Origin of the sequence: Immundisolibacter sp. (assembly GCF_050250495.1) — a bacterium.
Lineage (GTDB): Bacteria > Pseudomonadota > Gammaproteobacteria > Immundisolibacterales > Immundisolibacteraceae > Immundisolibacter.
In genome coordinates, this window is record NZ_JBFWOM010000005.1 from 109,724 (window position 1) to 163,441 (window position 53,718).

Here is a 53,718-nt window from a genome sequence, read left to right on the forward strand (position 1 = left end):
CGCCTGTACCCGCTGGCGGGCCAGGGCGGCGCGCGCCTCATCGACGACAGCTACAACGCCAACCCGCTGTCGGTGCGCGCCGCCATCGACGTGCTGGCCGGCCTGCCCGGCGAGCGCCTGCTGGTGCTGGGCGACATGGGCGAGCTTGGCGCGGAGGCCGCACGCCTGCACGCCGAGTGCGGCGCCGCGGCGCGCGCGGCCGGCATCGAGCATCTCGTGACGCTCGGGCCGCTCGCGGCCCACGCCGCGGCGGCCTTCGGCGCCGGTGCCGTTGCCTGCACGGAGCTTGCGCAGGCCATCGACGCCGCCGGCGCGCGGCTGCATCCGGACCTCACCGTGCTGGTGAAGGCCTCGCGCAGCGCCGGCATGGAGCGCGTGGTGCAGGCGCTCGCCAGCGGCGCCACACCGGGCGGGGGGCACTGATGCTGTACCACCTGTTCGATCTGCTCGCGGCCGACATCAGCGGCTTCAACGCGTTTCGCTACATCACGCTGCGGGCGATTCTGGCGGCGCTGACGGCGCTGGTGATCTCGCTCGCCGCCGGTGGGCCGGTGATCCGCTACCTCACGGCGCTGCGCCTGGGTCAGCAGGTGCGCACGGACGGCCCGCAAACACACCTTGGCAAGGCCGGCACGCCCACCATGGGCGGCGCGCTGATCCTGCTCGCCATCGCCGCCACCACGCTGCTGTGGGCGGACCTGCGCAGCGCCAAGGTGTGGATCGTGTTCGCGGTGATGCTCGCCACCGGCCTCATCGGCTGGTGGGACGACTACCTCAAGGTCACGCGCCGCAACTCGAAGGGCCTGAAGTCCCGCCACAAGTTCGCGGGCCAGCTGGTGGTGGGGCTGCTGGCGGCGCTCGCCATCTACACGCTCACCCGCCTGCCGACCGAGACGCTCTACATCGTGCCGTTCCTCAAGGACGCGAGCTTTCACCTGGGCTGGCTGTTCGTGCCGGCGAGCCTGCTGGTGATCGTCGGTTCGAGCAACGCGGTGAACCTCACGGACGGCCTCGACGGGCTCGCCATCCTGCCGACGGTGATGGTGGCGGGCGCGCTCGGCATCTTTGCCTACGTCGCGGGGCACCAGGTGTTCGCGCGGTATCTGGGCCTGCCGCACGTGCCGGGCGCGGGCGAGCTCGCCATCGTGTGCGGGGCGATGGCCGGCGCGGGGCTCGGCTTTCTGTGGTTCAACGCCTACCCGGCGCAGGTGTTCATGGGCGATGTCGGCGCGCTCGCGCTCGGCGCCACGCTCGGCACCGTGGCGGTGCTGATCCGCCAGGAGCTGGTGCTGTTCATCATGGGCGGTGTGTTCGTTATGGAGACGGTCTCGGTGATGCTGCAGGTGGCGTCGTTCAAGCTCACCGGCAAGCGCATCTTCGCCATGGCGCCGCTGCACCACCACTTCGAGCTCAAGGGCTGGCCGGAGCCGCGCGTGATCGTGCGGTTCTGGATCATCACGTTCATCCTGGTGCTGGTCGGTCTCGCCAGCCTCAAGATCCGCTGACGGCATGCACGCGGTGGCCAACAAGCTGCAAAAACAGGTGCTCGTGGTCGGGGCCGGCGTGAGCGGGCTGTCCTGCGTGCGCCATCTGCTGGCCGCGGGCGCCGCCGTGCGCGTGCTCGACACGCGGCAGATTCCGCCGGGTCTCGCCGAGCTGCGCGCGCTGCTGCCGGCCGGCGCGATTCACCTTGGCGATTGGCCCGCGGGGGCCTTTGCCGGCGTGGACGAAATCGTCGTCAGCCCCGGCGTCGGGCTCGATGAGCCGGCGCTCAGGGCCGCCGCCGCGCGCGGCGTACCGCTAGTGGGCGACATCGAGCTGTTCGCCCGCGCCGTAACGCGGCCGGTGCTGGCGATTACCGGCTCGAACGGCAAGTCCACCGTCACCACGCTGGTCGGCGAGCTGCTGCGCGGTGCGGGGCTCCAGCCCGCCGTAGGCGGCAATCTCGGCACGCCGGCGCTCGATCTTCTGGCCGACGCGCAGGCCGACGCCTGCGTGCTGGAGCTGTCCTCGTTCCAGCTCGAACGCACGGCGAGCCTCGCCCCGGCCGCCGCCTGCGTGCTGAACCTGTCGCCGGACCACATCGACCGCCACGGCAACTTCGCCGCCTACGCCGCCGCCAAGGCGCGCGTGCTGCGTCACGCGGCGGTGGCGGTGCTGAACCGGGACGATGCCGCGGTCGCCCTGATGGCGGGCGGCCTCGCCGCCACGCAGCGCGTGGTGTGGTTTGGCCTTGGCGCGCCCAGCGGCCCGGACGATTTCGGCCTGCTGGAACGCGACGGCGCGCCGTGGCTCGCGCGTGGCGATCGGGCGCTGTTGCCAGCGTCGGCGCTGCGCCTGCCGGGCCGGCACAACCTCGCGAATGCACTGGCCGCGCTGGCGCTGGTCGATGCCCTTGGCGTGCCGCTCGAAGCCACCCTGCCGGCGCTGGCCGCCTTCACGGGCCTGCCGCACCGCACGCAGTTCGTGGCCGAGCACGCTGCGGTCGCCTGGTATGACGACTCGAAGGGTACCAACGTCGGCGCCACGCTGGCCGCCATCGAGGGCCTCGCCCCGACGCGCCCGACCGGCCGGCTGGTGCTGATCCTGGGCGGCCAGGGCAAGGGCCAGGACTTCGCGCCGCTGCGCGCCGCGCTCGCCGCGCACGGCCGCGGCGCGGTGCTGATCGGCGAGGACGCCGCCGCCATCGAGACAGCCATCGGCGACGCCGTGCCGTGCGTGCGCGCCACCGACATGCCGGGCGCCGTCGCGGCCGCCGCGGCCATTGCGCAGGCGGGTGACGGCGTGTTGCTGTCGCCGGCCTGCGCGAGCTTCGACCTGTTCAGCGGCTATGCGGCGCGCGGCGACGCATTCGCTGCCGCCGTGCGCGCGCGCCTGGAGACGGCGCATGACTAGCGCCAACCCCAGCCTGCGCGCGCCCGCCGCCGGCCTGCGCGGCCCGGCCGAGTGGGATTTCACGCTGCTTGGCGTGGCGGCGCTGCTGGCGGCGCTCGGCCTTATCGGGGTGTATTCGGCGTCGATCACCGTGGCCGCGCGCAACCTCGGCAACAGCGAGTACTACCTGCAGCGGCAGGCCATGTATCTCGCGCTCGGCGTGTTCAGCGGGTACCTGGTGATGCAGACCCGCCTGAAGTTCTGGCACCACATCGCCGGCTTCGCGGTGATCGGCGCGGCCGTCCTGCTGGGGCTGGTGCTGGTCCCGGGCCTCGGCATCGAAGTGAACGGCGCCTCGCGCTGGCTCGGCGCGGGTGGCCTGCGCATCCAGCCGTCCGAGTTCGCCAAGCTCGCCTTCCTGATGTTCGCCGCGGCGCGCCTGTCGGAGGCCGACACGCCGGAACTGCTGCACGAACGCATGCTGGTGATTCTCGCCAGTCTGGGTATCACCGGTGCCCTGTTGCTGGCAGAGCCGGACTTCGGCAGCTTCGTGGTACTGGCAGCGGCGACCGCCGGGTTGCTGTTCCTGTACGGCGTGCGCTGGCTGTACTTCCTGGGGCTGGGCGCTACGGGCTTGCTGGCGCTGGCCGCGCTGGCCGTGACGTCGCCGTATCGCATGGAGCGGCTGACCAACTTCCTTCGCCCGTTCGACGACCCGTTCGGCGCCGGCTTTCAGCTCACCCAGTCGCTGATCGCGTTCGGCCGCGGCAGCTGGTTCGGCGTGGGTCTTGGCAACAGCGTGCAGAAGCTGTTCTACCTCCCGGAGGCGCACACCGACTTCCTGCTCGCCGTGATCGCCGAGGAACTCGGCCTGTTCGCGGTGCTGGCGGTGATCGGCCTGTTCGGCTTTCTGGTGGTGCGGGCGTTCGGCATCGCCCGCCGCGCGGCGCTGAACGGCGACGGCTTCGCCGCGCTGCTCGCCTACGGCATCGCCCTCACGATCGGTTTCCAGGCCTTCGTGAACCTCGGCGTGAACATGGGCGTGTTGCCGACCAAGGGTCTGACGTTGCCGCTGATGAGCTACGGCGGCACGAGTCTGGTCGTGAGTTGCCTGCAGATCGCGCTGCTGGCGCGCGTCGATCACGAGCAGCGCGCGCGCCGCGGCGCAGCGCCGCTGGGTGCGCCGGCCGCCGCCGCCCGGGGGCGGCCATGAACGTGCTGATCATGGCCGGTGGCACCGGCGGGCACGTGATGCCGGCGCTCGCCGTGGCGCAGGAACTGCGCAGCCTGGGCCACGCCGTGCGCTGGCTTGGGACCGACAAGGGGCTCGAAGCGCGCGCCGTGCCGGCGGCCGGCATCGAGCTGTTCACGCTGCCGGTGGCTGGCCTGCGCGGCAAGGGCGTGCTGCGGTATCTGTCGGCGCCGGTCGGGCTGCTGCGCGCGCTCGGGCAGGCGATCGCGCTCCTGCGTCGGCTGCGCCCGGACGTGGTGCTGGGTCTGGGTGGCTACGCGGCGGGACCAGGTGGACTGGCGGCGGTTGCGCTGCGCCGGCCGCTGGTCATCCACGAGCAGAACGCCCGTCCGGGCCTCACCAACCGCCTGCTGGCGCGCCTCGCCCGGCGCGTACTGTGCGGCTTTGCCGGCACGCGGCTGGCGGGTCGCGCCGCCGAGTTCACCGGCAATCCGGTGCGCGCCGAATTGCTGAATCTCGCACCGCCGCGCGAGCGCCTGGCCGCCGCCCCGCGCCTGCTGGTGCTGGGCGGCAGCCAGGGCGCGCAGGCCATCAACAGCGCCGTGCCGGCGGCCCTCGACCGGCTGCGGCAGGACGGCGCCGCGCTGCCCACGGTGCGCCACCAGGCCGGCCGCGCGCACGCGGACGCCGTCGCCGCCGACTACCGCGCGCGCGGCATCGAGGCCACCGTGGACGGTTTCATCGACGACATGGCGGCGGCGTATCGGGACGCGGATCTGGCCATCTGCCGCGCCGGCGCGCTCACCGTAGCGGAACTGTGCGCGGTGGGTCTCGGCGCCGTCCTGGTGCCCTACCCGCACGCGGCGGACGATCATCAAACAGCCAATGCGCAGTACATGGCCAGCGCCAGTGCGGCCATCCTGCTGCCGCAATCCGACCTCACGCCGCAGCGCCTCGCCGACGCGCTGCGCCCGCTGCTGGCCGACGCCGACCGGCGTCTGACGATGGCCGAGGCGGCGCGCGGGCTCGCCCGGCCGGACGCCGCCGCGCGCGTGGCCGCCGCGTGCCTGGAGGCCGCCCATGCGTGATCGCGTGCGGCACATTCATCTCATCGGCATCGGCGGCGCCGGCATGAGCGGCATCGCCGAGGTGCTGCTGAACCAGGGCTACCGCGTGTCGGGCTCGGATTTGGGCACAAGCGCCGCGGCGCTGCGCCTCAAATCACTCGGCGCGCAGGTGCAGCAGGGCCACGAAGCCGCGCACATCGATGGCGCGAACGTGGTGGTGGTGTCGACCGCCGTGCCGCCGGACAACGTGGAGGTCGCCGCCGCCCGCGCGCGCGGCGTGCCGGTGGTGCCGCGGGCGACCATGCTGGCCGAGCTGATGCGCCTGAAGGACGGCATCGCGATCGCCGGCACGCATGGCAAGACCACCACCACCAGCCTCGTCGCGCACGTGCTGGGGCAGGGCGGGCTCGATCCGACCTTCATCATCGGCGGGCGGGTCAACGCGCTCGGTTCGGGCGCGCGTCTGGGCGCCGGGCAGTACCTGGTGGTGGAGGCCGACGAGTCGGACGCGTCATTCCTGCACCTCAATCCCATCCTGGCGGTGGTCACCAACGTCGACCTCGACCACATGGACACCTACGGCGGCGATCCGCAGCGTCTGTACGGCGCCTTCGTCGAGTTCCTGCAGCGCCTGCCGTTCTACGGCTTGGCCGTGCTGTGTCACGACGACGCGGATCTCATGGCGCTGCGCGAGCGCATCGGCCGCCCGGTGCTGACGTATGGCCTCACGCCGGGCGCCGACCTGCATGCGACGGACCTGCGCCAGGACGGCCTTCGCATGCACTTCACCGCCTGCGCGGCGGGCCGCGCGCCGCTGGCGGTGACGCTGAACCTGCCCGGCCGGCACAACGTGCAGAACGCGCTGGCGGCGATCGCCATCGCGCGCGAGGTGGGCGTGGACGATGCCGCCATCGCGGCGGCTCTGGCGAGCTTCGACGGCATCGGCCGTCGCCAGCAGCGCCTGGCGGACGGCCATTTCGCCGACAAGGCGGTGACGCTGATCGACGACTACGGCCACCACCCGCGGGAGCTGAAAGTCACGCTGGAGGCCGTGCGCGGCGCCTTCCCCGGCCGGCGCCTGCTGACCGTGTTTCAGCCGCACCGCTACACGCGCACGCGCGACCTGCTGGACGACTTCGCGACCGTGCTGTCGGCCGGCACCGACGCGCTGCTGCTGTGCGAGGTGTACGCCGCCGGCGAGGCGCCGATCGCCGGTGCCGACGGCCGGGCGCTGGCGCGCGCCATCCGCAGCCGCGGGCGCGTCGAGCCGGTGTTCGTGGAGCACCTCGCCGAGCTGCCGGCGAGCCTCGCGGCGCTGGTGCAGGACGGCGACGTCATCGTCACGCTCGGCGCCGGCAGCATCGGCCAGGCGGCGACGCAGCTTGCCGCGCAGATCCGGGAGGCGGCATGAACGCCGCGGCGGAAATCGCGCGCCCGCACCTGCGCCAGCACGAGCCGATGGCGCGGCACACGAGTTGGCGCGTCGGTGGTCCGGCGGATGTCTACGTCGAGCCGCACGATCTGCCGGAATTGCAAGCGTTCCTGGCCGGGCTGCCCGCGGGCACGCCGCTGCTGTGGGTGGGGCTCGGCAGCAATCTGCTGGTGCGCGACGGCGGCTTTCGCGGTGCCGTGGTGTGCCTCGGCAAGGGCTTTGCCGGCATCGAGCCGATCGACGAGCGCACGCTCACGGTCGGTGCCGCCGTGCCCTGCGCCAAGCTCGCACAGCAGCTCGGGCGCGCGGGCCTCGCCGGTGGGGAGTTTCTGGCCGGCATTCCCGGCACCGTCGGCGGGGCACTGGCCATGAACGCGGGCGCCCACGGCGGCGAGACCTGGCAGCGCGTGCGGACCGTGCAGACCATCGACCGCGCCGGCAACGTGCACCGGCGCACGCCGGCCGACTACCGCATCGCCTACCGCAGCGTGGCAGGCCCACCAGACGAGTGGTTCATCGGCGCCGAGTTCAGCTTCGAGCCGGCCGACGCCGAGTCGGTGCAGGCCGCCATCCACGCGCTGCTGCGCCGGCGCGCGGCCACGCAGCCGCTGCGCCAGGCGAATGCCGGCTCCGTGTTCCGCAATCCGCCGGGCGACCACGCGGCGCGGCTGATCGAGGCCGCCGGCCTGAAGGGCCTGACCGTCGGCAAGGCGCAGGTGTCGACCGTGCACGCCAACTTCATCGTGAACCTCGGCGGCGCGCGCGCGGCCGACATCGAGACGCTGATCGACACGCTGCAACAGCGCGTCGCGGCGGCGTTCGGGGTGCGGCTCGAACCCGAAGTGCGCCGCGTCGGGGAGGCCGGCTGATGCGCCGCGCACAGGACTACGGGCGCGTGGCGGTGCTGTACGGCGGCCGCTCGGCCGAGCGCGAGGTGTCGCTCAAGAGCGGCGCGGCGGCGCTGGCGGCGCTCACGGCCGCGGGCGTGGATGCGGTCGGCATCGACGCGGCGGCGCCCGATCTGCTTGCCCAGCTCGCAGGCGGCGCCTTCGACCGCGCCTTCATCGCGCTGCACGGCCGCGGCGGCGAGGATGGCACGCTGCAGGGCGCGCTCGACTGGCTCGGCCTGCCGTACACCGGCAGCGGCGTACTGGGTTCGGCGCTCGCCATGGACAAGCTGCGCGCCAAGCAGGTGTGGCAGGCGCGCGGCCTGCCGACCGCGCCCTACGCGCTGGCCGCGCCCGACAGTGACTGGAACGCGATCGTCGCCGCGCTGGGTCTGCCGCTGATGGTGAAACCGGCGCGCGAGGGCTCCAGCATCGGCATGAGCAAGGTGGAGCGCGCGGCGGACCTGCCGGCGGCGGTCGCCACCGCCGCGGCGCACGACCCGCAGGTGCTGATCGAGCGCTACATCGGCGGCGGGGAGTACACGGTCGGCATCGTCGGCGGGCGCGTGCTGCCGGCCATCAAGCTCGAAACGCCGAACGCCTTCTACGACTACGAGGCGAAGTACCTGCGCGACGACACGCGCTACCTGTGCCCCTGCGGCCTGTCGACGGCAGCCGAGCGGGCCCTGCAGCAACTGGCGCTCGACGCCTTCGAGGCGCTCGACTGCGCCGGCTGGGGGCGCGTCGACCTGCTGCTGGATGCGAGCGGCGCGCCGTACCTGATGGAGGCCAACACCGTGCCCGGCCTCACGGACCACTCGCTGGTGCCGATGGCGGCGCGTGCGGTGGGTCTCAGCTTCGAGCATCTGATGCTGGCGATTCTCGACACCAGCCTGCATCAGCCGCAGGGCGCGCCGCGGCTGTTCGGGGCCGGGGAGCAGGCGGATGTTTAGGGCGCCGGCACAGCCAAGGCCGCTGTACCAGACCATCGGTGCGGCGTCGCTGCCGCGCCACGGTGCGCGGCCCGTACGGCGCGGCGCGCGCCTGCGGCCGCCGACGCTGCGCGAGCGCGCAGCGCAGTGGGTGGCCATCGCCCGGCGGATCGGCCGCTGGCTGCTGTGGGGCACGCTCGCGGCGCTGCTGCTCGCGGCCGTGCTCGGCGGCGCGCGCGCCGTGGCCTGGCTCAGCGACCCCGCGCGGTTTCCGCTCAACACGGTGGAGATCACGGGCGATCTCGACCACGTCGACCGCACGGCGCTCGAACGACGCTTGCTGCCGGCGGCGGTCGGCGGCTTCTTCAGCGTGGACGTGGCCGCCGTGGCGGGCGCCGCGCGCGACGAGCCGTGGGTCAAGCGCGCCCTCGTGCGGCGCGTATGGCCGGACAAGCTGGTGGTCGAGATCGTCGGCCACCGCGCCATCGCCCGCTGGGGCAAGGATGGGCTGCTCAGCGACAGCGGCGAGGTGTTCGCCGTGGCAGGCCCCCTGCCGGACGACCTGCCCGCGCTGTCCGGCCCGGACGGTGCCGCGCCCAGGCGCGTGTTTGCCGACTACGAGCGCTTCGGTCGGCTGCTGGACGGTTTGCCGCCGGTGCGCGCGGTGCGCCAGGAAGCGCGCGGCGCCTGGCAGATCGGCCTTGCCAATGGCCTCACCATCATCGTCGGGCGCAAGGACGTGGCGGCGCGCCTGAAACGTTTCGCGGCCGTCTACAAGAGCCGCCTGGCCGGCGTCGCGCAGCCCATCGAGAGCGTCGATCTGCGCTACAGCGACGGCTTTGCGGTGCGCTTCAAGCCGGCCTCCGAACCCGACCGCAAGGTCATGGACCTATGAGCAAGAAACAGGACAAGCGGCTGATCGCCGGCATGGACATCGGCACCTCGAAGATCGTCACCCTGGTGGGTGAGGTCACGCCCGAGGGGGCGGTCGAGATCATCGGGCTCGGCACCCACCCGTCGCGCGGCTTGAAAAAGGGCGTGGTGGTCAACATCGAGTCGACCGTCGCTTCCATGCAGCGCGCGGTCGAAGAGGCCGAGTTGATGGCCGGCTGCCAGATTCACTCGGTGTACGCCGGCATCGCCGGCAGCCACATCCGCAGCATCAACTCGAACGGCATCGTCGCCATCCGCGATCGGGAAGTGACGCAGGCCGACGTGGACCGCGTGCTCGATGCCGCCAAGGCGGTGGCCATCCCGATGGACCAGCGCATCGTGCACGTGCTGCCGCAGGAGTTCGTGATCGACGAGCAGGAGGGCATCCGCCAGCCGGTCGGCATGTCCGGCGTGCGGCTCGAAGCGCGCGTGCACATCGTCACCGCCGCCGTCAGCGCCATGCAGAACATCGTCAAATGCGTGCGCCGCTGCGGGCTCGAAGTGGACGAACTGGTGCTGGAGCAGGTCGCGTCGAGCCACTCTGTGCTCACCGATGACGAGATGGAACTCGGCGTGTGCCTGGTCGACATCGGCGGCGGCACCACCGACATCGCCGTGTTCATCGGCGGCTCCATCGCGCACACGGCGGTGATCCCGATCGCCGGCGATCAGGTCACCAACGACATCGCGGTCGCGCTGCGCACACCGACGCAGTTCGCCGAGGAAATCAAGGTCAAGTACGCCTGCGCGCTGCGGCAGCTTGCCGGTGCCGACGACAGCATCGAGGTGCCGAGCGTCGGCGAACGCGCGCCGCGGCGCCTGTCGCGCCAGACGCTGGCCGAAGTGGTGGAGCCGCGCTACGAGGAACTGCTGCGCCTGGTGCAGGCGGAGCTGCGACGCAGCGGCTTTCAGGACCTGATCGCCGCCGGCGTGGTGCTCACGGGTGGCAGTTCAAAGATGGAAGGCGTGGTCGAACTGGCGGAGGAAATCTTCCACGCGCCGGTGCGGCTGGGCCTGCCGCACCGTGTCAGCGGACTGGTGGACGTGGTGCGCAATCCGATTCATGCGACCGGCGTGGGTCTGCTGCTGTACGCGCTCGAACAGCGCGGCGCGCAGGAACCCTCGCGGCGGGCGCTTGGCAATTTCAACGGCATTTGGGCGAAGGTCAAAACCTGGTTTCAGGGGGGCGTATGACGATTCTGGGCGATCGCGGCAAGGGCAAGGGCAGGGGCGAGATGCGGGACACGATTCTGGGCCGGGGACCGGGCGGTTCTCGCGGTAAGCTAACGGCGGGCGGGGGCACTACAGGCATGTTTGAACTCATGGAACCAACCGAGCAGAGCGCAGTCATCAAGGTCATCGGCGTCGGCGGCGGCGGTGGCAATGCCATCGAACACATGCTTTTGCAGCAGATCGACGGCGTGGAATTCATCGTTGCGAACACGGACGCACAGGTGCTCGGCCGCACCTCGGCGCAAACCGTGCTGCAACTGGGCACGGGCCTGACCAAGGGCCTTGGCGCCGGCGCCAATCCGTCCATCGGCGCGCAGGCGGCGATGGAGGACAAGGAGCGCATCGCGGACGCGCTGGACGGCGCGGACATGGTGTTCATCACCGCCGGCATGGGCGGCGGCACCGGCACCGGCGCGGCGCCGATTATTGCGCAGATCGCGCGCGAACTCGGCATCCTGACGGTGGCCGTGGTCACCAAGCCGTTCGGCTTCGAGGGCCGCAAGCGCCTCGACGTGGCCAACGAGGGCATCGCCGCGCTCGGCAAGCACGTCGACTCGCTGATCATCATCCCGAACGACAAGCTGATCACCGAACTCGACCGCAACTTCCGCCTGACCGAGGCCTTCAAGGCCGCCAACCAGGTGCTGCAAGGCGCCGTGCAGGGCATCGCGGAACTCATCACGCGACCCGGCCTGATCAACGTCGACTTCGCCGACGTGCGCACGGTGATGTCCGAGATGGGCATGGCCATGATGGGCTCGTCTGCCGCGACGGGCGACGGCCGCGCGCGGCTGGCCGCCGAGGCTGCCATCAGCAGCCCGCTGCTGGAGGACATCAACCTGTCCGGCGCCCGCGGCATCCTGGTGAACATCACGGCCGGTCTGGACATGTCGATCGGCGAGTTCGAGGAAGTCGGCAACGTGGTGCGGGAACTCGCCTCGCCGGACGCGTGTGTCGTGATCGGCACCGTGATCGATCCCGAGCTCAGCGACGAGATGCGCGTGACGGTGGTCGCCACCGGCCTCGACCGCAAGCCGGCGCGCAACGCCCAGGAACGCCCGGTCGAGCGGGTCGTGGAACGGCCGATGGAAGTGGTGCGCACCGGCACCGATCCGTACAAGCGCTACGAGCAACCCACCGTGATGCGCAACACCGACCGTCGCCGCGACGGCGTGCAGCCGTTTCGCGACAGCGACATGGAGTACCTGGAGATCCCGGCGTTCCTTCGCCGTCAGGCGGATTGAAGCAGCCGGGTCGGCAGCGGCCCGGTGCTAGACTTTGTGACCAGAGCGTGACAGCCGCCCGCTGTCACGCCGTTGTTGGACGACCCCCCGCCACGTGATCAGACAACGCACCCTCAAGAACACCATCCGCGCCACCGGTGTGGGCCTGCACACGGGAGCGCGGGTGCAGCTTGCGCTGCACCCGGCGCCGGTCGACAGCGGCATCCGCTTTCGGCGCGTGGACCTCACGCCCAACGTGGTGATTCCGGCCCGCGCCGAACAGGTGGGTGACACGCGCCTGTCGACCACGCTGGAGTTCGGCGGTGCCCGCGTCAGTACGGTCGAGCACCTGCTGTCCGCGCTGGCGGGGCTCGGTATCGACAACGCGCTGATCGACGTCGACGCGCCGGAAGTGCCGATCATGGATGGCTCGGCCGGGCCGTTCGTGTTCCTGATCCAGTCGGCCGGCATCTGCGAACAGGACGCCCCCAAGTCCTTCCTGCGCGTGCTACGGCCGATCGAGATCCGTGAAACCGGCCGCTGGGTCCGCCTTGAACCCTATGAGGGCTTCCGGGTCGGCTTCGAGATCGAATTCAGCCACCCCGCCTTCGACGGCAAGCCGGCGCAGGCCGAGGTGGATTTCTCGTCCACTGCGTTCCTGCGCGAGATCAGCCGCGCCCGCACGTTCGGCTTCATGCACGAGATCGAAGCGCTGCGGGCGCAAGGTCTGGTGCTCGGCGGCAGCGTCAAGAACGCTGTGGTTGTCGACGAAGCGCGCATCCTGAACGAGGACGGCCTGCGCTACCGCGACGAGTTCGTGAAGCACAAGGTGCTGGACGCCATCGGCGACCTGTACCTGCTCGGTTGCAGCCTGATCGGCGCCTTCTCGGGCTTCAAGTCCGGCCACGCGCTCAACAACAAGCTGCTGCGCGCCTTGTTGGCCGACCGTGCCAACTACGAGATTGTCAGTTTCGATTCCGCGCAGGAACTGCCGATTTCCTACATCGAGGCAGCCGCGGCCGCCTGATCGATCGCGGTCGGGTCAGAAGCGGCCCGTCTGGCGGGCCCGCGCCAGATCGGCGTACCAGCCATCCAGCCGCTCGGCGGTGATGCGGTAACCGAAGGTCGACCATGGCTCGCCGTGCAGCTGCGCACGGGCTTCCGCAATCAGTATCGGCACGCGTACCACGCCATAGGCCCGGGCGATACCCAGGTCCACGCCGATCTCGATATCCCGCTGCGGATCCTCGAAATCCCGCAACCAGGCGTTGACGTCGAGGCCGACGTCGCGCGCGCAGCGCGTCAGCACGTCCGGATCGGCGACGTTGTCGCAATCGCTCAGATGCGCCACCTGTGCGCGATCGAAGAAATCCCAGTGCCCCTGCTGGCCGGCCTGTTTTTCCGCTGCCTTGCAGCCGCGCTGTGCCGGCATTGAGTACGGATACTCGAAATCGCGGCTCATCATCAGCTCCGGCCGGATGCGATGCTCGTGCTCCACGCGCACCGCGTCCCCCCAGTGCTGCAGGACGATCTCGTGTTTGGCGGCCTGCGGGTCCGGGAACAGACGCGCGAAGAGCGTGCGATCGGTACCGAGCGGCCAGGCGCGGTGGATGACCTCGACCTGCGGATGCGCGGCGACAAACGCCCGCACGCGCTCGGACGCGTTGAAGCACCAGCACGACAGCACGTCGTGAAAAAACTCGACTGTTAACGACAGCACCGGGGGCCTCCTGATGACGTGAATGGGCTGCCGTTGGGCAGCCCCAGCGGCTGCGCGGTTGAGGCTGCCCATCGCGGACGCATACAATCCCGCCTTTTCCGCCGGCTACCGAGAACTGAATGGCAAAGGAAGAAGGCATCGAAATGCAGGGGACGGTGGTCGAGACCCTGCCCAACACCACGTTTCGCGTGCGGCTCGAAAACGGTCACGTGGTCACCGCGCACATTTCCGGAAAGATGCGCAAGCACTACATCCGCATTCTGACCGGCGACCAGGTCACCGTGTCGCTGACGCCCTACGACCTGACCAAGGGTCGCATCACCTACCGCGCCCGCTGAGGCGGTTCGCCGCGCGCCCCGCGACAAGGGCACGCGGCACCGCCGCGATCAGGCTTCCTCTTCCGCCACGCGCGCCGGACGCGGCGCCGCTTCGCATTCGATCACGAGTTCCCCATCCGGGCAGCTGACGCTCACGGTGCCGCCGTGCAGCAGCTTGCCGAACAGCAGCTCGTCCGCCAGCGCGCGCCGGATCTTGTCCTGGATGAGCCGCGCCATCGGCCGCGCGCCCATCTTGGCGTCGTAACCGTGCTCGGCCAGCCAGGCGCGGGCGTCCTCGTCTACTTCGACGGTGACGCGGCGCGGTTCGAGCTGGGTTTCGAGTTCCACGATGAACTTGTCGACCACGCTGGCGATGATCTGCGGCGTCAGGCCGTGGAAGCGCACGATGCCGTCGAGACGGTTGCGGAACTCCGGCGCGAACAGCCGGGTGATGGCCTCCATGTCGTCGCTGCTGTGGTCCTGCTTGGTGAAGCCCACGGAAGCCCGCGCCGTCATTTCGGCACCCGCGTTGGTGGTCATGATGATGATCACGTTGCGGAAGTCGGCCTTGCGGCCGTTGTTGTCGGTGAGCGCGCCGTGATCCATCACCTGCAGCAGCAGGTTGAACACGTCCGGGTGGGCCTTCTCGATCTCGTCCAGCAGCAGCACCGCGTGCGGGTGCTTGTTGATGGCCTCGGTGAGCAGGCCGCCCTGATCGAAACCGACGTAGCCCGGCGGCGCACCGATCAGGCGCGACACGGTATGTCGCTCCATGTATTCGGACATGTCGAAGCGGATCAGCTCGATGCCGAGCGCGAGCGCCAGCTGGCGGCTGAGCTCGGTCTTGCCGACACCGGTCGGACCCGCGAACAGGAACGAGCCGATTGGCCGCGTCTGCGGCCCGAGACCCGAGCGCGCCATCTTGATGGCGGCGGTCAGCGTGTCGATGGCTTCTTCCTGCCCGAACACCGTCATCTTGAGGTTGCGGTCGAGCGTGCGCAGCTTCTCCATGTCGGTGCTCGACACCTGCTTTGGCGGAATGCGCGCGATGCGGGCGACCACCTGCTCGACGTCGCCGACGCCGATCACCTTCTTGCGCTTGCTCGGCGGCAGCACGCGCTGCGCGGCGCCGGCCTCGTCGATGACGTCGATCGCCTTGTCTGGCAGGAAGCGCTCGTTGATGTAGCGTGCCGACAGCTCCGCGGCGGCGCTGAGCGCCGCATTGGTGTAGCGCACGTTGTGGTGCTGCTCGTACTGGCCGCGCAGGCCGCGCAGGATCTGCACCGTCTCCGGCACGCTCGGCTCGCCGACGTCGATCTTCTGGAAGCGCCGCGACAGCGCGCGGTCCTTCTCGAAGATGCCGCGGTATTCCTGGTACGTGGTGGAGCCGATGCACTTCAGCTCACCCGACGCCAGCACCGGCTTGATCAGATTCGACGCATCCATCACCCCGCCGGACGCCGCGCCGGCGCCGATGATGGTGTGAATCTCGTCGATGAACAGGATCGAGCCCGGGTCCTTCGACAGATCCTTCAGCACGGTTTTGAGACGCTTCTCGAAATCGCCGCGGTACTTGGTGCCGGCCAGCAACGCGCCCATGTCGAGCGAGTAGACGGTGCAATTGGCGAGCGCGTCCGGCACCTCGTTTTCCACGATGCGCTTGGCCAGGCCCTCGGCCAGCGCGGTCTTGCCAACGCCGGCTTCACCGACGAACAGCGGGTTGTTCTTGCGCCGCCGGCAAAGGATTTTCATCGTGCGTTCGAGTTCATCGGCGCGGCCGATGAGCGGGTCGATGCGACCCTGACGCGCCTGCTCGTTCAGATTGACCGCGAACTTGTCGAGCGCCGACTTGGCGCCGGCCTCGCCCTGGGTGTCGTCTTCCGGGGCGGCCTGGGATTCGTTCTCGTCGCCTTCGTTCACTTTCGATATCCCGTGTGCGATGTAGTTGACGACATCCAGCCGGCTGATGCCCTGCTTGCCGAGCAGGTAGACGGCGTGGGATTCCTTCTCGCTGAAGATGGCCACCAGCACGTTGGCGCCGGTGACCTCGCGCTTGCCGGACGCCTGCACGTGGAACATGGAGCGTTGCAGCACGCGCTGAAAGCCTATGGTCGGCTGCACGTCGCGTTCGTCGCCTTCCGGCAGCAGTGGCGTGTTCTTGTCGATGAAGGCGCCAAGTTCCCGGCGCAGGCGGTCGATGTCCGCGCCGCAGGCGCGCAGCACGGACGCGGCCGATGGGCTGTCCAGCAGCATCTGCAGCAGGTGCTCGACGGTCATGAACTCATGCCGCTTCTCGCGTGCCTGCCGAAAGGCCTGGTTCAGGGTGAATTCGAGTTCGTGACTGAGCATGTCAGGCTACTTCCATATCGCATTGCAGGGGATGCTCGTTCTCGCGGGAATACTGCACGACCTGTGCCACCTTGGTCTCCGCGATCTCGCGCGTAAACACGCCGCACACGCCCTTGCCGCGCGTGTGCACGTGCAGCATGACCTGCGTGGCGCGCTCGCGATCCAGGCTGAAGAACCGTTCGAGCACGTGCACCACGAACTCCATCGGCGTGTAGTCATCGTTCAACAGCACCACCTTGTACAGCGGCGGCTGCTCCACCTTGGGCCGGGCTTCGCGGACGTCGAGCGCGCCGCCGTTGCCCTGTCGTTCCCGATTAGTCATACCGATTCACTGCCACCTCTTGCCACCCGGGCATGTCGGCAGGCGCCGACCGGCAGGGCTTGCGGCCAATGCTGCGATTGCGCCTGCGCCTTGTCAACACAGCGTTTGACGGGGTTTGTCAAGGAAAATTCGGTGCTAGACTTTCGTCTTTAGAAGCAGCCGCCCCGTCGGCTGTTTTTGCTTTTATGGGGTAGTGAAATGTCTGGCCAGGATGGGGCCCTCATGGCCACCTATGCCCGTCAGGCGGTAGCCTTCGAACGCGGCGCCGGCGTCTGGCTGTGGGACACGCAGGGCGAGCGGTACCTGGACGCGCTGTCCGGCATCGCCGTGTGCGGCCTCGGCCATGCGCACCCGGACGTGGCGCGCGCCATCGCCGACCAGGCGGCCACGCTCGTCCACACCTCGAATCTGTACCAGGTGCCGCTGCAGGCGCAGCTCGCCGCGCGGCTGACCGCGCTGTCGGGGCTGAAGCAGGCGTTCTTCTGCAACTCCGGCGCCGAGGCCAACGAGGCGGCCATCAAGATCGCCCGCAAATACGGCCACGGCCGCGACATCGCCGTGCCGACCATCGTCGTGGCCGAGGGCAGCTTTCACGGCCGCACGCTGGCCACGCTGAGCGCCACCGGCAGCCGCAAGGTGCAGGCCGGTTTCGAGCCGCTGGTGCAGGGCTTCACGCGCGTGCCGTTTGACGATCTGGAAGCCCTGCGCCGCGTGGCGGAGCATCAGCGCGACGTGGTGGCGGTGCTGATCGAACCCGTGCAGGGCGAGGGCGGCATCCGCGTGCCGTCGGCCGATTACCTCGCCGGCGTGCGTGCGCTGTGCGACCAGCACGGCTGGCTGCTGATGCTGGACGAGATCCAGACCGGCATGGGCCGCAGCGGGCACTGGTTCGCCTGCCAGGGCGCGGGCGTGGTGCCGGACGTGATGACGCTCGCCAAGGGCCTTGGCAACGGCGTGCCGATCGGTGCGTGTCTTGCCGGCGGCAAGGCGGCCGGCGTGCTCCAAGCCGGCAACCACGGCAGCACCTTTGGCGGCAATCCGCTGGCGTGTCGGGCGGCGCTCGCGACGCTCGATGTGATCGAACGTGACGGATTGACGCGCCGCGCCGCCGAACTCGGCGCCCGGTTGCAGGGCGCGCTGCGCGAGCGCCTCGCCGGCTGCGCCGGCGTGGTGGACGTGCGCGGCGTGGGCCTGCTGATCGGCATCGAGCTCGACCGGCCGTGCGGCGCGCTGGTGCAGCGGGCGCTCGACCGGCGCCTGCTGATCAACGTCACCGCCGAGCGCGTGGTGCGCCTGCTGCCGCCCCTGATCATGAGTGACGACGAGGCCGCGCAGCTGCTGGACACGCTGTGCCCGCTGATCGTCGATTTTTGCGCCTGAGGCACGCCATGCCCGCACGGCACTTTCTGACCCTGACCGATCTCACCGCCGCGGAGCTGGCGGGTCTCATCACGCGCGCCGCGCAGCTCAAGGCCGCCCACAAGCGCGGGCAGTCGCAGGTGCGTTACCCCGGCCGCGTGATGGCGATGCTGTTCGAGAAGTCGTCCACGCGCACGCGGGCGTCGTTCGAGGCCGCCTGGACGCACCTTGGCGGGCACAGCATGTTCCTGTCGCCGCGCGACATTCAGCTCGGCCGCGGCGAGACGGTCGAGGACTCGGCCCGCGTGCTGTCGCGCATGGTCGACGTGCTGGTGGTGCGCACCTTCAGCCACGAGCGCCTGGAGCTGCTCGCCGCACACTCGACGGTGCCGGTGATCAACGCGCTCACGGATCGCTTCCATCCGTGTCAGCTGCTGGCCGACATCCTGACCTGGACCGAGCAGCACGGCGACATCCGTAACCGGACGGCCGTATTTGTCGGCGACGGCAACAACGTATGCCACTCGTGGATGGAAGCGGCGCGGCTGTTCGGCTTCCGCCTGCGCGTGGCGGCGCCGCAGGGCTACCGGCCGGCGGCCGATCTCACGGCGACCTACGTGGACTGCGTCGAGATTCTTGACGATCCGCAGACCGCGGTGGCCGGCGCGGATGCCGTCATCACCGACGTGTGGGCCAGCATGGGTCAGGAGGACGAAGCCGCCGCGCGGCAGGCGGCGTTCGCCGGCTTCGAGGTCGATCAGGCGCTGATGGCGCGGGCCGCGCCGGGGGCGATCTTCATGCACTGCCTGCCGGCACACCGCGGCGAGGAAGTGAGCGCCGAGGTCATCGACGGCCCGCAAAGCGTGGTCTGGGACGAGGCCGAGAACCGCCTGCACGCGCAAAAGGCGCTGCTCGAACTGTTGCTCGGCTGAACCGCCACGGCAGACCGCGACAATCTGTCGCATTCCCCTGCCGCCCCGCACTGCCTAAGCTGCCCGGCCTTTTCAAGACGCCGGGAGCGCGCTCCATGACTCGAAACCGACTGTCCGCCATCGCACTCGTGACCGGCGGACTGCTGCTTGGCAGCGCCGCGGCGCGGGCCTCCTGCGGGTCGGCGTTCTGCACCCTCGATACCGATTTCGGCCTGCCGGGCGGGTTGCCCGGTGCCGGGCTGCGCCTGAACCTGCGCTACGAGTACATCGATCAGGACCAGCCGCGTCACGGCAGCGAGAAAGTCGGCGTCGGCGAGATTCACGCGCACCACGACGAGGTCCGCACGGTGAACCGCAACTGGCTGGCGAGCGCCGACTACGCCTTCAACCCCGACTGGGGCGTCACCGTCACGGCGCCGTTTGCCAGGCGGGACCACGTGCATATCCACAACCACCACGGCGCCCGGTTTCGGGACGAGTGGGAGTTCACGGAACTTGGCGACGTGCAGTTGCTGGGGCGGCGCCAGTGGCAGCTGTGGCGTGGCGCGGACGACACGCTGCGGTCCGACAGCGTCGGCATCAACGTCGGCCTCAAGCTGCCGACCGGCCGGACCGGCGTCGAGAACGGCGACGGCGACCCGGCCGAGCGCACGCTGCAACCGGGCACCGGCACCACCGATCTGCTGCTCGGCGCCTTCTACCAGTCGACGCCGACAGCGGGTGACTGGTCCTGGTTCGGCCAGGCGCTGTACCAGGCGCCGACCAACAGCCACGACCGTTTTCGTCCCGGCGACCGGTTCACGTTGAACCTCGGCGGCGCCCGCAAACTCACGGATACCTGCCGCCTGCTGCTGCAGGTGAACGCCGTGCACCGGGGCCGTGACGAGGGCCGCAACGCCGAGCCCGAGGACAGCGGCGGCAATTCGGTCTTCCTGAGCCCCGGCGCGAGCTGGGCGCTGACGCCGCGGATCAGCGTCTACGGCTTCGTGCAAAAGCCGATCTATCAGTACGTGAACGGCGTGCAGCTGACGGCCGACTGGTCGGCCGTGGCGGGGATAGGCTTCAGCCTGTAGGCGTCTGGGTCACTTATCGGCCGCGTCCCGCCGCCACTCGCCCGACTTGCCGCCGCGCTTTTCGAGCAGGCCGATGTCGGTCATGACCATGCCGCGGTCGACCGCCTTGCACATGTCGTAAATCGTCAGCAGCGCGATCTGCACCGCGGTCAGCGCCTCCATCTCGACGCCGGTCTGCCCGCCGGTGCGCACGCGGGCGCGGCAGCGCACCGCCGGCGGCGAGTCTTCCAGCTCGAAGTCGATACTGACCGCCGTCAGCGGCAGCGGGTGACACAGCGGGACGAGGTCCGCCGTGCGCTTGGCGGCCATGATGCCGGCCACGCGCGCGATGCCGAGCACGTCGCCTTTCTTGTGATCGCCGGCGCGGATGCGCGCCAGCGTGTCGTCCTGCATCGTGATGCGGCCCTCGGCGAGCGCCTCGCGCTGGGTCACCGGCTTGTCGCCGACGTCCACCATGTGCGCCTCGCCGCGGCGGTTGAAGTGCGTGAGCTCACTCATCGGCGATCAGCCCGGCAAGGCTGCACGGCCGCGTGGTGGTGTCGAGCTGCGGGACCACCAGCCGGTCCATGGCAAGGCGACAGCCGTTTTCCGAGCCCGGCAGCAGGAACAGCAGCTTGCCGTTCGCCAGGCCCGCCTGCGCGCGCGAGAGCATGCCGGAGCTGCCGATGTCCGCGAGCGACAGCACCTGAAACAGCACCGCAAAGCCCGGAATGTCGTGCTCGACCAGCGGCGCGGCGGCCTCGGGCATGCAGTCGGTGATGCCGGTGCCGCCGTTCGAGATCACCGCGTCGACGCCGGGGTCGGCGAGCCACGCGCGCAGGAACTCGCGCATCGTGGCCGCATCGCCGTGGCGGATGGCGGATGCCGCGATGAGGTGCCCGGCCGTCGTGAGCCGCGCGCGAATCAGGTCGCCGCTGCCGTCGTCGGCGGCGGTGCGGCGGTTGGAGTAGGTGAGCACCGCCACGCGCAGGCGGCGCGGCGTGTCGCTGGCTTGGCTCATGGCGCGTGCGGGCGGTCGGCGGGGGTGAGCCGGTATTATCACCGCCCCGTTCGCCGAGTCCCTGCCGATGCACGTGCACGTCCGTTTTTTCGCCAGCCTGCGCGAGTCGCTCGGCCGCGACGAGGTGCGGATCGATCTGCCAGCCGATGCCCGGGTGGCCGACGCGTGGGCCGCCGCCACCGGACAAACAGCGCTGCCGGCCGGCGTGCTGTGCGCCATCAACCACGATTACGCCGCGCCGACTGCCGCCGTGCAGCCGGGCGACGAGGTGGCGTTTTTCCCGCCGGTGACGGGGGGCTGAGGTGGCGATCGAGGTCGTCGACGGGCCGTTCGATCCCTGGGCACGTCTTGCCGCCGCCCAGGTCGCGCTCGCGGCACGGGCCGGCAGCGGCGCCTGCGCGGTGTTCGTCGGCACCATGCGCGATTTCAACGAGGGCGACGCCGTCGCCGGCATGACGCTCGAACACTACCCCGGCATGACCGAGCGCGCGCTCGCCGCCATCGAGGACGAGGCGCGATCACGCTGGCCGGTGAACGAGATCCTTATCGTGCACCGCGTGGGACCGATCGCACCCGGCGACAGCATCGTGCTCACCGCCGCCTGGTCGGCGCACCGCGAGGCGGCCTTCGCCGCCTGCCGGTACCTGATCGAGGAACTCAAGCACCGCGCGCCGTTCTGGAAAAAGGAAACGCTCGCCGCCGGCGGCGCCCGCTGGGTGGCACGCAACACACCGGCCGGGGCGGACTGAAGGAAACGCCTATTGATTCAGGGCGTTTCCTTCCGGGGCAGGATGTCCCGACATGGATCACCGGCGTACGGCGTTGATTCATGGAGCGCAGCGCGGGCATGTACCGAGCTGCAGCGAGCTGAAAAATTCCATGGATGGAATTTTTCAGCACTTCCTGATGACGCCCTACTCCTCGCCGGCCGCGTAGCGCTCCAGCGCCTCGACGATGATGGCGCGGGCCGCCGCCGCATCGCCCCAGCCGTCGAGCTTCACCCACTTGCCGGGTTCGAGATCCTTGTAGTGCTCAAAGAAGTGGCCGATGCGCTCCAGCCAGTGACTCGACACCTGGCCGATGTCCTGGATGTGCGAGTAGCCGGCGAACACGCGGTCGTCCGGCACCGCCAGAATCTTCTCGTCGCCGCCGGCCTCGTCGGTCATGCGCAGCACGCCGACCGGCCGGCAGCGGATGACCGAGCCTGGGATCAGCGTCAGCGGCAGGATCACCAGCACGTCGGCCGGGTCGCCGTCGCCGCACACGGTGTTCGGGATGTAGCCGTAGTTGCACGGATAGCGCATCGGCGTCGACAGGATGCGGTCGACGAAGATGGCACCGCTCGCCTTGTCGACCTCGTACTTCACCGGTTCCGAATCCTTCGGGATCTCGATGATGACGTTGATCTTGTGGGGCAAATCGCTGCCCGCGGGGACCATATCCAGGCCCATGATGCACTCCTTGGCTGACCGGCCGGGGTTACGAGGGGGCGCAAGGATACTGGAGCGCTGGCAACGAACAAGTGACCGATGCCCCGGCCACAAAAAAAGCCCTCCCCGGCCTGCGCCGGGGAGGGCTTCGACTGAGTCGTCCGAGCGGGCGCCGCGTTACAGCAGCGGCACCAGCAGCAGGGCGACGATGTTGATGATCTTGATCAGCGGGTTGATGGCCGGGCCGGCGGTGTCCTTGTAGGGGTCACCCACGGTGTCGCCGGTGACGGCGGCCTTGTGGGTTTCCGAACCCTTGCCGCCGAAGTGGCCTTCTTCCACGTACTTCTTGGCGTTGTCCCAGGCGCCGCCGCCGGTGCACATCGAGATGGCCACGAACAGGCCCGTCACGATGGTGCCAATCAGCAGGCCGCCCAGCGCCTTGATGCCGGCGCCCGGACCCATCAGCGCGTTCATGCCGAAGCCGATCACCACCGGCACCAGGATCGGCAGCAGCGAGGGCACGATCATTTCCTTGATGGCCGCACGCGTCAGCATGTCGACCGCCCTGGAGTAGTCCGGCTTGGCGGTGCCCTCCATGATGCCGGGGATCTCCTTGAACTGGCGGCGCACTTCCACCACCACCGAGCCCGCCGCGCGGCCGACCGCTTCCATGGCCATGGCGCCGAACAGGTACGGCACCATGCCGCCGATGAACAGACCAATGATCACCGCCGGGTCGGACAGGCTGAACACCTGCAGCTTGCCGAGGGCGTCGAGGTTGTACGTGTAGTCGGCGAACAGCACCAGCGCCGCCAGCCCCGCCGAGCCGATGGCGTAGCCCTTGGTCACCGCCTTGGTGGTGTTGCCGACGGCGTCGAGCGCGTCGGTGATGGTGCGCACGCCGCCCGGCAGGCCGGACATCTCGGCGATGCCGCCGCCGTTGTCGGTGATCGGCCCGTAGGCGTCGAGCGCCACGATCATGCCGGTCATGGACAGCATGGCGGTGGCCGCGATGGCGATGCCGTACAGCCCGCCGAATTCGAACGCGCCCCAGATGGCGGCGCATACCGCCAGCACCGGCAGCGCGGTCGACTTCATGGACACCGCAAGACCCGCGATCACGTTGGTGCCGTGGCCGGTCTGCGAGGCCTCGGCGATGTGCCGCACCGGCGCGTACTCGGTGGCGGTGTAGTACTCGGTAATCACGATCATGGCCGCCGTGAGCGCAAGACCGATCAGCGCGCAGTAATACAGCGGCATGGCCTGCGCGCCGAGCAGCGCGGTCGAGATCGGGTAGAAGGCCGCGGCGGCGATGACGCCGGACACGAGCACGCCGCGGTACAGCGCGGACATGATCTTGCCGCCCTCGCTGGTCTTCACGAAGAAGGTGCCGACCACCGACGCGACGATCGACACCGCGCCCAGCAGCAGCGGGTACAGCACCGCGTTCACGCCGAGCGACTGCATGGTCAGGCCCGCCAGCAGCATGGTGGCGACCACCGTCACGGCGTAGGTCTCGAACAGGTCCGCCGCCATGCCGGCGCAGTCGCCGACGTTATCGCCCACGTTGTCGGCGATCACCGCGGGGTTGCGCGGGTCGTCCTCGGGAATGCCGGCCTCGACCTTGCCGACAAGATCAGCGCCAACATCCGCGCCCTTGGTGAAGATGCCGCCGCCCAGGCGCGCGAAGATCGAAATCAGCGAGCCGCCAAACGCCAGCCCCACCAGTGAATGCAGCGCGTGGTTGGCGTCAGTCACCTGCAGCATGGCGAGGTAGTAGCCCGCCACCCCCAGCAGACCCAGGCCCACCACCAGCATGCCGGTCACCGCGCCGCCGCGGAAGGCCACCTGCAGGGCAGGGTTCAGGCCCAGGCTCGCCGCGTGCGCCGTGCGCACGTTCGAGCGCACCGACACGTTCATGCCGATGAAGCCGGCCAGACCCGACAGGATGGCGCCGACCGCAAAACCACCCGCCGTGGCCCAATCAAGCGCCATGCCCAGCACCACGAACAGCACCACGCCGACGATGCCGATGGTGGTGTACTGACGGCTCAGGTACGCCTGCGCGCCGGCCTGGATGGCAGCGGCGATTTCCTCCATGCGCGCGTTGCCGGCCGGCTGCGCCACGATCCAGCGCACGGCCGCCAGGCCATACACGATGGCCAGCACGCCCGCGCCAATGGCGAGCCACAGAGCAAGATCAATCGACATGCAATCCCTCCCGGTTGCAGGCTGCCGGCCGCGATGTTCCGGCTTGAGCGGTCGGTGTCCGGCGTGACCAGCAGCGGGCCACGCCCTCCTCGTCAAAAAGCGGCGCGGAGTATACGCGAACGTTCAGTTGACCCGCCGGTTGGCGGGACTAGCACCGTGACCAGCCGCCGCCCGCTGCGGCCCCTCCTTATAATTGGCCGATTCCCCAGCCAAGGATTTCCCATTCATGCGAGTCGTCATGCTCGGCGCCCCCGGTTCCGGCAAGGGCACCCAGGCCAAGCAACTGGTGCAGACCTACGGCGTCACCCAGTTGTCCACCGGTGACCTGCTGCGCGCCGCGGTGAAGGCCGGCAGCCCCATCGGCCAGCGGGCAAAGGCGGCCATGGACGCCGGCAAGCTGGTGTCGGACGACATCGTGCTCGGCCTCATCGAAGAGCGCCTTGACGGGCCGCAGGGCCTGCGCGATTTCATCCTGGACGGCTTCCCGCGCAACCTCGCGCAGGCGCAGGCGCTGGGCGCCCTACTGGAGCGCATCGACCTGCCGCTGCAGGCGGCGATCCTGATCGATGTGAGCGCCGAGGAGCTCAAGCGCCGCATCGCCGGCCGGCGCACCTGCCGCGACTGTGGCGCCATCTACAACGTATACACCGCGCCCTCGAAACAGGACGGCGTGTGCGATGTCTGCGGCGGCGAGACCTACCAGCGCAGCGACGACAACGAGGCCACCGTGGCACAGCGCCTGGCCACCTACGAGGCCGAGACGGCGCCGCTGGTGGACTACTACCGAGGCCACGGCCTGCTGCACAGCGTTCCGGGCGAGCAGCCGGTGGGCGCCATCTTCGCCGCGCTGCGCGGCATCGCCGACCGGCTCGGCTGACCGGCCATGACCGAGCGCAGCTTTCCGGGCAGCCGCCTGCGTCGCTTGCGCCGGCACGGCTTTCTGCGCGAGCTGGTGCGCGAGACCACGCTCACGCCCGGCGATTTCATCTACCCCGTGTTCGTACTGGACGGCGCCGGCCGCCGCGAGCCGGTCGCCTCCATGCCGGGCGTCGAGCGGCTGTCGGTCGATCTGCTGGTCCAGCACGCGCGCGAGGCGGCGGCGCTCGGCATCCCGGCGCTGGCGCTGTTCCCGGTCATCGAGGCGGGTCTGAAATCCGAAACCGCGGCGGAAGCCTGGAACGCCGACGGCCTCGTGCCGCGCGCGGTGCAGGCGCTCAAGTCCGCCCTGCCGCAGCTTGGCGTCATCACCGACGTGGCACTCGACCCCTACACCTCGCACGGCCAGGACGGCCTGCTCGACACGAGCGGCTACGTCCTGAACGACGCCACCGTGTCCGCGCTGGTGCGCCAGGCCATCTGCCAGGCACGCGCCGGCGCCGACGTGGTGGCGCCGTCGGACATGATGGACGGGCGCGTCGGCGCGCTGCGCAAGGCGCTCGAACGCGAGGGTCTCGTCAACACCGCCATCCTCGCCTACTCGGCCAAGTACGCCTCGGCCTTCTACGGACCGTTTCGCGACGCGGTGGGCTCGGCTGCCAGCCTCGGCGGCGCCGGCAAGCACAGCTACCAGATGGACTGCGGCAACGCCGACGAGGCGCTGCACGAGGTGGCGCTTGATCTGGCCGAAGGCGCCGACATGGTGATGATCAAGCCCGGCCTGCCGTACCTCGACATCGTGCAGCGGGTGAAAGAGCGCTTCGCGGTGCCGACCTTCGTCTATCAGGTGAGCGGCGAGTACGCCATGCTGAAGGCCGCCGCCCAGAACGGCTGGCTCGACGAGCGCGCCGTGGTGCTGGAGACGCTGCTCGCCTGCCGGCGCGCCGGCGCCGACGGCATCCTCACCTACTTCGCGCTCGACGCCGCCCGTTACCTGCAGGGCTGACATGGACCGCTACGCCGTGTTCGGCCACCCGGTCCGGCACAGCCAATCGCCGCGGATTCACGCCGCCTTCGCCGCCCAGACCGGGCAGGCGCTGAGCTACGAAGCGATCGAGGCGCCGCTCGACGGCTTCGAAGCGACGCTGCGCGCCTTCATCGCGGCCGGCGGGCGCGGCGGCAACGTGACCGTGCCGTTCAAGGAACAGGCGTTTCGTCTGGCGGACCGCTGCGACGACCTGGCCGCCCAGGCACAGGCCGTCAACACGCTGCGCGTCGAACCGGACGGGCGCCTGGCCGGCTTCAACACCGACGGCATCGGATTGCTGCGCGATCTGACGCAGAACCTCGGCGTGCCGCTGCGCGGCCGGCGCGTGCTGCTGCTTGGCGCCGGCGGCGCGGCGGCGGGCGTGATCGGACCGCTGCTCGCGGCGGGCGTGGCCGAGCTCGTGATCGCCAACCGCACGGCGCCACGCGCGCAGGCACTCGCCGCGCGCTTCGCAGGTCAGGGGGAAATTCACACGGCAGAACTCACGGCGCCCGGCGAGGGTTTCGATGTGGTGCTGAACGCCACCGCGGCCGGGCTTGGGGGGCAGGCACCGGCCGTGCCGGTCGGCGTGTTCGGGCCGCGTGCAGTGGCCTATGACCTCGTCTACGGCCCACCGGCCGCGCCGTTTCTGACGCTCGCCCGCCAAGCCGGAATCACAGCCTGCCACGACGGGCTCGGCATGCTGGTGGAGCAGGCGGCGGAAGCGTTCTGGCTGTGGCGAGGCGTACGCCCCGCCACAGCGCCGGTGATCGCCGCCTTGCGCGGCGGGTGAGGCGACTTCAGGCCGCAGCGGTGCCGTTGCGGCCGTGGTGGTCCTGTTGGCGGTCCATGTGGTCGCGCAGCTGGCGGGCGGCGGCGTCGAAGGCGTCGCGCAGCGCGACGTACAGGTCCTCGTTCGGCTCGCGCTTGACCACCAGTTCCGCGCCCGGCACGGTCAGATCAATGTGCACGTTGTACAGCACGCCCTTGTGCTGATGCTTGTGCGGGCATTCGATGACCACCCGGCAGGCCATGATGCGGTCGCTGAACTGGTCGAGCTTCTCGGCCTTCTTGCGCACGGCCGTGTCGATGGCCTCGGTCAGTTCGATGTCGCGGGCGGTGATCTGCAGCGGTAGACGCATGGATTTCTCCTTGAAGTGACATCTCGTGAGTCACCCGGTCGGGGCGCTCGTCTGGCAATCTACGCCGCGATTTTGGGGCCGGCAATGCCCTCAAGAACGCATTGACAGCGCTGCCTCCAGCGCGCATAAGTTGCGGATTCGCCGCCTATCCCGCCCATGATCAGCCGTACCCCCCACGCCCCGGATCGACTGCCGGAACGGTTGCAGTCGGCCCTCGCCTGCCCGCTGCCGGGACGCGCCGGCCAGGCGCGCATGGCGCCCACGCCCTACCGCGGCAGCATGGACGGCCGCTGGGAGGCGATACCCGAGCAGCATCGGGAAGCGGCGGTGCTGCTGCTGGTGTACCCCGACGCGGCGGGCCAGTACCAGCTCGTGCTCATGCGACGGCCGGACTACAGCGGGCCGCACAGCGGCCAGGTGGCGCTGCCCGGCGGCCGGCGCGAGGGCGACGAGACCTTGCTGCAAACAGCGCTGCGCGAGACACACGAAGAACTCGGCGTCGACCCGGCGTCGCTTGCCGTGCTGGGCGCGCTGTCGCCGATTTACGTCCGCGCCAGCAATCACCTCGTCTATCCGTTCGTCGCCACCACCGCGTTGCGGCCCGCCTTCCAGCCCTGCGAGCGCGAGGTGGCGGAGGTCATTGAGGTGGCGCTGGCGCGGCTGCGCGACGGCCGCTTTCGCGGCATGGAAGTGGTGCGCTTCGAGTCGTTCGGGCGCGTGCGGGTGCCGTATTTCGCCCTGCCCGGCACGCGCGTCTGGGGTGCCACGGGCATGATCCTTGGAGAATTTCTGACCGTGCTGGAGCAGCTTGATGACGCCGCATGAGGTGAGCAGCGCCTGCATCGGCGCCTGCGAGGTGGCGGCCGACGCCTGCTCCGGCTGCGGGCGACAGCTCGACGACATCGCCGCCTGGCCGGTGGCGGACGGTGGGCAGCGGCTCGGCATTCTCTTGCAGGCCGCGCGGCGCCTCGCGGACCACGCGCCGCGCCCCTGGCCGCGCCGCGTGCGCGACGCGCTCGGCAACGAGCTGCTGCTCGACGCGCCCCCGCAGCGCATCGTCTCGCTGGTGCCCTCGCAGACCGAATTGTTGTTCGATCTCGGACTCGGCGAGCAGGTGGTGGGCCTGACGAAGTTCTGCGTGCACCCGGAGGGCGCGCGCGACGGCCGGCGCTCGGTCGGCGGCACCAAGACGCCGGATCTTGCCCGCATCCGCGCACTCAAACCGGATTTCGTGCTCGCCAACCGCGAGGAGAACCGCACCGAGGACATCGCGGCGATCGGCCAGTTCGCGCCGGTTTATGTCACCGACGTCAACAGCCTGCCGCAGTCGCTCGCCATGACGCGCGCGGTCGGCTTCGCGCTCGGCGCCGAGGCCCGCGCCGCGCGCATCGCGGCCGACATCGAAAGCGCGTTCGCCGGCCTGCCAAAGCTCGACGGCCGGCGCTGCGCTTATCTCATCTGGCGCGAGCCGTGGATGGCGGCGGGTGGCGGCACCTTCATTGGCGACATCATGCAGCGCCTGGGTCTCGCCAACGTGTTCGAGGCACGCTCGCGCTATCCGGAACTGACGCTGGCCGAGCTCGCCGCCGCGGCGCCGGAGCTGATCCTGCTGTCGTCCGAGCCCTACCCGTTCAAGCGCGCGCACGGCGCGGAACTCGCCGCCGCCGTGCCACAGGCGCGCATCGTGTCGGTGGACGGCGAGATGTTCTGCTGGCCCGGCAGCCGCCTGCTGGCGGCGGCCGGCTATTGTCGTGATCTGCTGCCGACGCTGGTCGGCGCACCCGGAGTGGTCTGGTGAGCGAGCGCTTCGATTACCTCGTCATCGGCGGCGGCAGCGGCGGCATCGCGTCGGCCCGGCGGGCGGCGCAGTACGGCGCCCGCGTGGCCGTGGTGGAAGCCGCGCGCCTGGGCGGCACCTGCGTGAACGTCGGCTGCGTGCCGAAGAAGGTGATGTGGAACGCCGCCGGCATCGCCGAGTCCCTGCACCATGCCGCCGGGTACGGCTTTGACCTGGGCGAGGTGCGCTTCGATTGGCTGCGGCTGGTGCAGGCGCGCCACGCCTACATCGAGCGCCTGAACGGCATCTACGGCCGCATGCTGGATGAGTCCGGCGTCACGCTGCTGCGCGGCCACGCCCGGTTCGTGGCGCCCGACGCCGTGACCGTGGACGGCGCTACCTACCGCGCCCGGCACATCCTGATCGCCGCCGGCGGCCGGCCGGACGTACCGAACCTGCCAGGCGCCGAGCTTGGCATCGACAGCGACGGCTTTTTTGCACTCGCCGCGCAGCCGCGGCGCGTAGCGGTGATCGGCGCCGGCTACATCGCGGTGGAACTGGCCGGCGTGCTGCGCGCGCTCGGCAGCACGGTCACGCTCGCCATCCGCGGCCAGACGGTGCTGCGCAGCTTCGATGCGCTGGTGCAGGAGGCCGTCACCGGGCACCTGGAGGGCGCCCGCATCGCGCTCGAACGCGGCTTCGTGCCGGCCGGGCTCGAACGGCGCGCGGACGGCATTACCGTGCGCGCCGCGGATGGGCGCGCGGCCAGCGGCTTCGACTGCGTGATCTGGGCCGTCGGCCGCCGGCCGTGCAGCGACCAGCTTGGCCTTGAGACGACCGGCGTCGAGACCGACGCCGTGGGCCACATCCCGGTCGATGCGTTCCAGGACACCAACGTGCCCGGCATCCACGCCGTCGGCGACATCACCGGCCGCGCGCCGCTGACGCCGGTAGCCATTGCCGCCGGCAGGCGCCTGGCGGATCGGCTGTTCGATGGGCAGTCCGAACGGCACCTGAATTACGACGACATCCCGTCGGTGGTGTTCGCCCACCCGCCGGTCGGCACGGTGGGCCTCACGGAAGCCCAGGCGCGCGAGCGGCACGGCGACGCGGTCCGCGTCTACACCACGCGCTTTACCGACATGTACTACGCGCTCGGCAGCCACAAGCCGCAGACCGTCGCCAAGCTGGTGTGCGTGGGCGTGGACGAGCGCGTCGTCGGCGTGCACGTGGTCGGCCGCGGCGCGGACGAGATGACGCAGGGCTTCGCGGTGGCGGTCAAGCTCGGCGCGCGCAAGCGCGACCTCGACGACACCGTCGCCATCCACCCGACCGCCAGCGAAGAGCTGGTCCTGATGAGGTAACGATGGGTCTTCGCAGTTTTGGCGGCCACGCGCCGCGGCTGGGGGCGCGCGCCTGGGTTGACGAGGCGGCCGTCGTGATCGGCCAGGTGGAGCTCGACGAGGACGTGTCCGTGTGGCCGTGCTCGGTGCTGCGCGGCGACGTGAACCGCATCCGCATCGGCGCGCGCACCAACATCCAGGACGGCTCCATCCTGCACGTGAACCAGCCAACGCCCGACAAGCCGGCCGGCGATCCGCTCAGCATCGGCGCCGACGTGACGGTCGGGCACCAGGTGATCCTGCACGGCTGCACCATCGAGGACCGGTGCCTGGTCGGCATGGGCTCGCTGGTGATGGACGGCGCCGTGCTGCGCGCCGGCGTGCTGCTGGCGGCGGGCTCGCTCGTGTCACCCGGCAAGGAGCTGCACGGCGGCTGGCTGTGGGCCGGCCGCCCGGCCAAGCCGGTGCGCGAACTGCGCCCTGAGGAGATGGAATTCTTCGTCCACTCGGCGGCGCATTACGCCGAGCTGAAGGACGCCTACCGGACCGGCTGACCGCCCGCGCTCAGCCGGCCGGCTTGTCGAGCACGCGCTTGAGCTCGTCCGGCGGCACATAGCCCGGCAGCAGGCGACCGTCGTCGAGCAGGATGGCTGGCGTGCCGGACACGCCGAGGCCTTCGCCGGAGTGCATCTGTTCGGCCACCGGGTTGTCGCACACCTTGTCGGGGTTGTCCTTGCCGGCCTTGGCCGTGGTCATGGCCGCCTTGCGATCGGCGGCGCACCAGACGTTCTCCGCCTTCTTGAACGACGCCGAGCCCTCGCCGGCGCGCGGGAAGGCCACGTAGCGCACCGTGATGCCGGCGGCGTTGTACTGGTCGATGTGCCGATGCAGCTCGCGGCAGTAGCCGCAGTCGATGTCGGTGAACACGGTGATGCGGTGCTTGGCCTGGCTGGCCGGGAACACGATGGCGTCGGCGTCGCGCAGCTCGCGCAGGAAAGCCAGGCGCTTGGGCTGCAACTGTTCGCGCTCCACCTTTTCGAGCGCAGCGGCGGACAGGTTGCGCCGGCTGGCCACGTCGACCAGCGGGCCGCCCAGCATGTGTTTGCCGTCGGCGCTGAAGTAGTAAACCGTGCTGCCGAAGATGACCTCGTACAGGCCGTCCACCGCCGCCGGCTGCACGGACGTGGGCGGCGCATCGGGCGAAACCCTGGCCAGCACGTCCGCGAGGGGCTTCGGGATTTCGGCGCGGGCCGGCGCCGCGACAAGCAGGGCAACGGCCAGCGCGGCGAGCGAGAAGCGGTTCATTACAGGGTCCGGGAAGGGAAAGCGCGGATTGTAGGCTCAGGGAAGCGTTGATTCATTCAGCGATTCCTCAACCGCGCGGGTGATGCCGGGCGTGCAGGGCCTTCAGGCGCTCGCGGGCGACGTGGGTGTAAATCTGCGTGGTGGACAGGTCCGCGTGGCCAAGCAGCATCTGCACGGCGCGCAGATCGGCGCCATGATTCAGCAGGTGCGTGGCAAACGCGTGACGCAGCGTGTGCGGCGAGGGCAGGCGCTCGAAGCCGGCCGTGCGGGCGTGTGCGCGCAATCGGTGCCAGAAGGCCTGGCGCGTCATGCCGCCGCCGCGGCGGGTCACGAACAGTACATCGCTGATCTGCCCGGCGAGCAACGCGCCGCGGGCCTTGGCGAGGTACGTCTCGATGCGGACCAGTGCGGCCTCACCGACCGGCACCAGCCGCTCGCGCGACCCCTTGCCGAGCACCACCAGCACGCCGCGGTTCAGATCCACCTGCTGAAGACGCAGGCCGACCAGCTCGCTCACCCGAAGCCCGCTCGCGTACAGCAGCTCCAGCATGGCAACGTCGCGCAGCGCCTCGGGCGCGTCGCCGGCCGGCGCGGCCAGCAGGCGCTCGACGTCGGCTTCGCTGAGCGTCTTGGGCAGCGGCCGGCCAAGGCGTGGCGAGTCAATGCGGGCGGTCGGGTCTTCCTGCGCCAGCCCTTCGCGCACCAGGTATCGATAAAACCCGCGCACGGCCGACAGGCGCCGGGCGAGTGAGCGCGGCGCGAGGCGCGCCTGTTCGGGCGCGGCCAGATACGCCAGCAGATCGGCCCGCCCGGCGGCGGCGAGCGCCACGCCACGCGCGGCGAGATGCCCGGCAAAGCCGGTGAGGTCGGTGCGGTACGCGGCGAGCGTCAGGCGGCTCGCGCCGCGCTCCAGCCACAGGCTGTCGAGGAATTGCTCGATGAGCGGATCGACCGCCGGGCGGCGTCTGCCCTCACGAGATGGCGATGACGAGAGGCTTTCAGGCGCCGAAGTGGCTGCGCTCATGCGCCAGCAACTGGCCCTTGCGCTGCGGCCAGGCGCCCTCGGCAGCACCCATGAAACCGCCATCACCGGTGCTGGCGACCACGCGGTGGCAGGGCACCAGCAGCAGCAATGGATTGGCGCGGCAGGCGCCACCGATGGCCCGCGGCGCGGTGCCAAGCTCGGCGGCGAGATCGCCGTAGCGGCGCGTCTGCCCAGGCGGGATGGCGCGCAGCGCCGCCCACACGCGGTGCTGGAACGCCGTGCCCTCGGGCGCGAGCGGAAGGTCCGAGAAATCGGCCGTGGCGCCGGCGAAATAGGCTTCGAGCCGCAGCATGGTTTCGAGCAGCAGCGGATCGGTCGGCGCGCGTGCCGGTGCGTCGTCGGCTATGAAGCCGACCTCGCGCAGGCCGTCAAGCGTGCTGCGCAGGCCCAGCATGCCGAGCGGCGTCGACATGCTGGCGACGAAGTCGGCTGGCATTGTCGCCGGCCGCATCGGGTGCTGCCTTATTCGGCCGCCGCGGTCTGCGTGCGCACGGCGAGCTTCTCGCGGATGCGCGCCGCCTTACCCTGCAGGCCGCGCAGGTGGTACAGCTTGGCCTTGTGCACGCGGCCGCGGCGCTTGACCTCGATGCTCTGGATCTGCGGGCTGTAGGTCTGGAACACGCGCTCCACGCCCTCGCCGTGCGACATCTTGCGCACCGTGAAGGACGAGTGCAGGCCGCGGTTGCGACGGGCGATGACCACGCCCTCGTAGGCCTGCAGGCGCTCGCGGTTGCCTTCCTTGACCTTCACCTGCACCAGCACGGTGTCGCCGGCGCGAAAGTCCGGCACGGTCTGCGTCATCTGCTCGGCGTTGAGCTGGTCGATGATGTTCATAGTGCTCACTCCTGATTGTCCAAGGCCGGACAGTGGCCGTCAGTATCGGCCATGGTCCGGTATTCATCCAGCAGCCGCCGCTGCTCGTCCGTCAAAACCATGCGCTCCAGCAGGTCCGGCCGGCGCCGCCAGGTGCGCGCCAGCGCCTGCTGCAAACGCCAGCGCGCGATGCGCGCGTGGTCGCCGCCCAGCAGCACCGGCGGCGCCGCCCGCCCCGCCAGCACCTGCGGGCGGGTGTAGTGCGGATGGTCCAGCAGGCCGTGCATGAACGAATCCTGCTGCGCCGACTGCGCATCGCCGAGTGCGTCCGGCAGCAGCCGCACCACGGCATCGATCATCATCATGGCCGGCAGCTCACCGCCGCTGAGCACGTAGTCGCCGCACGACCACTCCTCGTCCACGGCGAGCTCCAGCACCCGCTCGTCGAGCCCCTCGTAGCGCCCGCACAGCAGCAGCAGGCGCTCGCGGCCGGCCAGCTCGCAGGCCGCCGCCTGGTCGAAGCGCCGGCCCTGCGGCGTCAGATACGCCACGCGCACCGGTCCGTCCGCCGCCGCCCGCGCCGCGGCAATCGCCGCCAGCACCGGCTCGGCCTTCAGCACCATGCCCGGCCCGCCGCCGAAGGGCGCGTCGTCCACCGTGCGGTGCCGGTCGGTGGCGAAATCACGCAACTGCCACGTGTGCAGGCTCGCGATGCCGCGCCCGATCGCGCGCCCGACCACACCGCTGCCCGCCACCGCCTGCACCAGCTCCGGGAACAGCGTGATGACGTCGATGCGCACCGGCGTCAGTACTCCGCGTCCCAGTCCACCTCGATGCGGCCGGCGTCGAGATCGACCTTCTTCACCACCTGCGGCAGTGCGAACGGGATCAGCCGCTCGCGCTCGCCCTGCACTACCAGTACGTCGTGCACACCGGTCTCGATGAGGTGATCGACCCGCCCGAGCGGCGTACCGTCCGCGGTCACCACGGCAAGACCAATCAGGTCGTGCCAGTACCAGCTGCCGGCCGGCGCCGCTTCCAGCACCGAGCGCGGCACGGCGAGCTCGAAGCCCGTCAGCCGCGCTGCGGCGTCGCGATCGTCCACACCCGCAAAGCGCACCAGCACGCGCTCGCCCTGCATCCGGCCGTCGGCAATTTCCAGCACCTGCCGCTGGCCGCGCCGCATCGCCTCGAAGCGGCGATGCCGCAGGAGGTTCTCCGGCGGGTCCGTGAAGGACCAGCACTGCGACCAGCCGCGCACGCCGTGCGGGGCACCGACCCGCCCCAGCACGACCGTGTCGGCGGTGTCCGGATCAGGCGGCAGCTTCGGCCTTGCGCAGTTGCTTCAGCAGCGCCGCGACGCGATCGCTGGCCTTGGCGCCGACGCCCAGCCAGTAGTCGACGCGCGCAAGATCGATCTTGGTCGGTTGCTCGGCGCTGGTGGCGATCGGGTTGAAAAAGCCGATCTGCTCGATGAAGCGGCCGTCACGCGGGTTGCGGCTGTCGGTCACGACCACGCGGTAGAACGGCCGTTTCTTGGCCCCGCCACGGGCAAGGCGAATGGTCACCATGAAGATTTTCCTGCTGGCTGTGGAGTGCCGGACCCTGATCGGCCGGCAGCGGCGAACCGCGAATTCTATGAGCGCGTCAGCGCAAACTCAAGGAAGGGGATTCATCCGGCGCTTTGCTTCTCAACGCCCCGGAAAGCCACCGCGCATGTTGCCCATGCCGCGCATGAGTTTTTTCATGCCGCCCGGCTTGCCGAGTTTCTTCATCATCTTCTGGCTCTGCTCGAATTGCTTCAGCAGCCGGTTCACGTCCTGAATCTGCACGCCGGAGCCGGCGGCGATGCGCCGCTTGCGCGAGCCGTTGATCAGATCGGGAAAGCGCCGCTCCTTGGCGGTCATCGAGTTGATGATGGCCTCGATCTGCCCGAGCTGCTTGCCGCTCGCGAGCTGCTCGCGCGCCTGGGGGTTGATGCCGCTCATGCCGGGCAGCTTGTCGAGCAGGCTGCCCAGGCCGCCCATGCCCTGCACCATCTTGAGCTGATCGCGAAAATCGTTGAAGTCGAAGCCCTTGCCGCGGCGCAGCTTGTCTTCGAGCCGCGCCGCCTGGTCGCGGTCGATGTTGCGCTGCACGTCCTCGACCAGGCTGACCACGTCGCCCATGCCGAGGATGCGCGACGCCACGCGCTCGGGGTGGAACGGTTCCAGCGCGCCGATCTTCTCGCCGACGCCGAGGAACTTGATCGGCGCGCCGGTGACCTCGCGGATGGACAGCGCCGCGCCGCCGCGCGCGTCGCCGTCGGCCTTGGTGAGGATGACGCCGGTCAGCGGCAGCGCCTCGTGGAAGGCCTTGGCCGTGTTGACGGCGTCCTGGCCGGTCATGGAATCGACCACGAACAGCGTTTCGAGCGGCCGCACCGCGCCGTGGATGGCCTTGATCTCGGCCATCATGGCCTCGTCCACATGCAGGCGCCCGGCGGTGTCGACGATCACCACGTCGATGGCGCGCCGGCGCGCCTCGGCCACGGCTTCGGCGGCGATGTCGACCGGCTTCTGGCTAGCCTCACTCGGCTGGAACTGCGCGCCGACCTGCCCCGCCAGCACGCGCAACTGCTCGATGGCGGCCGGGCGGTACACGTCGGCGCTCACCAGCAGCACGGATTTTTTCTGCTCGCGCAGCAACCGGGCGAGCTTGGCCGTGGTGGTGGTCTTGCCCGAGCCCTGCAGGCCCGCCATCAGGATCACCACCGGCGGCGCGCCGGCGAGGTTCAGCGCCGCGTTGGCGCTGCCCATGAGCGTGACCAGCCGGTCGTGCACCAGCTTGACCAGCAACTGGCCGGGGTTGAGGCTCTTGCCGATCTCGCGCCCGATGGCGTCCTGCCGCACCTGCTCGATGAAGCCGCGCACCACCGGCAGCGCGACGTCGGCCTCCAGCAGCGCCATGCGCACCTCGCGCAGCGCGTCCGCGATGTTGTCGTCGGTGAGGTAGGCCTGGCCGCGCAGGCGGCGCACGGTCGCTTCGAGGCGTTCGGTGAGGCTGTTGAACATGGGCAGGGCCGACGGTGAGGCTGCGGCGGGCGCCGGTTACCCTGTGCGCCGCCTGATGATTGCCCGGCAGTTTAATGCAGCCACCCGATCCCGCCGCCGCGCCGCCCCGCGCGCCCGGCAAGCACAGCAGCTTCGAATTCGTGGCCCACGCGCCGGTGCTGGCCGCACTCGCCGGCGCCGGGCGCGTGCTCGATCTTGGCTGCGGACGCGGCGACTGGAGTCTCGGGCTCGCACGGCGGGGCATACCCGTGCTGGCCATCGACCTGTGGGTGGATGGCCTCGCCTGGCTTGCCGCGCAGTCACACGGACTGCCGCTGCTGGCGCTGCGGGCGGACATCACCGCGCCGCTGCCATTGGCGAATGGGTCCGTCGACGGCGCGCTGCTGGCGCTGGTGCTGCATCACCTCGCGGGCAGCGGCAGGGCACCCGGCGTGCTCACTGAGATCGCGCGCGTGCTGCGCCCGGGCGGCGTGGTGGCAATCGTCGAGTTCCTGCCGGTACCGCCGCCACCGGGGCCGCCGCTCGCGGTACGCGTGCCGCCGGGCGAGGTACTCGCCCTCGCAGCCGGCGCCGGATTGCGCGGCGATCAGCCCCAGCCCGTCGCCGACCACGTGGCGCTTTACGTGCTGCGCAAACCCGCATGAACGACGACGTGCTGCGCCTTGCCGATGTCGATGCCGGGGCGCTGATCGCCCTGCTCGGCGCGCAGGGGCTCACGGTCGAGTGGCTGGCACCGGACGCGCTGATTCCCGGCAGCTATTGGGGCGAGAGCGAAGCCGGCCTGGTCGGCGACCGGCTCTACGTGCGCCCGGACACGCCGCTGCACTCGGCCCTGCACGAGGCCTGCCACTGGCTGTGCATGGACGCCGCCCGCCGCGCCGGCCTGCACACGGACGCCGGCGGCGACGACGTCGAGGAATGCGCCGTCTGCTACCTGCAGATCCTGCTGGCGGATCACCTGCCGGGGGTCGGCCGGGCGCGGCTGATGCGCGACATGGACGCCTGGGGCTACAGCTTTCGGCTGGGGTCGACCGCTGCGTGGTTCGAGCACGACGCCGAGGACGCGCGCGCCTGGTTGCGCGAACGGGGCCTGCCGTCGGCATGAAGCCGCCGGGCGCCATTGCAGCGCCGCGCGGCGCGCCGGACACTGCGCCGCCGACTTGTCCACACCCTTCCGAAACGGACGCACCCACACCATGAACCGCGCCGCCATCGTGGTCGAGCAGCTCAGTTTCGAGTACCCCGGCGTCAGGGCGCTCGACGCGGTGTCGTTTCGCGTGGAGCCGGCCAGCGTCACGGCGCTGGTCGGGCCGAACGGCGCCGGCAAGTCGACGCTGCTGCGCTGCATCGCCGGGCTCGACCGGCCGCTGCTCGGGCGCATCGAGCTCGCCGGCGTGGACGTGCTGGAGGAGCCGCGTCTCGCGCACCGGCGCCTCGGGTATCTGGCCGATTTCTACGGCCTGTACGACGCGCTCACGGTGCGCCGCGCGCTCAGCTACATGGCCGCCGCGCACGGCGTGGCGCAGCGCGATCTCGCCGCCACCGTGCAGCGCACCGCCGAGCGGCTCGACATCGACGGCCTGCTGGAGCGGCGCTGCGGCGAGCTGTCGCGCGGCCAGCGCCAGCGCGTCGCCATCGGTCAGGCGCTGGTGCACGCGCCGCCGGTGCTGCTGCTGGACGAACCGGCCGCTGGCCTCGACCCCGAGGCGCGCCACGCGCTGGCCGGCCTGTTCCGGCGCCTGCAGGGCGACGGCATGACGCTGCTGGTGTCGTCCCACATCCTCGCCGAGCTCGACGAGTACTGCACGCACATGCTGGTGCTGCGCGCCGGGCGGCTCGTCGAGCACCGCGCGCTTGGCGTGAGCCCGGCCGCGCCGCGGCGGCAGGTGCGCCTCGGTCTCACTGCACCCGCGGCGGACCTCGCGGGAGTGATCGGGGCCATCCCGAACGCCCAACTGCTTGAAAGCGACACCACCGAAGCGCTGCTCGAAATCACCGGCGACGACGTTGCCCAGGCCGGCGTGCTGCGCGCGCTGGTCGAGCGCGGCGTGCCGGTGTGCGCCTTCAGCCCGCAGCGCGAGAACCTGCACGCGTCCTACCTGCGCACGGTCGGCACCGAGGAGGCGCCATGAACCCGGAACTGCGCCGCAACCTGTGGCTGGAGCTGTCGGTGCACCGCCTGGTGGCCACGCCGGCCATCATCGCGCTCGCCTGCGCGCTCATCCTCAGCAACACCCACAGCCCGGAGCCACTCGCCGCCGTGGCCGGCGCGGCGAGCGCGCTGTTGCTCGCTGCGTTCGGCAGCAAGCTCGCCGCCGACAGCGTCGGCGACGAGGCGCGCAACCGCACCTGGGACGCGCAGCGCCTGACGAGTCTTGGCCCGTGGCAGATGACGCTCGGCAAGCTGTTCGGCGCCACCGCGTTTGTCTGGTACGCGGGTGGGCTGTGTCTTGCGGTGTTCATCCTGGCGGGCGCGCAGTGGCTCCCGACGCTCAAGCTCGCGGGCCTCATCGTCGCGGGGTCGGTGCTGTGCCACGCCGTGGCGATCGGCGGCGCCGTGCTCGGCGCGCAGCGCGGTCAGGGCACCCGCAGCACGAATGCCGTGGTCTGGCTGCTGGCGCTGCTGTGGCTGGTCGGCCCGCTGCGCGACTGGACACGCGATCACGAGGTCGTCAGCTGGTGGGGCGCAAGCTTCGCCCGCATCGATTTCGCGCTCGCCAGCGCCGTGGTGTTTGCGGCGTGGGCCGTGTTCGGCGCGTATCGCAGCCTGTGTCAGGCGCTGCACGTACCGACGCTGCCGTGGGCGCTGGTGGCGTTTCTTGGCTTCGCGAGCGGGTATCTGGCCGGCTTCGTGAACCCGGCGACCGGCACGGCGGCGGGGCGGCTGCTCGGCACGGGCGTTGCGGTGAGCCTTGTCGCCACCTACGGGCTGCTGTTTCTGGAGCAGACCGGCGTCGTCGCCATGCGGCAGGTGCAGACGCGCGTAGCGCGCCGGCAGTGGGCACAGGCGGCGCGCGAGCTGCCGGGCTGGCCGGTGGCGCTGGCCGTCGCGCTGCTGTTCGCCCTCGGCACGCAGTTCACGGCCGCCACCGGGTGGCCGATGGCGACGCTCGCGCTCGCGCTGTGCCTGTTCGCGCTGCGCGACGCGGCGCTGATGCAGGCCTTTGCCTACGCGCGCCAGCCGCGCCGGGTGGCGGCCACCACGTTGATCTATCTCGCCCTGCTGTACGGCCTGCTGCCGTGGTTGCTGCGGACGCTCGGCGCGGACGATCTGGCCGGCCTGCTGCTGCCGCTCGGCAACGACGCGACGGGGTTCACCACCCTCGCCGCCGCGGCGCAGGCCGCCGTGGCGGTCGGCTTCGCCATCTGGCGCTGGCGGCGCCTGTGACGGCGCGGCCTACAGATAAACGCCCTGCGTGCTGTTGCCGTCCACGGTAATGACGCTGCCGCAGATGTAGCTGGCGCGGTCCGACGCCGCAAAGCACACGGCGTTCGCCACGTCCTGCGGGTGCGCCATGCGCTTCAGCGGCAGCGCGGCGTCCACCTCCGCCTGCAACTGCGCAGGCGTCTTGCCCTCGGCCGGCGCGCGGGCGGCCACCAGGCGCGTCCAGCGGTCGGTGGTGACGCCGGACGGCGCCACGCCGAGCACGCGGATGCCCTGCGGCGCGCACAGGTCCGCAAAGCTCTTGGTGAAGTTGTACAGCGCGGCATTGCTGATGCCGACCGGCATGTAGGACGCCTTCGGGTTGCGCCCGGCGGTGCCGAGCACGTTCACGATCACGCCCGATTGCTGTTTCTGCATCACCGGGTACACGGCCCGGCTGGCGCGGATGTGGCATTGCAGCTTCTGGTTCCAGCCGGTGAGCCAGGCGTCGTTCGTGATGTCGGCGAACTCGCCGGCCGGCAGCTTGCCGGCGGCGTTGTTGACCAGCACGTCGATGCGCCCGTAGCGCTCGACCGTGGCCGCCACCAGGCGCTCGACGTCGGCATCGGCGGTCACGTCGCAGGTGGCCGTCGCGACCTCTTTCGCCCCGGCTTCGCTCGCCGCTGCCGCAGCCGCCGTGAGACCATCCGCACCGCGCGCCGCGAGCATCAGCCGGGCGCCTTCGCCCGCAAAGGTGACGGCGCAGGCAAGACCAATGCCCTGCGTGGCGCCGGTGACAACCACGACTTTTCCGGCCAGTCCGAGATCCATGTTTCAGCCCCTCCGGCGTGTGTTTTCAGCCCGCCCGGCACTATACCGGAGCGTTTTCCTTCGCCGGGTCGGCACCGCCGTGCGCCCCGCCGTCGATGCCTGAGGCGAACCCACCCTCGCGCGCCGCGCTGCTGGCCGGGCCGGCGCTGTTCGCGCTGCTGCTGGCCATTCCGGCGCCGGGTGGCTTCTCGCCCGCCGCCTGGCAGGTGGCCGCGCTCACGCTGTGGATGGGCACCTGGTGGCTCACCGAGGCGCTGCCGCTGCCGGTGACGGCGCTGCTGCCGCTGCTGGTGCTGCCGGTGCTCGGCGTGGCCAGACTGGACCCGGTCGCGGCGCAGTTCGCGCACCCGATCGTGTGGCTGTTCTTCGGCGGCTTCGCGCTGAGTCTCGCCATCGAAAAACACGGCCTGCACCAGCGTCTGGTGGCGGCGGTGCTGCGCCTGAGCGGCCACGGCCCGCGGGCGGCGCTGGGCGGCGTGATGTTGGCGACCGCGGCGCTGAGCCTGTGGGTCAACAACACGTCGGCGGCGCTCGCCATGCTGCCGGCCGGGCGCGCGCTGATCGACCGCTGGCCGGCGGACGACGGGCATGCGGACGACCCTGGCGCGCCGCGCTTTGCCCGCGCCGTGCTGCTCGGCATCGCCTACGCGGCAACGCTGGGCGGCCTGGGCACGCTGGTCGGCACGGCGCCCAATGCGTTCCTGGCCGCCTTCCTGCAAGACCGGTACGGCATCGAGATTGGTTTTGCGCGCTGGATGCTGGTCGGCGTGCCGCTGGCGGCCGTGCTGCTGCTGGCGAGTTGGTGGCTGCTGGTGCGCCAGCACCGCCTGCCGGCGCACGCGCCGCCGCTCGGCGTGACCAGCGCGCACGGCGCCTGGAGCACCGGCGAGCGACGTCTCGCGCTGGTGTTCGGTCTGGTGGTGGCGGCCTGGCTGCTGCGGCCGCTCGCACCCTGGGCGTGGGCGCAGCGGCTGGGCGATTCCGGCGTCGCCATGGCCGGCGCGCTCGCCCTGTTCCTGCTGCCTGCCGGCGGCGGCGAGCGGCGCGCGCTGCTCGGCTGGCCGGACGTGGAGCGCCTGCCCTGGGGCGTGCTGGTGATGTTCGGCGGCGGCCTCGCGCTCGCCGACGCGGTGAGCAGCAGCGGGCTCGCGCAGGCGCTCGGCGGGCTGCTGGCGCCGCTCACCGACGGGCCGCCGTGGCTGATCCTGGCCGCCGTGGTGGCGAGCATCATTCTGATCTCGGAATTCGCCAGCAACGTGGCGGTGGCGGCGGCCTTCCTGCCGGTGGTGGGCGCCATCGCGGCCGGCGGCGACAGTGGCAACGGGGACATCGTGGCGCTCGCCATCCCGGCCGGGCTCGCCGCGAGCTGCGCCTTCATGCTGCCGGTGGGCACGCCGCCGAACGCGCTGGCCTTCTCGCAGGGCGTGCTTGCGGTGCGCGACATGGCGCGCGCCGGCCTCTATCTGAACCTGCTGTCGTGGCTGCTGCTGACGCTGGCGCTGCCGCCGTGGTTGAAGCTGTTGTTCTAGGTCAATGGACTACCTGCCGATTTTTCTCGACGTGCGTGGCCGGCCCTGCCTGGTGGTGGGCGGCGGCCCGGTGGCGGCGCGCAAGCTGTCGCTGCTGCTGCGTGCGGGTGCCCGCGGCGTGGTGGTGGCGCCTGACATTTGCGACGAGCTGCGCGCGCTAGTCGGCGACGTGGAACTGCGCGAGCGGCCATTCGAGCCGACCGACATCGACGGCATGACGCTGGCGATCGCCGCCACCGACGATGCCGCGCTCAACGCCGAAGTGGCCGCCGAGGCCCGCGCCCGCGCCGTGCCGGTGAACGTGGTCGACACGCCCGCGCTGTGCAGCTTCATCATGCCGGCGGTGGTGGACCGCTCGCCGGTGATCGCGGCGGTGAGCTCCGGCGGCCGCGCGCCGGTGCTGACGCGGCTGCTGCGCGCGCGGCTCGAAACGCTGATCCCGGCCGCGTATGGGCGCCTGGCGGATCTGGCCGGCAGCGTGCGCGGCGCGGTGCGCGCAAGCATCACGGACCCCATCGCGCGGCGCCGCTTCTGGGACGAGGCGCTGCAAGGCCCGGTGGCGGAACTCGCACTCTCGGGACAGGACACGCGCGCCCGGCAACTGCTCGACCGGCTGATCGCGCGCGGCGCGGCCGGCGGCGTGGGCGAGGTGTACCTGGTCGGTGCCGGGCCGGGCGACCCGGACCTGCTCACGTTTCGCGCGCTGCGGTTGCTGCAGCAGGCCGACGTGATCGTGTACGACCGGCTGGTGGCGCCCGAGATTCTCGACATGGCGCGGCGCGAGGCCGAACGCATCGACGCCGGCAAGCGCGCCAGCCAGCACACGCTGCCGCAGGAGGACATCAACGCACTGCTGGTGCGGCTCACCAAGGCCGGCAAGCGCGTGCTGCGCCTGAAGGGCGGCGACCCGTTCACGTTCGGCCGCGGCGGGGAGGAAATCGCCACCCTGGCCGCCGAGGGCATTCCGTTCCAGATCGTTCCGGGCGTCACCGCCGCGAGTGGCTGCGCGGCGTATGCCGGCATCCCGCTCACCCACCGCGACCACGCGCAACTGTGCGTGTTCGTGACCGGGCATCTGAAGGACGGCGGCGTCGATCTGCCGTGGGATCAACTGGTGGCGATCGGCGGCACGCTGGTGGTGTACATGGGCCTGGGCGCCATCGAACCGATCTGCGCCGCGCTGATCGCCCACGGCAAGGACCCCGCCACGCCCGCCGCGGTGGTGGCCGAGGGCACCACGCTGCGCCAGCAGGTGGTGACATCGGCCCTCGCCGACCTGCCCGCCGCCGCCCAGCACCTGCCGGGGCCGGCGCTGATCATCGTCGGCGGCGTGGTGTCGCTGCACGACACGCTGGCCTGGTTCGCGCCGGCGCCCGCCGATGCCTGAGCGGCCATCCCCGCTGCGCAGCCGCCTGTTCTGGGTGGGCGCGCTGTACTTCGCGCAGGGCCTGCCGCTCGGCATTTTTCTCGACCTGCTGCCGGTGTACTTCCGCCAGCAGGGCGTGGATCTGCGCCAGATCGGCGTGCTCGGCCTGCTCGGTCTCGCCTGGACGCTGAAGTTCCTGTGGGCGCCGGCCGTGGACGCCTGGCGCGGGCACCGGCGCTGGATGCAGGCGGCGAATCTGCTGATGGCCGGCTGTGTGCTGGCGCTGGCCGGGCTCACGCCCGACCAGCCCGCGCTGTGGCTGGCGCTCGGGCTGTTCGCGCTGGCGTCGGCCACCAACGACATCGCCATCGACGGCTACACCGTGGAGAAGGTGCCGCCCGAGGAGCTGGGTCTGGCCAACGGCGTGCGCATCGCGCTGTACCGCGTCGGCATGCTGACGGCGGGTGCGCTGCTGATGGCGAGCGGGCACATCGGCTGGCCGGCCACGTTCACCGCGGCCGCGGGCGTGCTGGCGCTGCTGGCGCTGGTGTGCCGCGCCGCACCGGCCGAGGCGCCGCGCGTGGCGCCGCGCCCCCGGCTCGCGGACATCGCCACGCTGCTGCGCCAGCCGCGCGTGCGTTACGCCGGTCTGGCGCTCGTCGCGCTGCTCGCCTGGCTGGTGGGCAGACAGATGCAGTGGCTGGGCGGCCACGCCGAGACCGCGCTCGCGGCCGCCGCGCTCGGTCTTTTCGCGCTGGCCGCGCGGCAACCGGCGCGCGGTGGGGCACAGCCGCTCACGGCGCCGTTCGCCTCGCTGCTGGCCCGCCCGCACATGCTGGCGGTGCTGGCGTTCGCGCTGACCTTCAAGCTCGGTGACGCGGCCATGGGTTTCATGGTCAAACCGTTCTGGGTGGATGCGGGATTCAGCGCAAGTGAAATTGGCCTCGTTTCCGTCAACGCCGGTTTGTTACTGTCTGTGGCCGGCGGCGTGCTGGGCGGCGTGGTAACGCACCGACTGGGCGTGTTCACGGCGCTGTGGTCGCTGGGTCTGTTGCAGGCGCTGTCGAATCTCGGCTACGCCTATGCGGCGCATCTCGACGCCACGGGCACGGTATCGACCACGGTGCTGTACGGCGCCAGCGTGGCCGAATCGTTCACCGGCGGGCTCGGCACGGGGGCGTTTCTGGCCTTCCTGATGGCAGTGGTGGATCGCCGCCAGGCGGCCAGCGAATATGCCCTGTTGTCGTCGCTGTTCGCGCTCAGCCGGTCGCTTGCGGGCTTCGCCAGCGGCTTTGGAGCGGAGCTGATGGGCTATCGGGACTACTTTCTGCTGACATTCCTGCTGTGTTTTCCGGCCTATGCGCTGCTGCCGGCGGTGCGCCGCGCCCTGGCGGCCTGCGACCACGCCACCCCCACGGAGGCTGCCCGATGATCACGGCATTCGTGCTGATCCGCGCCGAGCGCGGCCAGGTCAATTCACTGGCGCAGACGCTCGCCGAGCTGCCCGGCGTGGCCGAGGTGTACTCGGTCAGCGGCCCGCACGACCTGGTGGCGATTGCCCGCGTGGCGCGGCCCGAGGATCTGTCCGCGCTGGTCACCGAGCGGCTCGCCGTGCTCAAGGGCATCGTCGGCACGGAAACGCTGCTGGCGTTTCGCGCCTACTCGCGGCACGACCTCGACAGCCTGTTCGACGTCGGGCTGGGGGCGTCCGGAGCGTGAGGTGAGCTCAACGCGCACCGCCGGCACGCGCGGCCCGCGCCGGGACGCCCTGGCCGAGGCGGCCGACGTCGCCGACGCGCTGCCACCCGACGCCAGCAGCACGGCGCAACTGCGCCGGCAGGTGGTGGATCTGTACCGCCGCGGCGCGCTGCCGCCGCTGCTGAGCCTGCTGTGCGCCTGCGGCCTGGCCGGCCTGCTGTGGCCGGACCTGTCCGTGCCAAAGGTGGTGGCCTGGCTGGGTGTGCACGGCGCGGTGTCCGTGGGTCGGGGCTGGCTGGCAAGACGCTTCACCCGCCAGCGGGTGGCGGAAACGCGCCTCGCGCAGTGGCGCACGTACTACGTCAACTCGGCGCTGGTGGCGGGACTTGCCTGGGGTATCGGCAGCGTGCTGCTGGTGGCCGGCAGCGGGCCCAAGCAGCAACTGCTGACCTGGCTGGTGCTGGTGGCCGCCGTGCTGGTGGAGTTCGCGCCGCTGGCGCGTCTTGGCCGCGCATTCGGCTGGCTGCTGATCGCAACCCTGACGGCGCCGCTGGCCCTCAGTCTGCTGGGACCGCAAGCCGCGCCGGCGGCGGCCGGCGGCCTGCTGCTGCTGGCGTTCAGCAGCGCGCTCGCCGGCGCCGAGCTGTACCGCACCTACACGGACGGCATCCTGCTGCAGGTGGAGTTCGCGCGGCTGGCGCGCTTCGATCAGCTCACCGGCCTCGCCAACCGCCGCCACTTCGACGAGACCCTGGCGGGCGAGTGGCAACGCGCGCTGCGCCAGGGCGGCGAGGTAGCGCTGATCATCTTCGACGTCGACCACTTCAAGCGCTACAACGACCACTTCGGCCACCCGGCCGGCGACACCTGCCTGCGGCGTCTGGCCGCCGCGGCGCGCGATCTGGTGCACCGTCCAAGCGATCTGGTGGTCCGCATGGGCGGTGAGGAGTTCGCCGTGCTGCTGCCGCAGACGCCCGCCAGCGGCGCCACCGCCATCGCCGACATGTTGCGCCTGGCGATCGAGAATCTGCGCCTGCCGCATGCGTCGGCCGCCGGGCAGCCGTTCGTGACCATCAGCGTCGGCGTCGCCAGCCTGCGCCCGGACAGCGGCCTGCACTTCGACGACCTGGTCAAGGCGGCCGACGCGGCGCTGTACCAGGCCAAGGCAGCGGGCCGCAATCGGGTAATGACGGCGCCGGAGCCGGAGCGGGCCTCCGCCGCCGCACAACGACTGCGGGGGGTGATGAGTTGAGTGCGTGGACAAGCTGGGTGCTGCCGCCGCTGGTCGGCGCCGTGATCGGCGGGGTGACCAACGACGTCGCCATCCGCATGCTGTTCCGGCCCTACGCGCCGTGGCGGGTGCTCGGCTGGCGGGTACCGCTGACGCCGGGCCTGATCCCGCGCGAGCGTGGCCAGATTGCCTATGCCATCGCCGAGACCTTCACCCAGCATGTGCTGGACGGCGACCAGGTGGCTGACCTGCTGCTGACCGAGCAGGTGCGCGGGCGCCTGAAGGACAAGGTGGCCGGCATGGTCGACCAGCTCGGCGGGCTGCTCGGCGCCAACGCCGCCATGCTCGGCATGGCCAAGGGCATGGCGGGCGACCTCCTGCTGCGCGAGATCGATGCCCTGGCGCGCGCCGATGGCCCGAGCGGCGATCACATCCGCGAGCGCATCCGCGAGCGCATCGACGCGCTCGACGTGGCCCGGCTCGAAGACCTGGTGCTGGGCTTCTCGCGCAGGCAGTTCCGCGCCATCACCTGGTTCGGCGTGCTGCTCGGCGGGCTCATCGGCGTCGCGCAGGTGCTGCTGGCGCAGGTGCTGCCCGCAGTCGGTCAAGCCGCTGGCTGACGCGCTGCCCGCGCTACCATCGCGCCCGTTCGCGCTTTCCCGAAAAACCCGAGGAGAAACTCATGGACGTGGCCAACGCCCGCCAGAAAACCGGCGGCTTCGACACCTTCTTCCACCACTGCGGCGCCGCGGACGCGCAGCCCGTGATCCTGCTGCACGGCTCCGGGCCGGGCGCGAATGCCATGTCCAACTGGGTGCACGCGCTGCCGTTCCTGGGCGAGCGCTACCGCGCCATCGCGCCCGACATCGCCGGCTTTGGCGAGAGCCAGCACCACGCGCCGCCGACCGGCGCCGCGGCGTGGATCGAGGCGTGGACGGCGCAGATCATTGCCCTCATGGACGGCCTTGGCATCGGCAAGGCGCACCTGGTCGGCAATTCCATGGGCGGCGGTGTCACGCTGCAACTGCTGCGCCGGCACCCCGAGCGCTTCGAGCGCATCGTGCTGATGGGCGCGGTCGGTGCGCCGTTCACCGCCACACCCGGCCTGCAACGCGGCTGGGGCTACTACCGCACAGGCACCGAGGAGGAACTCGCGTATCTCGTGCGCAAGTTCCTGCACAACCCGGACGTGCTGGGCGGGGACGTCGACGCCATCGCCCGCCAGCGCTTCGGCCTTGTGATGCAGGACCGCATCCGCAAGCAGTTCGAGCTGATGTTCCCGGGCGACGCGCAAGTGCACGTGGACGCCTTCGTGGTGCCCGAGCACGAGTTGCGCGCCATGCCGCACCCGACGCTGGTCACGCACGGGCGGGAGGACTTCTTCATCCCGACCAGCACCAGCCAGTACGTGGCCGAGCGCATGCCGAACGCGCAGCTGCACCAGTTCCACCACTGCGGGCACTGGATTCAGATCGAGCAGCGGCAGGCCTTCAACCAGCTGGTGCTGGATTTTCTGGACGGGCGTTTCGGCTGACGGGCACAGGCGGCATCGATCCGGCACACGCGCCGGATCGATTCGCGACGAGGCAGTAGCGACTACCGCTCAGGCCGGCGTGAGGCCGGCCATGTCCAGCATCAGCCACTTGCTGCCGGCGCTGGCGAACTTCACCTGCACGCGGGTGCGCGGGCCCTGGCCCTCGAAGTCAACGATGACGCCCTCGCCGAACTTGCCGTGGCGCACGCGCTGGCCGACTTCGAGCCCGCCCGCGCCTTCGGCGACCTTGGCCGGCGTGGCCCAGGCGCTCTCGCGCTTTGGCGGCGCGGCGGCCGGACGGGCGAAGTCGTTATTACCGCGGCTCGCACTGCGATTGCCGTAGCCGCCGTTGCCATACCCACGGCCGCCGAAGCCGCCATCGCCATAGGCATCACGCCCAAAGCCACCCGCCTGGCGCGCGCTCACCGGCCGGTCCACGGTGCCGCGCAGGCGCACTTCCGTCAGGTGCTCGGCGGGGATTTCTTCGATAAAACGCGACGCCATCGCCGGGCGCGTCTCGCCGTGGATGCGCCGGCTCTCGGCGTAGCTGACGAACAGCCGCTCGCGGGCGCGGGTGATGCCGACGTACGCGAGGCGCCGTTCTTCCTCCAGCCGCGCCGGCTCCTCGATGGAGCGCTGGCTCGGGAACAGGCCCTCCTCCACGCCGACCAGGAACACCTGCCGGAATTCGAGGCCCTTGGCCGAATGCAGCGTCATCAGCTGCACGCAGTCGGCGCCGGCCTCGCCCTGGGCGTCGCCGGCTTCGAGCGCGGCGTGGCTCAGGAACGCCGTGAGCGGGTCGAGCTCCTCGTCCTCGTTCACGAACAGGCTGGCGGCGTTCACGAGCTCGTCGAGGTTCTCCACCCGGCCCTCGCCACGGCCGTCGGGGTCCTTGGCATAGTGCGTCTTGAGGCCGCTGGCCTCGACGGCGACGGTCACCTGATCCATCAGCGGCTGGCCGTTGCCCGCCGCGCGCAGTTCGCCGATCAGCTTGGCGAAGCCGCCGAGCGCGCTGGCCGCCCGGCCGGGCAGGCCACCGCCCTCCAGCAGCCGCGTCAACACCGCCCACAGTGAAAGACCACCGGCGCGCGCTTCGTCGCGCAGGGTCTCCAGCGTCTTGTCGCCGATGCCGCGCGGCGGCTGGTTCACCACCCGCTCGAAGGCGGTGTCGTCGTTCGGGTTGGCGACGAGGCGCAGGTATGCGAGCGCGTCGCGTATCTCCGCCCGGTCGAAAAAGCGCTGCCCGCCATACACGCGGTAGCGGATGCGCCGCGCCATGAGCTGTTCCTCGAAGGCGCGCGACTGCGCGTTCGAGCGGTACAGGATGGCCACCTCGGCGCGCGGGTTGCCGGCAGCGGCCCAGGCCTCGATCTGCTCGACCACGAAGCGCGCCTCGTCCTGCTCGTTGTAGGCGGCGTACAGGCGAATCGGCTCGCCGCTGCCGGCGTCCGACCACAGGTTCTTGCCGAGGCGCTCGCGGTTGTTGGCGATCAGCGCGTTGGCGGCGGAAAGAATGGTGCCGGTCGAGCGGTAGTTCTGTTCGAGGCGGATCACCTTCACGTCCGGGAACTGGCGCTCGAACTCGCGCATGTTTTCCACCTTGGCGCCGCGCCAGCCGTAGATGGACTGGTCGTCGTCGCCGACCGCGAACAGGCTGGTTTCGCTTCCGGCGAGGTTCCGCAGCCAGGCGTACTGCAGCGTGTTGGTGTCCTGGAACTCGTCGACCAGGATGTGCCGGAAGCGGCGCCGGTAGTGGTCGCGCAGCGCCGGCTGCTGCACCCACAGCTCGTTCGACCGCAGCAGCAGCTCGCCGAAATCCACCATGCCGCCGCGCTCGCAGGCCGCCTCGTAGCGCCGGTACAGCTCGGCCAGGCGCTCGCGGTCGGCAAAACCCTGCGTGTCGATGTGGCGCGCGCGCTGGCCTTCGTCCTTGCGGGCGTTGATGAAGGACGCCACCGCCGCCGGCTTGGTCGTGTCGTCGCCAAGCTCGCGCAGCAGGCGCTTGATGAGGCGCTGCTGGTCGTCGGAATCGAGGATCTGGAACGTCTCCGGCAGCCCGGCCTCGCGCCAGTGCGCGCGCAGCAGGCGGTGCGCGATGCCGTGGAAGGTGCCCACCCACAGGCCGCGCGGCGACATGTGCAGCAGCTCGCCGATGCGCTCGCGCATCTCGGCCGCCGCCTTGTTGGTGAAGGTCACGGCCAGGATTTCCTGCGGCGCCGCGCGCTCGATTTCGATGAGCCAAGCAATGCGGTGCGTCAGCACGCGGGTCTTGCCGCTGCCGGCGCCCGCCACCACCAGCGCCGTCTGGCCGGGCGCGGTCACGGCCTCGCGCTGCGGCGGGTTCAGGCGTTCGATCTGGCGTTCGAGGGTCATGCTCATGCGGGGGTTTGGACGGGCGGACTGCGTGGCGGTTCCGGCCGACGCGGGGCGGGCATTTTATGCGAGGGGTGGCGGGGGCTCGGGCGCCTCACTCCCGCCGAGCGCCACGGAAACGTCCATGCTCCTGTGCAGGATGCGCACGATCTCGACCGGGCAATCCACGCCGTCGCGATAAAAGATCACGTGACTGCCCTGCGGGAATTTCCGGTAACCCGGCAGGATGTCTTCGCACGGCTTGCCGACGTGCGGGTTAGTCGCCAGCAGTCGAAACGCCTCGTCCAGTTGCCGGACGTACAGGTTGCGGCGATCCCGTCCCCAACGCCTGTCGGTGTACACGGCGATGGCGCGAAGATCCGCCACCGCCTTGCGGGTCAGCGCAAACGGCGTCACCGCGGGCGTTGATCCAGCTCTTCGATGAACGCCTCGCAGGTGTAATCCGCCCGGCCGCTTTGCTCGCCTTCACGCAGCGCGCGACGCAGCGCGGCGAGCCGGTCCTCGTTGTCTTCGAGCAAGCGCAGGCCGGCTCGAATCACCTCACTGGCGGAGCCGAAGCGGCCGACGTCGATTTGCCGTGCGATGAACTGCTCGAAGTGCTCGCCGAGACTGACGCTGGTGTTTCTGGCCATCTGTGCCTCTCAAGTACGAATAGATACCAACCATAGGTATCCGGCCGCGGCCGGTCAAGCGCCTGCCAATAGTCCACCCGGCTGCGCGACGTAAAATCGCCCACCTGCCCGGCATTACCCAGGACCTGCCCGTGACCACCTCCCGCAAGCTCGGCCAGCGCGGCCTCGACAAGGTGTCGCGCATCCCGGTCAAGGTGGAGCCGGTCGGCACGACGCTGCGCAAGCCGGACTGGCTGCGCGTGCGCCTGCCGGCGAGCCCGAACTTCCAGCGCGTCAAGACGCTGCTGCGCGACAACGCCCTGCACACGGTGTGCGAGGAAGCGTCCTGCCCCAACATCGGCGAGTGCTTCAGCAAGGGCACGGCCACGTTCATGATCATGGGCCACAAGTGCACGCGCCGCTGCCCGTTCTGCGACGTGGCGCACGGCAGCCCGGACCCGCTCGACGAGAACGAACCCGCGCACCTGGCCGACGCCGTGGCGACGCTGGGCCTGAAGTACGTCGTCATCACGTCGGTGGACCGGGACGACCTGCCGGACCGCGGCGCCGGGCACTTCGTGGACTGCATCCGCGCCGTGCGCGAGCGCTCGCCGGCCACCACCATCGAGGTGCTGGTGCCGGACTTTCGCCACCGCATCGACGTGGCGCTGGACATCCTCGCCGCCGCGCCGCCGGACGTGTTCAACCACAACATCGAGACCGTGCCGCGCCTGTACGCCGCCGCCCGGCCGGGCGCCGACTACGGGGGCTCGCTGGAATTGCTCAAGCGCTGCAAGGCGCTGCTGCCGGACCTGCCGACCAAGTCCGGCCTGATGCTCGGTCTTGGCGAGACGGACGAGGAGGTGCTCACCGTGATGGCGGACCTGCGCGCGCACGACGTCGACATGCTGACCATCGGCCAGTACCTGGCGCCCTCGGCGCACCACCTGCCGGTACGCCGCTACGTGCCGCCGGAAACCTTCGCCGAGCTCGCCGCGCGCGGCCGCGAGATGGGCTTTGCCAATGTCGCCAGCGGCCCGCTGGTGCGCTCGTCCTACCACGCCGACCTGCAGGCCGCCGGGCACGCCGTGGCCTGACGTGGAGTACTACGCCGTCAAGGCCGTGGCGGCGTTCGTCGAGCCGCCGGGCGTGTTCGTGGTGCTGCTCGCCGTGGCGGCGCTGCTCATCCGCCGCCGGCCGGGCCTCGCCCGCGCGCTGTGCGTGCTGTGCATCGCGGGCTTGCTGGTGCTGTCGAGCAGCATCGTCGCCAGCACGCTGCTCGATTCCCTGAGCCACTATCCGCCAGCCACGCCGGCGGCGCTGCGGCAGGCGCAGGCCATCGTCATCCTGGGCGGCGGCGCGCAGCGCAACCTCCTCGATTACGGCGGCGGCACGGTGAAGTCGTTCGCCCTGGAACGCCTGCGCTACGGCGCGCTGCTCGCCCGGCAAACCGGCCTGCCGGTGCTGGTGACCGACGGCGGCCCGAAAGACGACGTGCCGGGCGCCGCGTACATGGTGCAGGCGCTGGCCGACTGGGGCGTGCAGCCGCGCTGGGTGGAAAGCCGCGCCCGCACCACCTACGACAACGCCCGCTACAGCCGCGACCTGCTGGCGCCGGACGGCATCACCCGCGTGGCACTGGTGACGCACGGCTGGCACCTACCGCGCGCGGTGGCGGTGTTCGAGCACGCCGGTTTGGACGTGATACCGGCGCCGACGCTGGTGCCCGCGCCGTGGAAAACCGGCTCGGACCTGCCCGGCTGGCTGCCGGACGGGCTGGCGTTTGCGCGCTCCATGCTCGCCGTGCACGAGTACGTGGGCGGCGCCTGGTACCGCCTGCGTTACGGCAGCGGCGTATGACCGTCACTGTACAACCCGCCGCCACGGTGGCGCCGCTGCGCGACGGCCCGCACGGGCTCGAAGTGCTGCTCGTGCAGCGCAGCCCGGCGCTGGTGTTTGCGCCGGGTGCGTGGGTGTTTCCGGGCGGGCGGGTGGACGAGGGCGACCACCGCGACGGCGCCGAGCGCGCGCCAAGACGTGCGGCCGTGCGCGAGGCGGCCGAGGAAGCCGGCCTGCTGCTCGACCCCGACGCGCTGGTGGAGGTGGCCCACTGGACCACGCCGCCCGGGCAGGTGCGCCGGTACGCGACGTGGTTTTTCGTGGCCGATGCCAACCGCTGCGGCGGCGTGCGCGTGGACGGCACCGAGGCGGTCGATTACCGCTGGCTGACCCCGGCCGATGCGCTCGCCGCCGGGCGGGCGCACGACCTCACCCTGATCCGCCCGACCATCGCCACGCTGACCGAACTGCTGGA

59 protein-coding genes (2 of these 59 only partly in view) are annotated in these 53,718 nt (G+C 70.8%); 39 read left to right on the forward strand and 20 right to left on the reverse strand.

Annotated features, from left to right (window positions below):
- The 12 genes from AB7F93_RS05745 to lpxC form a co-directional block, all read left to right on the forward strand.
- Nucleotides 1–423, forward strand: partial view of a UDP-N-acetylmuramoyl-tripeptide--D-alanyl-D-alanine ligase gene (locus AB7F93_RS05745; RefSeq protein ID WP_428301927.1) — the final stretch only. It extends 927 nt beyond the left edge of the window; the window shows 423 of its 1,350 coding nt (coding positions 928–1,350); its start codon lies beyond the left edge, outside the window; the stop codon is at nt 421–423.
- On the forward strand, nt 423–1,505 hold the full coding sequence (gene mraY, locus AB7F93_RS05750) for a phospho-N-acetylmuramoyl-pentapeptide-transferase (RefSeq protein ID WP_428301928.1): 1,083 nt from the start codon (nt 423–425) through the stop codon (nt 1,503–1,505). Before AB7F93_RS05745 ends, mraY begins: the two co-directional genes overlap by 1 nt.
- Before the next feature lie 4 nt (nt 1,506–1,509).
- Complete coding sequence (murD, locus tag AB7F93_RS05755) at nt 1,510–2,895, forward strand: UDP-N-acetylmuramoyl-L-alanine--D-glutamate ligase (protein WP_428301929.1); 1,386 nt, start codon at nt 1,510–1,512, stop codon at nt 2,893–2,895.
- Nucleotides 2,888–4,087, forward strand: coding sequence for a putative lipid II flippase FtsW (ftsW, locus tag AB7F93_RS05760; RefSeq protein ID WP_428301930.1), 1,200 nt, complete (start codon nt 2,888–2,890; stop codon nt 4,085–4,087). Before murD ends, ftsW begins: the two co-directional genes overlap by 8 nt.
- Nucleotides 4,084–5,154, forward strand: a complete 1,071-nt coding sequence (gene murG / locus AB7F93_RS05765; protein ID WP_428301931.1) for an undecaprenyldiphospho-muramoylpentapeptide beta-N-acetylglucosaminyltransferase — start codon at nt 4,084–4,086, stop codon at nt 5,152–5,154. The genes ftsW and murG overlap by 4 nt, the downstream gene beginning before the upstream one ends.
- Nucleotides 5,147–6,544, forward strand: a complete 1,398-nt coding sequence (gene murC / locus AB7F93_RS05770; RefSeq protein WP_428301932.1) for a UDP-N-acetylmuramate--L-alanine ligase — start codon at nt 5,147–5,149, stop codon at nt 6,542–6,544. The genes murG and murC overlap by 8 nt, the downstream gene beginning before the upstream one ends.
- A complete protein-coding gene (gene murB, locus AB7F93_RS05775) occupies nt 6,541–7,434 on the forward strand; it encodes a UDP-N-acetylmuramate dehydrogenase (protein ID WP_428301933.1) in 894 nt (297 codons plus the stop codon). The genes murC and murB overlap by 4 nt, the downstream gene beginning before the upstream one ends.
- Nucleotides 7,434–8,405: a D-alanine--D-alanine ligase gene (locus AB7F93_RS05780; RefSeq protein ID WP_428301934.1), complete on the forward strand. Its 972-nt coding sequence runs from the start codon at nt 7,434–7,436 to the stop codon at nt 8,403–8,405. The genes murB and AB7F93_RS05780 overlap by 1 nt, the downstream gene beginning before the upstream one ends.
- Nucleotides 8,398–9,279, forward strand: coding sequence for a cell division protein FtsQ/DivIB (locus AB7F93_RS05785; protein ID WP_428301935.1), 882 nt, complete (start codon nt 8,398–8,400; stop codon nt 9,277–9,279). The genes AB7F93_RS05780 and AB7F93_RS05785 overlap by 8 nt, the downstream gene beginning before the upstream one ends.
- The gene (ftsA, locus tag AB7F93_RS05790; protein WP_428301936.1) at nt 9,276–10,511 is read left to right on the forward strand and encodes a cell division protein FtsA; all 1,236 of its coding nucleotides are present in this window, start codon (nt 9,276–9,278) and stop codon (nt 10,509–10,511) included. The genes AB7F93_RS05785 and ftsA overlap by 4 nt, the downstream gene beginning before the upstream one ends.
- Before the next feature lie 116 nt (nt 10,512–10,627).
- On the forward strand, nt 10,628–11,794 hold the full coding sequence (gene ftsZ / locus AB7F93_RS05795; RefSeq protein ID WP_428301937.1) for a cell division protein FtsZ: 1,167 nt from the start codon (nt 10,628–10,630) through the stop codon (nt 11,792–11,794).
- Between the two features lie 94 nt (nt 11,795–11,888).
- Nucleotides 11,889–12,800, forward strand: a complete 912-nt coding sequence (gene lpxC, locus AB7F93_RS05800; protein WP_428301938.1) for a UDP-3-O-acyl-N-acetylglucosamine deacetylase — start codon at nt 11,889–11,891, stop codon at nt 12,798–12,800.
- A gap of 15 nt (nt 12,801–12,815) precedes the next feature.
- Here the strand turns inward: lpxC and AB7F93_RS05805 are convergent, their stop codons facing one another.
- Nucleotides 12,816–13,493 carry a DsbA family oxidoreductase gene (locus tag AB7F93_RS05805; protein ID WP_428301939.1) on the reverse strand — a complete coding sequence of 226 codons (678 nt, stop codon included), beginning with the start codon at nt 13,491–13,493 and terminating at the stop codon, nt 12,816–12,818.
- 119 nt (nt 13,494–13,612) lie between these two features.
- Here AB7F93_RS05805 and infA point away from each other — a divergent pair, with 119 nt between their 5' ends.
- On the forward strand, nt 13,613–13,831 hold the full coding sequence (infA, locus tag AB7F93_RS05810) for a translation initiation factor IF-1 (RefSeq protein WP_428301940.1): 219 nt from the start codon (nt 13,613–13,615) through the stop codon (nt 13,829–13,831).
- Between the two features lie 48 nt (nt 13,832–13,879).
- On the opposite strand, the gene clpA is transcribed toward infA, so the two are convergent.
- Complete coding sequence (gene clpA, locus AB7F93_RS05815; protein WP_428301941.1) at nt 13,880–16,159, reverse strand: ATP-dependent Clp protease ATP-binding subunit ClpA; 2,280 nt, start codon at nt 16,157–16,159, stop codon at nt 13,880–13,882.
- A gap of 1 nt (nt 16,160) precedes the next feature.
- Nucleotides 16,161–16,481, reverse strand: coding sequence for an ATP-dependent Clp protease adapter ClpS (gene clpS, locus AB7F93_RS05820; RefSeq protein WP_428301942.1), 321 nt, complete (start codon nt 16,479–16,481; stop codon nt 16,161–16,163).
- A gap of 222 nt (nt 16,482–16,703) precedes the next feature.
- On the opposite strand from clpS, the gene AB7F93_RS05825 reads away from it, so the two are divergent.
- From AB7F93_RS05825 to AB7F93_RS05835, 3 genes are all read left to right on the forward strand, one after another.
- Nucleotides 16,704–17,861: an aspartate aminotransferase family protein gene (locus tag AB7F93_RS05825; protein WP_428301943.1), complete on the forward strand. Its 1,158-nt coding sequence runs from the start codon at nt 16,704–16,706 to the stop codon at nt 17,859–17,861.
- An 8-nt stretch (nt 17,862–17,869) separates the two neighbouring features.
- Nucleotides 17,870–18,772, forward strand: coding sequence for an ornithine carbamoyltransferase (gene argF, locus AB7F93_RS05830; RefSeq protein WP_428301944.1), 903 nt, complete (start codon nt 17,870–17,872; stop codon nt 18,770–18,772).
- Nucleotides 18,773–18,867: 95 nt separating this feature from the next.
- The gene (locus AB7F93_RS05835) at nt 18,868–19,845 is read left to right on the forward strand and encodes a hypothetical protein (protein WP_428301945.1); all 978 of its coding nucleotides are present in this window, start codon (nt 18,868–18,870) and stop codon (nt 19,843–19,845) included.
- Between the two features lie 9 nt (nt 19,846–19,854).
- On the opposite strand, the gene moaC is transcribed toward AB7F93_RS05835, so the two are convergent.
- Both moaC and AB7F93_RS05845 read right to left on the reverse strand, forming a co-directional pair.
- Nucleotides 19,855–20,343 (reverse strand): cyclic pyranopterin monophosphate synthase MoaC, encoded by a 489-nt coding sequence (gene moaC / locus AB7F93_RS05840; protein WP_428301946.1) that lies wholly within the window; start codon nt 20,341–20,343, stop codon nt 19,855–19,857.
- Nucleotides 20,336–20,845: a molybdopterin-binding protein gene (locus AB7F93_RS05845; protein WP_428301947.1), complete on the reverse strand. Its 510-nt coding sequence runs from the start codon at nt 20,843–20,845 to the stop codon at nt 20,336–20,338. Before AB7F93_RS05845 ends, moaC begins: the two co-directional genes overlap by 8 nt.
- A gap of 67 nt (nt 20,846–20,912) precedes the next feature.
- On the opposite strand from AB7F93_RS05845, the gene AB7F93_RS05850 reads away from it, so the two are divergent.
- Both AB7F93_RS05850 and AB7F93_RS05855 read left to right on the forward strand, forming a co-directional pair.
- On the forward strand, nt 20,913–21,146 hold the full coding sequence (locus tag AB7F93_RS05850) for a MoaD/ThiS family protein (protein WP_428301948.1): 234 nt from the start codon (nt 20,913–20,915) through the stop codon (nt 21,144–21,146).
- Between the two features lies 1 nt (nt 21,147).
- Nucleotides 21,148–21,594, forward strand: coding sequence for a molybdenum cofactor biosynthesis protein MoaE (locus AB7F93_RS05855; protein WP_428301949.1), 447 nt, complete (start codon nt 21,148–21,150; stop codon nt 21,592–21,594).
- Nucleotides 21,595–21,759: 165 nt separating this feature from the next.
- On the opposite strand, the gene ppa is transcribed toward AB7F93_RS05855, so the two are convergent.
- Nucleotides 21,760–22,296 carry an inorganic diphosphatase gene (ppa, locus tag AB7F93_RS05860; protein ID WP_428301950.1) on the reverse strand — a complete coding sequence of 179 codons (537 nt, stop codon included), beginning with the start codon at nt 22,294–22,296 and terminating at the stop codon, nt 21,760–21,762.
- 156 nt (nt 22,297–22,452) lie between these two features.
- The gene (locus AB7F93_RS05865; protein WP_428301951.1) at nt 22,453–24,486 is read right to left on the reverse strand and encodes a sodium-translocating pyrophosphatase; all 2,034 of its coding nucleotides are present in this window, start codon (nt 24,484–24,486) and stop codon (nt 22,453–22,455) included.
- Between the two features lie 226 nt (nt 24,487–24,712).
- Here AB7F93_RS05865 and AB7F93_RS05870 point away from each other — a divergent pair, with 226 nt between their 5' ends.
- The 3 genes from AB7F93_RS05870 to aroE are packed head-to-tail and all read left to right on the forward strand — an operon-like array spanning nt 24,713 to nt 27,182.
- On the forward strand, nt 24,713–25,363 hold the full coding sequence (locus tag AB7F93_RS05870) for an adenylate kinase (protein WP_428301952.1): 651 nt from the start codon (nt 24,713–24,715) through the stop codon (nt 25,361–25,363).
- A 6-nt stretch (nt 25,364–25,369) separates the two neighbouring features.
- Complete coding sequence (gene hemB / locus AB7F93_RS05875) at nt 25,370–26,368, forward strand: porphobilinogen synthase (protein ID WP_428301953.1); 999 nt, start codon at nt 25,370–25,372, stop codon at nt 26,366–26,368.
- A gap of 1 nt (nt 26,369) precedes the next feature.
- A complete protein-coding gene (aroE, locus tag AB7F93_RS05880; RefSeq protein WP_428301954.1) occupies nt 26,370–27,182 on the forward strand; it encodes a shikimate dehydrogenase in 813 nt (270 codons plus the stop codon).
- Nucleotides 27,183–27,189: 7 nt separating this feature from the next.
- On the opposite strand, the gene hpf is transcribed toward aroE, so the two are convergent.
- Nucleotides 27,190–27,531 carry a ribosome hibernation-promoting factor, HPF/YfiA family gene (gene hpf, locus AB7F93_RS05885; protein WP_428301955.1) on the reverse strand — a complete coding sequence of 114 codons (342 nt, stop codon included), beginning with the start codon at nt 27,529–27,531 and terminating at the stop codon, nt 27,190–27,192.
- Nucleotides 27,532–27,687: 156 nt separating this feature from the next.
- Between hpf and AB7F93_RS05890 the strand changes: the two genes are divergently transcribed.
- The 4 genes from AB7F93_RS05890 to AB7F93_RS05905 are packed head-to-tail and all read left to right on the forward strand — an operon-like array spanning nt 27,688 to nt 31,205.
- Nucleotides 27,688–28,356, forward strand: coding sequence for an NUDIX hydrolase (locus AB7F93_RS05890; RefSeq protein ID WP_428301956.1), 669 nt, complete (start codon nt 27,688–27,690; stop codon nt 28,354–28,356).
- On the forward strand, nt 28,343–29,329 hold the full coding sequence (locus tag AB7F93_RS05895) for a helical backbone metal receptor (protein WP_428301957.1): 987 nt from the start codon (nt 28,343–28,345) through the stop codon (nt 29,327–29,329). The genes AB7F93_RS05890 and AB7F93_RS05895 overlap by 14 nt, the downstream gene beginning before the upstream one ends.
- A complete protein-coding gene (gene gorA, locus AB7F93_RS05900; protein WP_428301958.1) occupies nt 29,326–30,672 on the forward strand; it encodes a glutathione-disulfide reductase in 1,347 nt (448 codons plus the stop codon). Before AB7F93_RS05895 ends, gorA begins: the two co-directional genes overlap by 4 nt.
- A gap of 2 nt (nt 30,673–30,674) precedes the next feature.
- Complete coding sequence (locus AB7F93_RS05905; protein WP_428301959.1) at nt 30,675–31,205, forward strand: gamma carbonic anhydrase family protein; 531 nt, start codon at nt 30,675–30,677, stop codon at nt 31,203–31,205.
- A gap of 10 nt (nt 31,206–31,215) precedes the next feature.
- On the opposite strand, the gene AB7F93_RS05910 is transcribed toward AB7F93_RS05905, so the two are convergent.
- The 8 genes from AB7F93_RS05910 to ffh form a co-directional block, all read right to left on the reverse strand.
- A complete protein-coding gene (locus AB7F93_RS05910) occupies nt 31,216–31,956 on the reverse strand; it encodes a DsbC family protein (RefSeq protein WP_428301960.1) in 741 nt (246 codons plus the stop codon).
- A gap of 67 nt (nt 31,957–32,023) precedes the next feature.
- Nucleotides 32,024–32,980 (reverse strand): site-specific tyrosine recombinase XerD, encoded by a 957-nt coding sequence (xerD, locus tag AB7F93_RS05915; protein WP_428301961.1) that lies wholly within the window; start codon nt 32,978–32,980, stop codon nt 32,024–32,026.
- A complete protein-coding gene (locus AB7F93_RS05920; RefSeq protein WP_428301962.1) occupies nt 32,955–33,413 on the reverse strand; it encodes a methylated-DNA--[protein]-cysteine S-methyltransferase in 459 nt (152 codons plus the stop codon). Before AB7F93_RS05920 ends, xerD begins: the two co-directional genes overlap by 26 nt.
- 50 nt (nt 33,414–33,463) lie before the next feature.
- Nucleotides 33,464–33,835 (reverse strand): 50S ribosomal protein L19, encoded by a 372-nt coding sequence (gene rplS / locus AB7F93_RS05925; protein WP_428301963.1) that lies wholly within the window; start codon nt 33,833–33,835, stop codon nt 33,464–33,466.
- Between the two features lie 5 nt (nt 33,836–33,840).
- Nucleotides 33,841–34,614 (reverse strand): tRNA (guanosine(37)-N1)-methyltransferase TrmD, encoded by a 774-nt coding sequence (trmD, locus tag AB7F93_RS05930; RefSeq protein ID WP_428301964.1) that lies wholly within the window; start codon nt 34,612–34,614, stop codon nt 33,841–33,843.
- Between the two features lie 5 nt (nt 34,615–34,619).
- A complete protein-coding gene (gene rimM / locus AB7F93_RS05935; protein WP_428301965.1) occupies nt 34,620–35,105 on the reverse strand; it encodes a ribosome maturation factor RimM in 486 nt (161 codons plus the stop codon).
- A 22-nt stretch (nt 35,106–35,127) separates the two neighbouring features.
- Nucleotides 35,128–35,385 (reverse strand): 30S ribosomal protein S16, encoded by a 258-nt coding sequence (gene rpsP, locus AB7F93_RS05940; protein WP_428301966.1) that lies wholly within the window; start codon nt 35,383–35,385, stop codon nt 35,128–35,130.
- Nucleotides 35,386–35,505: 120 nt separating this feature from the next.
- On the reverse strand, nt 35,506–36,867 hold the full coding sequence (ffh, locus tag AB7F93_RS05945) for a signal recognition particle protein (RefSeq protein ID WP_428301967.1): 1,362 nt from the start codon (nt 36,865–36,867) through the stop codon (nt 35,506–35,508).
- A 74-nt stretch (nt 36,868–36,941) separates the two neighbouring features.
- Here ffh and AB7F93_RS05950 point away from each other — a divergent pair, with 74 nt between their 5' ends.
- From AB7F93_RS05950 to AB7F93_RS05965, 4 genes are all read left to right on the forward strand, one after another.
- A complete protein-coding gene (locus tag AB7F93_RS05950) occupies nt 36,942–37,511 on the forward strand; it encodes a class I SAM-dependent methyltransferase (RefSeq protein WP_428301968.1) in 570 nt (189 codons plus the stop codon).
- Nucleotides 37,508–37,972: a hypothetical protein gene (locus tag AB7F93_RS05955; protein WP_428301969.1), complete on the forward strand. Its 465-nt coding sequence runs from the start codon at nt 37,508–37,510 to the stop codon at nt 37,970–37,972. The genes AB7F93_RS05950 and AB7F93_RS05955 overlap by 4 nt, the downstream gene beginning before the upstream one ends.
- A gap of 91 nt (nt 37,973–38,063) precedes the next feature.
- On the forward strand, nt 38,064–38,999 hold the full coding sequence (locus tag AB7F93_RS05960; RefSeq protein ID WP_428301970.1) for an ABC transporter ATP-binding protein: 936 nt from the start codon (nt 38,064–38,066) through the stop codon (nt 38,997–38,999).
- Entirely contained in the window at nt 38,996–40,255 is a 1,260-nt protein-coding gene (locus tag AB7F93_RS05965) for a hypothetical protein (RefSeq protein ID WP_428301971.1), read from the forward strand. Before AB7F93_RS05960 ends, AB7F93_RS05965 begins: the two co-directional genes overlap by 4 nt.
- Before the next feature lie 9 nt (nt 40,256–40,264).
- On the opposite strand, the gene AB7F93_RS05970 is transcribed toward AB7F93_RS05965, so the two are convergent.
- Nucleotides 40,265–41,062: an SDR family oxidoreductase gene (locus AB7F93_RS05970; protein ID WP_428301972.1), complete on the reverse strand. Its 798-nt coding sequence runs from the start codon at nt 41,060–41,062 to the stop codon at nt 40,265–40,267.
- A gap of 95 nt (nt 41,063–41,157) precedes the next feature.
- Here AB7F93_RS05970 and AB7F93_RS05975 point away from each other — a divergent pair, with 95 nt between their 5' ends.
- From AB7F93_RS05975 to AB7F93_RS06005, 7 genes are all read left to right on the forward strand, one after another.
- Nucleotides 41,158–42,591, forward strand: coding sequence for an SLC13 family permease (locus tag AB7F93_RS05975; protein ID WP_428301973.1), 1,434 nt, complete (start codon nt 41,158–41,160; stop codon nt 42,589–42,591).
- 4 nt (nt 42,592–42,595) lie between these two features.
- Nucleotides 42,596–43,978 (forward strand): siroheme synthase CysG, encoded by a 1,383-nt coding sequence (gene cysG / locus AB7F93_RS05980; protein WP_428301974.1) that lies wholly within the window; start codon nt 42,596–42,598, stop codon nt 43,976–43,978.
- Nucleotides 43,971–45,389, forward strand: a complete 1,419-nt coding sequence (locus AB7F93_RS05985) for an MFS transporter (RefSeq protein WP_428301975.1) — start codon at nt 43,971–43,973, stop codon at nt 45,387–45,389. The genes cysG and AB7F93_RS05985 overlap by 8 nt, the downstream gene beginning before the upstream one ends.
- Nucleotides 45,386–45,676: an Lrp/AsnC family transcriptional regulator gene (locus tag AB7F93_RS05990; protein ID WP_428301976.1), complete on the forward strand. Its 291-nt coding sequence runs from the start codon at nt 45,386–45,388 to the stop codon at nt 45,674–45,676. The genes AB7F93_RS05985 and AB7F93_RS05990 overlap by 4 nt, the downstream gene beginning before the upstream one ends.
- Before the next feature lies 1 nt (nt 45,677).
- Nucleotides 45,678–46,907 (forward strand): diguanylate cyclase domain-containing protein, encoded by a 1,230-nt coding sequence (locus AB7F93_RS05995; protein ID WP_428301977.1) that lies wholly within the window; start codon nt 45,678–45,680, stop codon nt 46,905–46,907.
- A gap of 17 nt (nt 46,908–46,924) precedes the next feature.
- Complete coding sequence (locus tag AB7F93_RS06000; RefSeq protein ID WP_428301978.1) at nt 46,925–47,506, forward strand: DUF445 domain-containing protein; 582 nt, start codon at nt 46,925–46,927, stop codon at nt 47,504–47,506.
- Between the two features lie 62 nt (nt 47,507–47,568).
- Nucleotides 47,569–48,420, forward strand: coding sequence for an alpha/beta fold hydrolase (locus AB7F93_RS06005; RefSeq protein ID WP_428301979.1), 852 nt, complete (start codon nt 47,569–47,571; stop codon nt 48,418–48,420).
- 69 nt (nt 48,421–48,489) lie between these two features.
- Here AB7F93_RS06005 and uvrD read toward each other — a convergent pair whose 3' ends face one another.
- Genes uvrD through AB7F93_RS06020 form a run of 3 tightly spaced genes read right to left on the reverse strand, consistent with a single transcriptional unit; the run spans nt 48,490 to nt 51,425 of the window.
- Nucleotides 48,490–50,799, reverse strand: a complete 2,310-nt coding sequence (uvrD, locus tag AB7F93_RS06010; RefSeq protein ID WP_428301980.1) for a DNA helicase II — start codon at nt 50,797–50,799, stop codon at nt 48,490–48,492.
- A 57-nt stretch (nt 50,800–50,856) separates the two neighbouring features.
- Nucleotides 50,857–51,189 (reverse strand): type II toxin-antitoxin system RelE/ParE family toxin, encoded by a 333-nt coding sequence (locus tag AB7F93_RS06015; protein WP_428301981.1) that lies wholly within the window; start codon nt 51,187–51,189, stop codon nt 50,857–50,859.
- Nucleotides 51,186–51,425 (reverse strand): type II toxin-antitoxin system ParD family antitoxin, encoded by a 240-nt coding sequence (locus tag AB7F93_RS06020; RefSeq protein WP_428301982.1) that lies wholly within the window; start codon nt 51,423–51,425, stop codon nt 51,186–51,188. The genes AB7F93_RS06015 and AB7F93_RS06020 overlap by 4 nt, the downstream gene beginning before the upstream one ends.
- A gap of 125 nt (nt 51,426–51,550) precedes the next feature.
- On the opposite strand from AB7F93_RS06020, the gene lipA reads away from it, so the two are divergent.
- The 3 genes in view from lipA to AB7F93_RS06035 are tightly spaced (at most 1 nt apart) and all read left to right on the forward strand, a layout consistent with a single transcriptional unit that may run on beyond the window.
- Complete coding sequence (lipA, locus tag AB7F93_RS06025; protein WP_428301992.1) at nt 51,551–52,501, forward strand: lipoyl synthase; 951 nt, start codon at nt 51,551–51,553, stop codon at nt 52,499–52,501.
- A 1-nt stretch (nt 52,502) separates the two neighbouring features.
- Nucleotides 52,503–53,264, forward strand: a complete 762-nt coding sequence (locus AB7F93_RS06030) for a YdcF family protein (protein WP_428301983.1) — start codon at nt 52,503–52,505, stop codon at nt 53,262–53,264.
- Nucleotides 53,261–53,718: the 5' portion of an NUDIX hydrolase gene (locus tag AB7F93_RS06035; protein WP_428301984.1), read on the forward strand. It continues 73 nt past the right edge of the window; the window shows 458 of its 531 coding nt (coding positions 1–458); its start codon is at nt 53,261–53,263; its stop codon lies off the right edge, out of view. Before AB7F93_RS06030 ends, AB7F93_RS06035 begins: the two co-directional genes overlap by 4 nt.

Excerpts from the sequence above, each read along its gene's own strand:
- cysG (WP_428301974.1), top strand. The coding sequence starts at position 42,596 with ATGGACTACCTGCCGATTTTTCTCGACGTGCGTGGCCGGCCCTGCCTG.
- AB7F93_RS05955 (WP_428301969.1), top strand. The coding sequence starts at position 37,508 with ATGAACGACGACGTGCTGCGCCTTGCCGATGTCGATGCCGGGGCGCTG.
- AB7F93_RS06020 (WP_428301982.1), bottom strand. The coding sequence starts at position 51,425 with ATGGCCAGAAACACCAGCGTCAGTCTCGGCGAGCACTTCGAGCAGTTC.
- murD (WP_428301929.1), top strand. The coding sequence starts at position 1,510 with ATGCACGCGGTGGCCAACAAGCTGCAAAAACAGGTGCTCGTGGTCGGG.
- AB7F93_RS05835 (WP_428301945.1), top strand. The coding sequence starts at position 18,868 with ATGACTCGAAACCGACTGTCCGCCATCGCACTCGTGACCGGCGGACTG.
- murC (WP_428301932.1), top strand. The coding sequence starts at position 5,147 with ATGCGTGATCGCGTGCGGCACATTCATCTCATCGGCATCGGCGGCGCC.
- AB7F93_RS05895 (WP_428301957.1), top strand. The coding sequence starts at position 28,343 with ATGACGCCGCATGAGGTGAGCAGCGCCTGCATCGGCGCCTGCGAGGTG.
- AB7F93_RS05970 (WP_428301972.1), bottom strand. The coding sequence starts at position 41,062 with ATGGATCTCGGACTGGCCGGAAAAGTCGTGGTTGTCACCGGCGCCACG.
- AB7F93_RS05865 (WP_428301951.1), bottom strand. The coding sequence starts at position 24,486 with ATGTCGATTGATCTTGCTCTGTGGCTCGCCATTGGCGCGGGCGTGCTG.
- ffh (WP_428301967.1), bottom strand. The coding sequence starts at position 36,867 with ATGTTCAACAGCCTCACCGAACGCCTCGAAGCGACCGTGCGCCGCCTG.
- AB7F93_RS05785 (WP_428301935.1), top strand. The coding sequence starts at position 8,398 with ATGTTTAGGGCGCCGGCACAGCCAAGGCCGCTGTACCAGACCATCGGT.
- ppa (WP_428301950.1), bottom strand. The coding sequence starts at position 22,296 with ATGGGCCTGGATATGGTCCCCGCGGGCAGCGATTTGCCCCACAAGATC.
- infA (WP_428301940.1), top strand. The coding sequence starts at position 13,613 with ATGGCAAAGGAAGAAGGCATCGAAATGCAGGGGACGGTGGTCGAGACC.
- AB7F93_RS05975 (WP_428301973.1), top strand. The coding sequence starts at position 41,158 with ATGCCTGAGGCGAACCCACCCTCGCGCGCCGCGCTGCTGGCCGGGCCG.
- clpA (WP_428301941.1), bottom strand. The coding sequence starts at position 16,159 with ATGCTCAGTCACGAACTCGAATTCACCCTGAACCAGGCCTTTCGGCAG.
- uvrD (WP_428301980.1), bottom strand. The coding sequence starts at position 50,799 with ATGAGCATGACCCTCGAACGCCAGATCGAACGCCTGAACCCGCCGCAG.
- mraY (WP_428301928.1), top strand. The coding sequence starts at position 423 with ATGCTGTACCACCTGTTCGATCTGCTCGCGGCCGACATCAGCGGCTTC.
- AB7F93_RS05920 (WP_428301962.1), bottom strand. The coding sequence starts at position 33,413 with ATGTCGACGCCGCTCGGCATGCTGGGCCTGCGCAGCACGCTTGACGGC.
- AB7F93_RS05965 (WP_428301971.1), top strand. The coding sequence starts at position 38,996 with ATGAACCCGGAACTGCGCCGCAACCTGTGGCTGGAGCTGTCGGTGCAC.
- rplS (WP_428301963.1), bottom strand. The coding sequence starts at position 33,835 with ATGAACATCATCGACCAGCTCAACGCCGAGCAGATGACGCAGACCGTG.
- AB7F93_RS05985 (WP_428301975.1), top strand. The coding sequence starts at position 43,971 with ATGCCTGAGCGGCCATCCCCGCTGCGCAGCCGCCTGTTCTGGGTGGGC.
- hemB (WP_428301953.1), top strand. The coding sequence starts at position 25,370 with ATGACCGAGCGCAGCTTTCCGGGCAGCCGCCTGCGTCGCTTGCGCCGG.
- murB (WP_428301933.1), top strand. The coding sequence starts at position 6,541 with ATGAACGCCGCGGCGGAAATCGCGCGCCCGCACCTGCGCCAGCACGAG.
- AB7F93_RS05825 (WP_428301943.1), top strand. The coding sequence starts at position 16,704 with ATGGCCACCTATGCCCGTCAGGCGGTAGCCTTCGAACGCGGCGCCGGC.
- murG (WP_428301931.1), top strand. The coding sequence starts at position 4,084 with ATGAACGTGCTGATCATGGCCGGTGGCACCGGCGGGCACGTGATGCCG.
- AB7F93_RS05990 (WP_428301976.1), top strand. The coding sequence starts at position 45,386 with ATGATCACGGCATTCGTGCTGATCCGCGCCGAGCGCGGCCAGGTCAAT.
- aroE (WP_428301954.1), top strand. The coding sequence starts at position 26,370 with ATGGACCGCTACGCCGTGTTCGGCCACCCGGTCCGGCACAGCCAATCG.
- AB7F93_RS05870 (WP_428301952.1), top strand. The coding sequence starts at position 24,713 with ATGCGAGTCGTCATGCTCGGCGCCCCCGGTTCCGGCAAGGGCACCCAG.
- AB7F93_RS05845 (WP_428301947.1), bottom strand. The coding sequence starts at position 20,845 with ATGAGCCAAGCCAGCGACACGCCGCGCCGCCTGCGCGTGGCGGTGCTC.
- AB7F93_RS05950 (WP_428301968.1), top strand. The coding sequence starts at position 36,942 with ATGCAGCCACCCGATCCCGCCGCCGCGCCGCCCCGCGCGCCCGGCAAG.
- ftsZ (WP_428301937.1), top strand. The coding sequence starts at position 10,628 with ATGTTTGAACTCATGGAACCAACCGAGCAGAGCGCAGTCATCAAGGTC.
- AB7F93_RS05850 (WP_428301948.1), top strand. The coding sequence starts at position 20,913 with ATGCACGTGCACGTCCGTTTTTTCGCCAGCCTGCGCGAGTCGCTCGGC.
- moaC (WP_428301946.1), bottom strand. The coding sequence starts at position 20,343 with ATGAGTGAGCTCACGCACTTCAACCGCCGCGGCGAGGCGCACATGGTG.
- AB7F93_RS05890 (WP_428301956.1), top strand. The coding sequence starts at position 27,688 with ATGATCAGCCGTACCCCCCACGCCCCGGATCGACTGCCGGAACGGTTG.
- ftsW (WP_428301930.1), top strand. The coding sequence starts at position 2,888 with ATGACTAGCGCCAACCCCAGCCTGCGCGCGCCCGCCGCCGGCCTGCGC.
- hpf (WP_428301955.1), bottom strand. The coding sequence starts at position 27,531 with ATGCGTCTACCGCTGCAGATCACCGCCCGCGACATCGAACTGACCGAG.
- ftsA (WP_428301936.1), top strand. The coding sequence starts at position 9,276 with ATGAGCAAGAAACAGGACAAGCGGCTGATCGCCGGCATGGACATCGGC.
- rpsP (WP_428301966.1), bottom strand. The coding sequence starts at position 35,385 with ATGGTGACCATTCGCCTTGCCCGTGGCGGGGCCAAGAAACGGCCGTTC.
- AB7F93_RS05905 (WP_428301959.1), top strand. The coding sequence starts at position 30,675 with ATGGGTCTTCGCAGTTTTGGCGGCCACGCGCCGCGGCTGGGGGCGCGC.
- clpS (WP_428301942.1), bottom strand. The coding sequence starts at position 16,481 with ATGACTAATCGGGAACGACAGGGCAACGGCGGCGCGCTCGACGTCCGC.
- xerD (WP_428301961.1), bottom strand. The coding sequence starts at position 32,980 with ATGAGCGCAGCCACTTCGGCGCCTGAAAGCCTCTCGTCATCGCCATCT.
- AB7F93_RS05780 (WP_428301934.1), top strand. The coding sequence starts at position 7,434 with ATGCGCCGCGCACAGGACTACGGGCGCGTGGCGGTGCTGTACGGCGGC.
- AB7F93_RS05960 (WP_428301970.1), top strand. The coding sequence starts at position 38,064 with ATGAACCGCGCCGCCATCGTGGTCGAGCAGCTCAGTTTCGAGTACCCC.
- AB7F93_RS05910 (WP_428301960.1), bottom strand. The coding sequence starts at position 31,956 with ATGAACCGCTTCTCGCTCGCCGCGCTGGCCGTTGCCCTGCTTGTCGCG.
- argF (WP_428301944.1), top strand. The coding sequence starts at position 17,870 with ATGCCCGCACGGCACTTTCTGACCCTGACCGATCTCACCGCCGCGGAG.
- AB7F93_RS06005 (WP_428301979.1), top strand. The coding sequence starts at position 47,569 with ATGGACGTGGCCAACGCCCGCCAGAAAACCGGCGGCTTCGACACCTTC.